Origin of the sequence: Bradyrhizobium sp. CCGB01 (assembly GCF_024199795.1) — a bacterium.
Lineage (GTDB): Bacteria > Pseudomonadota > Alphaproteobacteria > Rhizobiales > Xanthobacteraceae > Bradyrhizobium.
The window spans coordinates 6,905,859-6,963,529 of the sequence record NZ_JANADK010000001.1 but is presented as its reverse complement, the minus strand read 5'-3'; the positions used below and the strand labels follow the sequence as shown (position 1 = coordinate 6,963,529).

General features: G+C 64.5%; 24 protein-coding genes (2 of these 24 cut by a window edge). 20 read left to right on the top strand and 4 right to left on the bottom strand.

The window, feature by feature from the left end:
- From NLM25_RS32500 to NLM25_RS32475, 6 genes are all read left to right on the top strand, one after another.
- On the top strand, positions 1-84 hold the final stretch of the coding sequence (locus tag NLM25_RS32500) for an SMP-30/gluconolactonase/LRE family protein (RefSeq protein ID WP_254139752.1). The gene continues 2,034 nt to the left of window position 1, outside the view; only the last 84 of its 2,118 coding nucleotides appear in the window; its start codon lies beyond the left edge, outside the window; its stop codon occupies positions 82-84.
- Between the two features lie 14 nt (positions 85-98).
- Positions 99-1,163: a hypothetical protein gene (locus tag NLM25_RS32495; RefSeq protein WP_254139751.1), complete on the top strand. Its 1,065-nt coding sequence runs from the start codon at positions 99-101 to the stop codon at positions 1,161-1,163.
- Between the two features lie 4 nt (positions 1,164-1,167).
- Positions 1,168-2,661 carry a sugar ABC transporter ATP-binding protein gene (locus tag NLM25_RS32490; RefSeq protein ID WP_254139750.1) on the top strand — a complete coding sequence of 498 codons (1,494 nt, stop codon included), beginning with the start codon at positions 1,168-1,170 and terminating at the stop codon, positions 2,659-2,661.
- 74 nt (positions 2,662-2,735) lie between these two features.
- Positions 2,736-3,626: an NAD(P)-dependent oxidoreductase gene (locus NLM25_RS32485; protein WP_254121799.1), complete on the top strand. Its 891-nt coding sequence runs from the start codon at positions 2,736-2,738 to the stop codon at positions 3,624-3,626.
- A gap of 112 nt (positions 3,627-3,738) precedes the next feature.
- The gene (locus tag NLM25_RS32480; protein ID WP_254121798.1) at positions 3,739-5,220 is read left to right on the top strand and encodes an aldehyde dehydrogenase; all 1,482 of its coding nucleotides are present in this window, start codon (positions 3,739-3,741) and stop codon (positions 5,218-5,220) included.
- Between the two features lie 54 nt (positions 5,221-5,274).
- The gene (locus NLM25_RS32475) at positions 5,275-6,354 is read left to right on the top strand and encodes an isocitrate/isopropylmalate dehydrogenase family protein (protein ID WP_254139749.1); all 1,080 of its coding nucleotides are present in this window, start codon (positions 5,275-5,277) and stop codon (positions 6,352-6,354) included.
- A 10-nt stretch (positions 6,355-6,364) separates the two neighbouring features.
- Here the strand turns inward: NLM25_RS32475 and NLM25_RS32470 are convergent, their stop codons facing one another.
- Entirely contained in the window at positions 6,365-7,261 is an 897-nt protein-coding gene (locus NLM25_RS32470) for a LysR family transcriptional regulator (protein ID WP_254139748.1), read from the bottom strand.
- A 464-nt stretch (positions 7,262-7,725) separates the two neighbouring features.
- Here NLM25_RS32470 and NLM25_RS32465 point away from each other — a divergent pair, with 464 nt between their 5' ends.
- The 11 genes from NLM25_RS32465 (at position 7,726) to fhuB (ending at position 50,604) form a co-directional block, all read left to right on the top strand.
- On the top strand, positions 7,726-8,874 hold the full coding sequence (locus NLM25_RS32465; protein WP_254139747.1) for an amidohydrolase: 1,149 nt from the start codon (positions 7,726-7,728) through the stop codon (positions 8,872-8,874).
- Positions 8,875-9,121: 247 nt separating this feature from the next.
- Positions 9,122-11,497: a TonB-dependent siderophore receptor gene (locus tag NLM25_RS32460; RefSeq protein ID WP_254139746.1), complete on the top strand. Its 2,376-nt coding sequence runs from the start codon at positions 9,122-9,124 to the stop codon at positions 11,495-11,497.
- A 361-nt stretch (positions 11,498-11,858) separates the two neighbouring features.
- On the top strand, positions 11,859-12,086 hold the full coding sequence (locus NLM25_RS32455) for an MbtH family protein (protein ID WP_254139745.1): 228 nt from the start codon (positions 11,859-11,861) through the stop codon (positions 12,084-12,086).
- 21 nt (positions 12,087-12,107) lie between these two features.
- Positions 12,108-12,863: a thioesterase II family protein gene (locus NLM25_RS32450; protein WP_254139744.1), complete on the top strand. Its 756-nt coding sequence runs from the start codon at positions 12,108-12,110 to the stop codon at positions 12,861-12,863.
- The gene (locus NLM25_RS32445; protein WP_254139743.1) at positions 12,832-13,800 is read left to right on the top strand and encodes a TauD/TfdA family dioxygenase; all 969 of its coding nucleotides are present in this window, start codon (positions 12,832-12,834) and stop codon (positions 13,798-13,800) included. Before NLM25_RS32450 ends, NLM25_RS32445 begins: the two co-directional genes overlap by 32 nt.
- 65 nt (positions 13,801-13,865) lie before the next feature.
- Complete coding sequence (locus NLM25_RS32440; protein ID WP_254139742.1) at positions 13,866-23,603, top strand: non-ribosomal peptide synthetase; 9,738 nt, start codon at positions 13,866-13,868, stop codon at positions 23,601-23,603.
- Positions 23,600-30,175: an amino acid adenylation domain-containing protein gene (locus NLM25_RS32435; RefSeq protein WP_375167854.1), complete on the top strand. Its 6,576-nt coding sequence runs from the start codon at positions 23,600-23,602 to the stop codon at positions 30,173-30,175. Before NLM25_RS32440 ends, NLM25_RS32435 begins: the two co-directional genes overlap by 4 nt.
- On the top strand, positions 30,168-46,610 hold the full coding sequence (locus NLM25_RS32430; protein ID WP_254139740.1) for a non-ribosomal peptide synthase/polyketide synthase: 16,443 nt from the start codon (positions 30,168-30,170) through the stop codon (positions 46,608-46,610). The genes NLM25_RS32435 and NLM25_RS32430 overlap by 8 nt, the downstream gene beginning before the upstream one ends.
- A gap of 4 nt (positions 46,611-46,614) precedes the next feature.
- Complete coding sequence (locus tag NLM25_RS32425) at positions 46,615-47,595, top strand: alpha/beta hydrolase (protein ID WP_254139739.1); 981 nt, start codon at positions 46,615-46,617, stop codon at positions 47,593-47,595.
- Between the two features lie 179 nt (positions 47,596-47,774).
- Complete coding sequence (locus NLM25_RS32420; protein WP_254139738.1) at positions 47,775-48,611, top strand: ABC transporter substrate-binding protein; 837 nt, start codon at positions 47,775-47,777, stop codon at positions 48,609-48,611.
- Positions 48,598-50,604 (top strand): Fe(3+)-hydroxamate ABC transporter permease FhuB, encoded by a 2,007-nt coding sequence (gene fhuB / locus NLM25_RS32415; RefSeq protein WP_254139737.1) that lies wholly within the window; start codon positions 48,598-48,600, stop codon positions 50,602-50,604. The genes NLM25_RS32420 and fhuB overlap by 14 nt, the downstream gene beginning before the upstream one ends.
- Positions 50,605-50,610: 6 nt before the next feature.
- Here the strand turns inward: fhuB and NLM25_RS32410 are convergent, their stop codons facing one another.
- Positions 50,611-51,465 carry an ATP-binding cassette domain-containing protein gene (locus NLM25_RS32410; protein ID WP_254139736.1) on the bottom strand — a complete coding sequence of 285 codons (855 nt, stop codon included), beginning with the start codon at positions 51,463-51,465 and terminating at the stop codon, positions 50,611-50,613.
- Positions 51,462-52,460, bottom strand: coding sequence for a siderophore-interacting protein (locus NLM25_RS32405; RefSeq protein ID WP_254139735.1), 999 nt, complete (start codon positions 52,458-52,460; stop codon positions 51,462-51,464). The genes NLM25_RS32410 and NLM25_RS32405 overlap by 4 nt, the downstream gene beginning before the upstream one ends.
- A 363-nt stretch (positions 52,461-52,823) precedes the next feature.
- Between NLM25_RS32405 and NLM25_RS32400 the strand changes: the two genes are divergently transcribed.
- The 3 genes from NLM25_RS32400 to NLM25_RS32390 all read left to right on the top strand — a co-directional run bounded on the left by NLM25_RS32400 (position 52,824) and on the right by NLM25_RS32390 (position 57,087).
- Positions 52,824-54,524 (top strand): cyclic peptide export ABC transporter, encoded by a 1,701-nt coding sequence (locus NLM25_RS32400; protein WP_254141310.1) that lies wholly within the window; start codon positions 52,824-52,826, stop codon positions 54,522-54,524.
- Between the two features lie 179 nt (positions 54,525-54,703).
- Positions 54,704-55,765 (top strand): GNAT family N-acetyltransferase, encoded by a 1,062-nt coding sequence (locus NLM25_RS32395; protein ID WP_254139734.1) that lies wholly within the window; start codon positions 54,704-54,706, stop codon positions 55,763-55,765.
- Between the two features lie 23 nt (positions 55,766-55,788).
- Positions 55,789-57,087: a lysine N(6)-hydroxylase/L-ornithine N(5)-oxygenase family protein gene (locus tag NLM25_RS32390; RefSeq protein ID WP_254139733.1), complete on the top strand. Its 1,299-nt coding sequence runs from the start codon at positions 55,789-55,791 to the stop codon at positions 57,085-57,087.
- Here NLM25_RS32390 and NLM25_RS32385 read toward each other — a convergent pair.
- Positions 57,084-57,671: the 3' portion of a 4'-phosphopantetheinyl transferase superfamily protein gene (locus tag NLM25_RS32385; protein ID WP_254139732.1), read on the bottom strand. It continues 222 nt past the right edge of the window; 588 of the gene's 810 nt are visible here — the last part of the coding sequence; its start codon lies beyond the right edge, outside the window — the gene reads right to left on this strand; it ends in the stop codon at positions 57,084-57,086. The two genes, NLM25_RS32390 and NLM25_RS32385, sit on opposite strands and share 4 nt — an antisense overlap.

Sequence of the window (57,671 nt, the reverse complement as noted above, 5' to 3'; positions counted from 1 at the left end):
AACAACCGGATGGGGACCTACCGGCTGCAGGGAGCTGATCCTTCGTTCTGCGGGGTGGATAGCTATTGGGGCTCCCGCAGGTGAAGTGGATAGACAAAGTGCTGGGGCGTCGCGAGGGCGCCGTCACCGTTCCCGTGCTCGACGGGCCGTTCTTGCCGAACCAGAAACTCGAGATCGCTCCGGTTCTCTGCGAGATCGACCAGGTCGACAACCTCGTGGCGCTCGGCGCGAAGCTCCTTGCTTCGAGCGGCTCCGCGCTGCTCCGTCTGGAGCCGACCTCGTCCTTGAGCCCGGAGACGGTGGCAAGGTTCGACACTCCGATCACGGCGATGGCTGGGCTGGGTGAAGCGCTTGCGATCGGGCTGGACCGCAACGGCGTTGTCGTGCGGGGCGGCCGCTTCGACGGCATGGTGGTGCAGCCCCCAGGCGATGTCTTGCAGTGTCCAACCGCGATCGCGTGGCTGGATGAGTCGACGCTTGCTGTGTGCAACGGGTCGAAACATGTCGGCGCACTCGACTGGCGGCGCGCGTTGATGACGAGAGATAATTCGGGCTCAGTCGTCGTCGTGGATCTCGCCAAGGACAAGGTCACCATCGCAGCGGCCGGATTGGGGTGGCCATCCGGATTGGTGGCGTCAGCCGGACAGGTGTTCGTGTCCGAGTGCCTGCGGCACCGCATTCTTGCGGTGGCGCTCCCGAGTGGCGGGATTCGCGAACTCGTCACCGGCTTGCCTGGTTATCCCGCACGCCTGACGCGCTCGGCCGCCGGCGGCGTGTGGCTCTGCTTCTACTCGGTGCGCAACCAACTGGTGGAATTCATCCTGCGTGAGGACGCGTACAGGACGCGCATGGTGAACGAAGTGCCGGAGGACTACTGGATGGCGCCCTCACTCTGTTCAGGGCGCAGCTTCAAGGAGCCGATGCAGGGAAGCCAGCTGAAGCAGATGGGCATCCTGAAGCCCTATTCCGTCACGCGCTCCTACGGGCTGGTGGCGTATTGCGACGCGAACATGACGCCCATCGGGTCGTTCCATTCCCGCGCGGACGGCACGCGGCACGGGGCCGTCGCCGCTGCCGAATGCGGCGGCGCTCTCTACGTCGCCAGCCGTGGTTCGAATGCGGTTCTGGCAATCCGCGATCCTGCGGCCGTCCTCTCGGAGTAATTGCATGCAGCACATTCTGGAGATCAGCAACGGAACGAAGCTCTTTGGCAGGATCCCGGCTTTCGAGGACGTCGATTTCGCCGTTTCGCCCGGAGAGGTGCACGCGATCCTCGGCGAGAACGGTGCCGGCAAGTCGACCCTGACGAAGGTCCTCGCCGGCGTCTACAGACTCACCTCCGGAGAGATGCTTCTGAACGGAACGCCGGTGCATCTGTCGGCGCCGGCCGAAGGCCTGAAGCACGGCATCGTCATGGTCTACCAGGAGACCAATCTCGTGCCGTCGATGACGGTGGCCCAGAACATCTATCTGGGCGAGGAGAAGACCTTCAATCGGTTGAGGGGACTCTACATCCAGGCCAGGCAATTCTTGGCCGGCATGGGATTCCAGGTCGATCCCACGGCGCAGGTCTCGCAGTTGGGGGCAGCCCAGAAGCAGATGGTTGAGATCGCGCGCGCGGTCCATCACAAGGCAAAGGTGATCATCTTCGACGAGCCGACGGCGACTCTCACGCCTGAGGAGAAGCGGCACTTCTTCAACCTGATCCGGCGTCTGGTCGCCGACAGAGTGGCGATCATCTTCATCTCGCACGCGCTCGAGGAGGCGCTGCAACTGGCCGACCGCATCACCATCCTCCGCGACGGGCGGCTAGTCGCATCGGACGTCAAGGCGGCGTTCACGCGCGATACGATCATTCAGGCTATGGTCGGGCGCAGCCTGACCGAGACACTCCATGGCGACCGCGGGCGCCAGCCCAGAGCGTACGGCGAACGGGTGCTCAGCGTGGAGAACCTGTCCTCGGGCACGATGGTCCGCAACACATCGTTCTCGATCTTCGCCGGACAGGTAACCGGCGTCTTCGGCCTGGTCGGCGCCGGCCGCACCGAAATGATGAAGGTGGTCGCGGGCGTGCTGAAGCGGGACCTCTTTCATGGCGGCGAGATCAAGTATTGCGGAAAATCAGTCCGCTACCGGGTTCCGCGAAAGGCAGTTCGCGACGGCATCGTCTACGTCACGGAAGATCGCAAGTTCGACGGCTTCTTCGAGACGATGACGGTGGCTGAGAACCTGCATCTCGGCGAGCTCTCCCGCTCGTCGAATCCGCTATCGGTGATCTCGATGACACAAGCGAAGGAGCTGGCGCGTCAATGGGCAGGCCGGCTTCAGCTTCGGTCGATCAACGAAAAGGCCAGGGTGATTGAGCTCTCCGGCGGCAACCAGCAGAAGGTCGTCATCGCGAGGTCGCTCATTCAGAAGCCGAGGCTCATCATCTTCGACGAGCCGACCCGCGGCGTCGACGTCGGAGCCATCGTTGAGATCCACCAGTTCATCAACAGCCTGGCCGACGAAGGCCTGGCCGTGGTCGTGATCTCCTCGTACCTGCCTGAGGTATTGGCACTGTCGGACCGCATCCTGGTCGCCAAGCGGGGCAAGATCGTCGAGGAGATCAAGGCAACCGAAGCGACTGAGCAGCAGATCATGTACGCCGCCGTCCACTAGAGCGTTTTCGAGCGAAGTGGATGCCGGTTCTCCAACGCTGGGGCATGAGATCCGGCGACCGGACATGCGAGACGATGAACGAGGTCATTGTGACGAAAGTCGGAATTATCGGCGTAGGCCTGATGGGCCACGGAATCGCGAAGAACGTCCTGGCACGTGGCGGCTTTCCACTGGCCTTTCTCGATCATCCGGGCAATCAGCCTGTCGACGACCTCATCGGCCTCGGTGCTACAGCCTGCAGGACTCCTGCCGACGTGGCAGAAATATCGGACGTTGTCATCCTCTGCGTGACCGGCTCTCCCCAGGTCGAGGCGATCCTCACCGGTGATGCCGGCGTTTTGTCCCGTCTGCGCAAGGGGGCCATCGTCGTCGATTGCTCGACCGCGCTGCCGGACTCGACGTTGCGAATGGCTGCTGCGGTCCGGGCCGCCGGCGGTGGATTCCTCGATGCGCCCATGACACGCACGGCAAAGCATGCGGAAGAGGGGGCGTTGAACCTTCTCGTTGGCGGCGACGAAGCAGACTTTCAAAGCGTCCGCGCGGTCCTTGCAGCTTTCACCGAGGGCGTCGAACGAGTTGGGCCGGTGAGCTTTGGTCATCGGCTCAAGCTGCTTCACAACTATGTTTCGATCGGGTTCATGGCGCTGCTCAGCGAAGCCGCTGCACAGGCGGCCGATGCCGGCGTCGATCCGGCGGTTTTCGTCGAGGTCCTCGCCAAGGGAGGCGGGGCCGGCGCTGCATTACAGCGGATGACGCCCGCCATCGTGACGAATGACGTCGGCACGGTCCCGTTCTTCATCGGCAATGCGTTGAAGGACATCGACTACTACCGGACGATGGCCGGTACATCCGGCGCATCCAGGACGATCGCCGACGGTGTTGCCGGTGCGATCGCGGCAGTGGTCGAGAGTGGCCACGGCCAGGCCTACATTCCGGAATTGACGCGCTTCCTGCGGAAGCAGTAGACGGCTTTCCTGAAGGCCGGGCCCGAGGCGAAGATCTCCGCAAACGAAAGCGGCGAAATCAATCAACGGCGGGGCATCCGACCACCGCCACTGTTGAGACAGGAGTACTGCGATGACAAACGCCGAGATCCGATTTCCAATCGACGGCCGTATCAGGAAGATGTTCATCGATGGTGCGTGGGTTGAGGCCCGCTCGGGAAAAGTCTTCGAGACGCGCAACCCCGCGACCGGTGAAGTGATCGGTCGAGTGCCGCGCGGGGATGCGACCGACATCGGCCTTGCGGTCGCCGCGGCTCGTCGTGCCTTCGATGGACCGTGGAGCCGTTTCAAGCCGTTCGAGAGGCAAGCGCTGCTGTTGCGTATCGCCGACCTGTTCGAGAAGCACTGGGAGGAGGTCAGCCAGTCCGATACGGCCGACATGGGAATGCCGATCGCCCGAACGCGGGCGAACAAGCTTCGCGTGCTCGGCATGTTGCGATACTACGCCGGCATGGCGACGGCGCTCCACGGGCAGACGATCGACAATTCACTCCCGGGGGACATCGTCTCGTTCACGCGGAAGGAGCCTGTCGGCGTCGTTGGAGCCATCATCCCCTGGAACGCACCCACCGCAGCGTCGGTGTGGAAGATCGGGCCCGCGCTCGCGACCGGCTGCACGATTGTGCTCAAGCCCTCCGAAGAAGCGCCGCTGACGCCGTTGCTGATTGCGGATCTGATGAACGAGGCCGGCGTGCCTCCCGGTGTCGTCAACGTCGTGACCGGAACGGGTTCGGAGGCCGGTGCGCCCCTGGCCGAACATTCCGGTGTCGACAAGATCGTCTTCACGGGATCCACCGCAACCGGGCAGGCGATCATCCGAGCTTCGGCCGGCAACCTCAAGCGGGTCTCCCTCGAGCTCGGCGGAAAGTCACCGGTCATCGTCTGCGCCGACGCGGACCTCGACAAGGCGGTGCCGATTGCCGCGATGGCCGCGTTTGCCAATTCGGGTCAGATCTGCATCGCCGGCTCCCGCTTGTTCGTCGAGCGAGCGATCCACGACGAGTTGGTCGAACGGCTCGGTAAGTTTGCCTCGGCGCTGAAGATCGGCGATGGAGCTGATCCCTCAACCGAGATCGGTCCCCTTGTCTCCGAGCGACAGCTCGACAAGGTCGAAGGTTTCTTGCGCAGTGGACGCGACGAGGGCGCGAAGGTCGTGACCGGAGGCCGGAGGGTGAGGGAGGGCAGCCTCGCGAAGGGTAACTTCGTCGAGCCGACCGTGTTCGCCGGCGTTTCCGACGACATGCAGATCGCCCGCGACGAAATCTTCGGCCCGGTCATTTCGGCACTGCCATTCGATACGCTCGACGAGGCCGTGGAGCGAGCCAATGCGACGCCATACGGGCTCGCCGCAGGTGTTTTCACGCGCGACGTGAGCAAGGCCCACGTCATCTCGCGCAGCCTCCGCGCAGGATCGGTGTGGGTGAACACCTATCACGCGATCGACCCTGCAATGCCCTTCGGCGGCTACAAGATGAGCGGATATGGTCGTGAGGGCGGCGCGGAACAGCTCGACGAATACCTGAACACGAAGGGAGTCTGGATCAAGTTGGACTGATCCCCGGACGATCCATGTGAGGCGACCACAGTTGCAATCCGTCGAGCGAGTATCATGAAGGACACCTATAGAATTGCGGTCGTGCATGGCGACGGCATCGGACCAGAAGTGGGTCGAGCAGCGGTTGCGGTGCTGCAGGCGGGCGTCCAGGCTGGCACGCTCGAGTTCGTGGAATATCCCGCAGGCGCCGATCATTTCCTTGCAACCGGTGACTCGTTTCCGGCAAGCTCCTTCGAGGGCTGTCGGACGGCCGACGCCATTCTCCACGGAGCGGCCGGCATTCCCGGCGTGGTTCATCCCGATGGGACTGAGGCGGGGCTCGACTTCACGCTGACGCTCCGCTTCAAGCTGGACCTCTTTGCCAATGTGCGGCCCATCAAGCTGTACAATGGCGTTCCGTCCCCACTCGGGCGCCCGGGGCTGATCGATTACGTCATCGTCCGAGAGAACAGCGAGGGGCTCTATGCCGCGCGCGGCGCAGGCGCATTGCTGAGGGAAGAGGTTGCCGTCGACACGCTTGTCCAGACCCGCAAGGGCATCGAACGCGTCGTCCGGTTCGCGTTCGAACTTGCCAGAACGCGCAACGGTTCGCCCAAGGACGGACGCCGCCGCGTGACCTGCTGCGACAAGGCCAACGTGCTGCGCACCTATGCGTTCTTCCGCGCTATCTTCGATGAGGTGGCGAAGGACTATCCGGACATTGAATCCGAGCACGTCCTCGTTGATGCCATGACGGTTCATCTCGTCAACAGGCCATCCCATTTTGACGTCATCGTCACCGAGAACATGTTTGGTGACATCATATCCGATCTGGGCGCGGCGACCGTTGGCGGGATGGGTGTTGCGCCGTCGGAGGAGGTCGGGGACGGAATAGGCCTGTTCCAGGCCTCGCATGGCTCTGCTCCCGACATCGCGGGCAAGGGGCTTGCCAATCCCTACGGAACGATTCTGGCGTCGGTCTTGATGCTCCGGCGTCTGGATCAGCGCCATCGGGATGGACGGTTGCGGCTTGGCGCCGACAGGATCGAGACTGCTGTGCGCGGCGGTCTGGAGGACCCTGCGTTGAGGACCCGCGACATTGGCGGCCTCGCGACAACAGGTCAGGTCGTGGATGCTCTTTTGAAGCTGCTTTGATGCGCCACGCTCAGCGGAGCTGGGCGAGGCTCGTCCGTATCAATGCAATCAGCCGTTCGGTGTTCGGGCGCAGGATCGGGCCGCGGGCAGTGATCAGGCCGACCCGTCGAAGCCCGACGTCGTCGGAGATCGGGACCATGCGAAACTGCTGCACACCAGCCTGCACCAGCGCAACCCGCGGAACGATAGCAATCCCCAGACCCGACGCTGCGAGGGCCATGGCCGTCGTGGCCTGCTGAACCTCGAACTGAACGTCGAGGCGGATGGCGAGCGTCTCCAGCTTGTCGTCGATCAGCCCGCGGACGGCAGTCGACGTCGACAGCATGATCGTGGGCTTGTCGGCGAGGTCGGCAAAGCCGATGCTCGACTGCCCCTCGTCGAAGATCGGCGGCACACAGGCATAAAGCGGATCCTCCAGGATCGGCTCGAACTCGAAATCCTCCATGCCTGGGATCTGCGGACCGACACCGAACTCGACGTCGCGCCGCCTCAGCAATTCGAGCATGGGAGCGGTGGGCAGCTCCATGAGCTGCACCTGGCTGCGCGGATAGCGGACCTTGAACGTCGCCAGGATGTTGGGAAGCCAGCCGGTCGCGAGCGTCGGAACGCAGGCCATTTGAATGTGGCGGCTGCGGGACTGTGCCGCTTCGGTCAGGAGGTCGAGGCCGGACTGGACTTCCTGAAGGGCGCGCTTTGCCTGCTCGAACAGGATCTTGCCTTCGGGGGTGAGCAAGACCTTCTGCGGCGTCCTGCGAAAGAGCAGGACGCCGATCTGCTCTTCCAGGTCGCGGACCTGCATGCTCACCGCGGACGGAGACCGGTTAGATTCCTGTGCGGCTTTCCGGAAGCTTTCGTGCTCGGCCGCCAGCAGGAAGGTATGGAGAAGCTTGAGATTGATGTTCGACAAGCGTTGTTACCTTGTTCGGCCTCTAAGCCGTCCAACGCGGAGGGCGGGGACCCCTCTCTTTTCCCGGAACGCCGGTCCATCCGCAATATCCAGTGCCGACTGACACGCATGCCATGCCGCGCGTACGAACACTTCAAGTTGCAGTGCAGCAGGACCCGGGCGGGCGAGCTCGAGCAGGCGCGGTGCAAAAACAACTTCCTGATCGTGCGACGGATGCCCAATTTCGGTCGGATAAGCTCCGGTCTGCGACCGGGAAACCATTGATTGTTCGCAGCTTGCGGCTGACTCCTAATCAGCGGCAAGTGGGACGACGTCGCGTCGGACTGGCAATCATCGTTGCTGCAGATGAAGCGGTCCGCCGCATTGGTGATGCTGGTAAGCGCGATTTGTCGTTCCAGATGATACGTGCGAGCAGACGTTTGGCCGAATCTGTCACGCGACGACGACCAGCGAGAGCTAACCCGATGTTCCTGACCGAGAACGACTTGAATGAATTGATTGCATGGCGGCGCCGTCTTCACGCTGAGCCCGAACTTTCAGGGCAAGAGGCAAAGACCGCTCAGGCGGTACGGACCCGTCTTCACGCTACGGGCGCCGACAGGATCATTGTTGGGCTCGGTGGTCACGGAGTGCTCGGAATCTATGAAGGATGTGAGCCGGGCCCGACGATCATGCTTCGGGCTGAACTGGATGGACTGCCGATTCAGGAAACATCGGAATTCGAGCATCGGTCGCTGGCGCCTGGAAAGGCGCACCTCTGCGGCCACGATGGGCACATGGCAATTCTGGTAGCCGTGGCGCAGGGCCTGGGGAGACGACGTCCACGACGAGGCCGCGCGGCACTCCTGTTTCAGCCCGCCGAAGAAGACGGATCCGGCGCAGCCGCTGTCCTTGCCGATGCGAAGTTCGGGCAAGTGCAACCCGACTTTGTCTTCGCGCTGCATAACCTGCCAGGATTAGGTTTGGGACAGGTCTCCCTTGGCGAGGGATTGGTGAATTGCGCCTCGCAGGGAATGCAGATCAAATTATCAGGGCGAACTTCGCACGCCTCAAACCCCGAGCTCGGGATTTCCCCGGGAAATGCGCTCGCCAGGCTCTTGGTCGAGCTTCCCTCGCTCGGGCACGGCAAAGAACGGGATGAGGATTTCTCAATGTTGACGGTCACCCACGCGAGGCTTGGGGAGCCGGCGTTCGGGATCGCGCCGGGGCATGGCGAGCTGTGGGCGACACTGAGAACGCCGACCGACGAGATGATGGAACGAGCTCGCCTGGAAGCAGAAGGCCTGATTCGACGCGTGGCGGCCGACCAGGGACTGAGTTTGAAAATCGCCTATCGCGACGTGTTCAATCATTGCGCAAATGATGTCGACGCTGTTGCCCATCTTCGAAGTGCTCTCGATTTGGAAGGGGTGCGACATTCTGCACATGGCCTTCCGCTGCGTGGCTCTGAGGATTTCGGGCGTTTCGGTGCGCGATCCAAGGCGGCGATGTTCTTTCTGGGGGCGGGCGAGGAGCATCCCGGCCTGCATGAATCGAATTATGACTTTCCAGATGAGCTGATAGGAATTGGCGCAGGAATATTCATGCGGGCGATACGCAACCTGCTTGGCTAGATCGAAAATTCAGGACAAAGCCGCAAAGTGTCGCCGACGTGCCGTATGCGGATCGACGATTAGAACGATTAGAAAATAGAAGCGTTCAAAATCTGACGACGCAATTGGAGATGAAGAATCGATCCTCCAGTCGCGACGGTTTGTCCTGCAACCTTAGATAATTTCTAGTTCTCAATTCCTTCTCGGAGCACCCTCGCATGTTAGGAAGCGCGGGGACTTGCTTGCTAAGTGGAATTGGGGTGCAGGAATGACGCGTGAACTCTCGGCCAAGAAAATCGTACGTACGCTATCGCTGGGAGCGGTGAGTTATCTTGCGCTGTCGATCGAATCGTCGGGTGACCTTCAGCATGCATCTGCGCAATCGAATCTGCCGCCTGTAACCGTCGATGCTCCCAAGCCAAGAGTTCGGCAGTCGATCCAAAGATCCCAGTCGACGCGCGCGTCGCGGGGACAGAGGCAGGCCGCTACGACGGCTCCGCGTCAGGCTGCGCCTGTTCCCTATGTGGTGCCTTCGACCGGTACGGTCGGCACTGTACCGCCTGCCTATGCAGGCGGGCAGGTCGCGAGCGGTGGAAGTCTCGGACTTCTGGGCAATCGCGGCGTGATGAACACGCCGTTCAACCAGACCAGCTATACGGCCGAGCTCATCCAGAACCAGCAAGCGCGCACGATCCGTGAGGTTCTCGCCAACGATCCCTCGGTCAGGGTCGTTCAAGCGGCAGGTGGTGGTGCGGATAGTCTCTTCATTCGCGGCTTCTACTATGACAGTGGTGACTATGGACTGAACGGCCTCTACGGAATTGCACCTTATTATTCTACGGGTGCAAACTTCGTCGAGCGCGTCGAGGTGCTGAAGGGGCCGAGCGCGCTGCTCAACGGTATGACGGCCGGTGGCACTGGTGTTTCGAGCGGTGGCGCGGTCGGCGGAAGCGTCAATCTGATCACAAAGCATGCGCCCGATATCGACATTACGCAGCTCACGGCAACCTACGCTTCAAAATCGCAGTTTGGCGAAAATATTGACGTCAGCCGTCGCTACGGTGAGCACAAGGAGTGGGGGGTTCGGCTGAATAGCACCTACTCGAATGGCAACACGCCCTGGAACCGTCAGACCGATGAATTCGGCAACGCGGTTCTGGGCCTCGATTATCGCGGAGAGCGCGTGCGCGCGGCAGTCGATATCGGCTATCAGGCCGACAATCTGAACCCGCCGATGCGTTTCTTCAATGTCCCGACCACAACAACGGTCATTCCCGCGCCGCCAAAGGCCGGGCTAAACTTTCAGGTTCCGTGGGCCTATTATGCACCGACCGACTTCTTTACGACCGCCAGAGGCGAAGTGGATGTCACCGACTGGATGACTGCGTATGGAGCATTCGGTTATCACGATAGCAACATCAACTACGCCTATCCGTCGCCCAACATTTCCAACGTCGCTGCGGGAGCATTGACCTCTCCGCCTGGCGTCTCTCAGTTGGGAGGTTTGTGGTCGCGACCGTTTGCCGGCAAGGAAACGTTCGAGACGCTGGCGGGCGAGGCCGGTGTCCGGGCAACGGCAGATACGGGTCCGGTCAATCATGCGGTAAACGTCAACTACTCGATCACTGACCGGACCTACAATCAGAAGGTCTGGACCCGCTCGAGCAGCGCTCTTGCGGATCTGATCTTCTGGAACTTGTATACCGAGCCGACCAACATTGCGAAACCTAACTTCTCGACGCTATCTGCCAGCCAGGTCACTGGGGTGTCGCTGTCAAGCGTCGGCGTTTCCGACACGATGTCGATCCTGAACAAGCGCGTTCAGCTCACGCTTGGCGTTCGCCGCCAGACCGCTGGAACGGAAGTGACGAACATCCTGAGCCCGGCCTTGAGTCGCCCGGAGCAAGACACGTCGGTGTGGAGTCCGGCATACGCAATTCTCGTCAAGCCGGTCGAGAACGTCGCGCTCTATGCAAATTACATCGAAGGTCTCCAGACACCCGTTGTGGTCTCGGGCAATTTTACGAATGTCGGGACGGTGTTCCCGCCAGCCCAGACGAAGCAGGCCGAGGCGGGTATGAAGATCGACGCAGGTCGATTCACGACCACGCTGAGCGTGTTCGACATTAGCCAGCCGAGCATTATTTCGGTGGCCTCCGGTGTTTCCGCGAGCCAGCAACTCAACGGCAGACAGCGCAATCGGGGTGCGGAACTCAACGTGTTCGGCGAGATCACGCCCGATATCCGTGTTCTCGGCGGCGTCGCCCTGATTGACGGTGTGCAGGAGCAGACCCAAGGCGGGATCAACGACGGAAAGAAGGCGGTCGGCGTGCCCGTCGTCAACGTCAATATGGGCGCGGAATGGGATACGCCGTTCGTGCGTGGTCTCACGTTCACGGGCAGGGTCATCTATACCGGCTCGCAATACGTCAACGTCACGAATACGCTGACCTTGCCCGAATGGACGCGTGTCGACATCGGGGCGCGATATACCTTTATATCCCCCTGGAACGGAAAACCGATCGTCGTGCGCGCCAATATCGAGAACGTCGGAAACAAGGCCTACTGGGCCTCGGCATATAGCGGGGTCATCACACTCGGTGCGCCTCGAACCTATCTGGTGTCCACCACCTTCAATTTCTGAATCGCCGTCTTGGAGCCGGAATTCATGCCGCCGCGGTCGATCCGCGGCGGCATTGTTTCGTCACGAGCCATTCGACGGAATTGATGACAGTGCGATGAAGGATGGCCCGCGACAAACCGCGCGATCAAGTCGCATCGGGAAAGTTCCTCCTTGTGCAGTTAGATTTGCAGCAATCTGCGACGCGTCCTGAAATCTCGATATTTTACCACGTGTTGGCGTGCAAGCGCAGAGGTTGCATTGTGTGCGTCCGTCGCCAGTTTTGAGCTCTTAAAAAATGCGGCGTCGTTATTGCTTTGACCATCGTCTGCTTCTGACCTAGTCAAACGTCTCTGCTTTCGCTTTCCGAAAAGGGGACCGAGCCATGATGGTGTTCGACAGAGACGACGTCACCTTCACCGTCGTCGTCAATCACGAAGAGCAATACTCCATCTGGCCGACGTTCAAGGAAATTCCGGGCGGCTGGAAGGCGGCGGGCAAGACGGGCAGCAAGAAGGAATGTCTCGACCACATCGAACATGTGTGGACCGACATGCGCCCGCTCAGCTTGCGCAAATTCATGGATGACGCGACGCCCAAGCAGTCGGCGTAGTCAGCGGAGTCCAGTCGTCCGATGCGGCTTTTTTGTCTGCCTTACTCCGGCGGCAGCGCCATGTTCTATGCGCGGTGGCGCAGGCTTCTGCCGTCGTGGATCGACGTGCGGCCGGTGGAATGGCCCGGGCGCGGCGCGCGCATGGATGAACCGCTCGCGACCGATCCGCACGTATTGGCAGCGCAGCTCGCTGGCGAACTCGGTGCGCAACTCGACGGGCCTTACGCATTGTTCGGGCACAGCCTCGGTGCGGTGATCGCGTTCGAGCTCGCGCACGGCCTGATTGATCGCGGAGCGCCTGCGCCGACCATTCTCTTTGCCTCGGGTGCGGAGGCGCCGGCGGTTCGGGACGGCAGAAAGTGGCGCCAGCCGCTGAGCGACGAGGCTCTGATGCAGGAGTTGCGCGATCTTCAGGGCACGCCCGAGGAGGCGCTGTCGAATGCGGAGTTGATGCGATCCGCGCTGCCCGTGCTCCGCGCCGACTTCCTGATGTGCGGGGCCTATGTCTACCGGCCACGGCGTCCGTTGCCATGCCCCGTGCACGTCTTCGGCGGAGCGGACGACGGGACCGGCCGCGAAGCGCTCGAGGCCTGGCGGCAGGAGACCTCAGTGTCATTCGCGCTCGATATCCTGCCGGGGCATCACTTCTTCATTCACACGCAGCAAGCCGAGCTGATCGACCGCATCGGCGCCGAGCTGGCCCGGCGATCGGGGCGATCGATTGATGTGCATCGGAGCGAAAGTCATGAGCGCGTTTTCCGTTCAGCCACTCATTGAAGGCAAAACCCTTCCCCTGCTGCTCAAGGCAGGCGAGGCCGGGGAGCCGCTCGGCAAAGCGCTTCCGATGCTGCGCGAGACGGTCGACCGGCACCTGGTCGATAGTGGCGGCATCGTGTTTCGCGATTTCTCGCTCGATGGTCCCGATGCGTTTCGGGCCTTCGCGGCCGATTTCGGTCACCCGCTGCTCACCTACGAGTTTGGATCGACGCCGCGTTCGCAGGTAACCTCAGGGGTCTACACGTCTACGGAATATCCGCCGCACCAGCATATCCCGCTGCACAACGAGCAGGCCTACACCCGCGATTGGCCGATGAAGATCTGGTTCTATTGCATGCAGCCGGCGCTGGAAGGCGGGGAGACGCCGATCGCCGATAGCCGCGCCATCTATCGCGACATGCCGCCGGCCATCCGGCAACGGTTCGCGGACAAGGGCGTGATGTATGTGCGGAACTACGGCAACGGCCTCGATGTCGATTGGCAGCAGGTGTTCGGCACCGACTCCAGGTCGGAAGTGGAGACATACTGCGCTCGCCACGACATCGAATGCGAGTGGAAAGAGGATGGAGAACTCCGTACGCGCCAGGTCTGTCAGGGGACGGCGCGGCACCCGGTCACGGGCGACTGGGTCTGGTTCAACCAGGCACATCTGTTCCACGTCTCCAATCTCGAGCCGGAAGTACGCGAGAGTCTGCTCGACGTGGTCGATGACGAAGCCGATCTGCCGCGCAATGTCTTCTACGGTGATGGTTCGTCCATTGAGGACGAGACGTTGTCGATCGTCCGGACCGTTCTCGAGAAACACAAGGTCAGCTTTCCCTGGCAGGCCGGCGACGTCGTGATGCTCGACAATATGCTCACCGCGCATGCGCGTGCTCCATTCAAGGGACCGCGCAAGGTGATCGTCGCAATGGCCGAAGCTCATCGGCAGGGGTGACCGGCAGCACTCGTCATTCGGGCGGTGAGGATTTCCGGCTCGCGGCCGGACAGGGATTCGAGAACATGGACAGAGCCAACCTCGTCGAATGCTTGCGAGAGCATGCCGCCTTGCGACCGGAGAAGGTGGCGTTGCGGTTCCTGGAAGGCGACGATGTTGCTGATGAGCTGACGTTTGCTGCGCTCGACGCTCGGATCAGGGCGCTCGCTGCCTGGCTGCAGCAGATGGGCGGTGCAGGCGAGCGGGCGGTGATCCTGCTTCCGAGCGGGATCAATTATGCCGTGGCGTTCTACGCCTGCCTGTATTCGGGCGTGATTGCCGTTCCGGCGTATGCGCCGGAGGGCGGCCCCGAGCGCTATGCGGGACGTCTCAACGGCATCCTGCGGGATGCGGCGCCGCGCTTCATCCTGGTCGAGACGGCGCTGCGCGATCTCATCGAGGCAACGCTGCCCGCATTGGGCGACGTGCAAATCGTTGCGGTGGATACAATCACGCCCGAACTCGCAGCGGAGTGGCGCGAGACCAGGCTTGCGGCCGATGCAATCGCGTTCCTCCAGTACACATCCGGATCGACCTCGCAGCCGAAGGGCGTTTGCGTCTCTCATGGCAATCTGGCGGCCAACGAGCGCGCCATCGAAGCGGCTGCTGGAGGAACGCCGGACGACGTCTTTGTGAGCTGGCTGCCGCTCTATCACGACATGGGACTGATCGGCGGGCTCCTGAATCCGTTGTTCACGGGTTTTACCGGCGTCCTGATGTCGCCGCGGAACTTTCTCGAGCGGCCGCGACGCTGGCTCGAGGCCATCGATCGTCACGGCGGCACGATGAGCGGTGGCCCCGACTTTGCGTACTCGCTATGCGCCGACCGCATTTCGGACGACACCATCAGTCGATTGGACTTGAGCCGGTGGAAATTCGCATTCTCGGGGTCGGAGTTCGTTCGCCGAACCACCCTCGAGAAGTTCGGGGACCGATTTGCGCGGACCGGGTTCAATCGACGGGCGTTGACGGCTTGCTATGGTCTGGCCGAAGCGACGCTGCTGGTCACGGCCGGCGACAACACCGCCGACACCGTCAGCCATACGCTCGACACGGCAGAGCTCGCCGCAGGCCGCATTGCGAGCGCCGGCGAAGGCACCGACCTCGTGGCATGCGGTCGAACCGATGCAGATCACACCATACGCATCATGCGTGTCGATGGCTCGGCGGCGGCCGAGGCGAATGAGGTCGGCGAAATCTGGGTCGCGGGCTCCAGCATCGCGCTTGGATACTGGAATAATCCCGAGGCGACGCACCAGGCCTTTGTCGAGCGGGACGGCGTGCGTTGGCTGCGTACCGGCGACGTCGGTTTCATTCGCGACGGTGCGCTCGTCGTGGCTGGTCGCCTCAAGGATCTGCTGATCGTTCGCGGGCAGAACGTCTATCCGACGGATGTCGAGCAGGCGGTTGAAGCCGAGGTCGAATCCGTTCGCAGCGGACGGGTTGCCGCCTTCGCGGTCGAGATGGACGGGCGTGAAGCCATCGGAGTGGCGGCGGAGTTCAGTCGAGCCGTGCTCAAGCGCAGCGAGCCGGAAGCGCTCGCACATGCAATTGGCGAAGCCGTGCTCCGTCAGGCGCAGGAATATCCAGCCGTGATCGTTTTGCTGAACCCGCAAGCGATGCCGCTGACCACGAGCGGCAAGTTGCAGCGGTCGGCCTGCGCGGCACGCCTCGCCGATGACACGCTCGACAGTTTTATGGTGTTCGAGAAGGGGCGTCGCCGCGGCGGTGCATCCTTGACGGTGCCGGCGACCGATACCGAGCGTACGGTCGCCTCGATCTGGTGCGACGCGCTTGGCGTCGCCGCGGTGCACCGTGAGGACGATTTCTTTGTGCTCGGCGGAAACTCGATCACGGCAGGCCAGGTCGCCGCTGCGATTCGCGACCGCTTGAACGTGGAAGTGGAGCTGCGCGCCTTCTTCGACGCGCCGACGCTGACAGCCTTCGCTGGCCGGATCGATACCGTTGCGGGGACCGGTGCTGGTCGGGCGTTGCCGCCGATCCAGTGGGCCGCGCCGGCCGATCGCGCGATGCTGTCGCACGCGCAGGAGCGGCTGTGGTTCCTCTGGAACATGGACCCGGCCGGGACGGCCTATACCGTTGCAGGCACAATCCGCCTGAAGGGACGGCTCGACGGCGCCGTGCTGTCGCGCGCTCTCGGCGAGATCGTCCGTCGTCACGAGATGTTGCGCACCACGTTCATCGCAAGGGATGGTCGTGGAACGCAGCTCATCCACGATGTCATGCGCATTGGCATCCGGCACGAGGATCTCCGGTCTCATTCTGCGCGGGAACGGGCCGAGCGCGCGGAGACTCTCAAGCGATCGGAGCTCGGCAAGCCGTTCGATCTCGTGAACGGCCCGCTGTTGCGGGCGGTGCTGCTTCAGTTCGCGGACGACGCGCACGAATTGCTGCTGCTTGCCCATCACATCATCGTCGATGGCTGGTCGCTCAACGTGTTGCTTGAGGAACTGGCCGGTCTCTATCGCAGCGGCATCGGGCAGGGCGCGGGCGCGCCGCCGATCCCGGCGATTCAATATGCGGACTTCGCGGCCTGGCAGCGAAACTGGCTCTCGGCAGGCGAGGGCCATCGGCAGCTCGCGTACTGGCGCGCCAGACTTGGCGATGTTCATCCGGTCCTGGCGTTGCCGCTCGATCGGCCGCGTTCGGCAATCCAGAGTCATGCCGGAGATACGATCCGACTTGCCGTCGACGCCGCGCTCGCCGCCCGGCTGCGGGAGATCGCTGCGAAGCAGCGCGTCAGCATCTTCATGCTGCTGCTCGGCGCATATCAGGTGCTGCTGCATCGCTACACCGGGCAGAGCGATCTTCGCATCGGCGTCCCGATCGCAGGGCGACGGCACGCGCAGATCGAGCGGTTGATCGGATGTTTCGTCAATACGCTGGTCCTGCGGGCCGAGGTGGCCGGCGAAGCGAGCTTCCCGAGCCTGCTGCATCAGTCCAAGGAAGCGGTGACCGAAGCGCTGTCGCATCAGGATCTCCCTTTCGAAATGCTGGTGGACGGCCTCCGGCCCGAACGCAGCGGTGGCCACAATCCGCTGTTCCAGGCGAAGTTCAACTACATGACGGCGCCGGGCGGATTCGAGGGCGTCGAAGGGCTGGCTGCGGAGATCGACATCATCGATCTCGCAGGGTCGCATTTCGACCTCGCGCTCGACGTCATCGATGGCGCCGGCAGCATGAAGGTGGCGTTCAACTACGCCACTGATCTCTTCGATCGTCCGACCATTGCGCGGCTGGCGGCCCAATTCGGTTCGATACTGCGCCAGATTGCCGGCAATGCCGAGCGGCGGATATCGGACTTCGTCCTCGATGAGAGGTACCGCCAGATCGTGTCGAAGCAGGATGCGGCGTTCGGCTTCACCGATGTGCTCAGCCTCCACTATGCATCGACCACCGATAGTCAGAAGGCCGTAGCCGTCCGATGCGGCCATGAGCAATTGACCTTTGCGGATCTCGAGCGAACGTCCCACCGCATCGCGCATGTCCTTATCGCCAAAGGCGTGACGCGCGAGACACCGGTCGCGGTGTGGATCGAGCGTTCACCGGCCTTTGTTGTCGCCTTGCTCGGCGTGCTGAAGGCCGGCGGCGCTTATGTCCCCCTGGATCCGAAATGGCCGCTGGAGCGCGTCCGTCGCATCCTGAAGGACGGTGGCATCGATATCGTGCTGGCGGCGGGTGAGGCATTGGCCGAAGCGCGCGGGCTCGGTGGCCTGGTGCTCGATGTGGAAGCGGAAGCCGCGCGTGAAGAGCTATCGAGCCTGCCGGTCGGCACGGCGATTCACCCGGAGCAGACCGCTTACGTCATCTATACGTCGGGATCGACCGGCGCGCCGAAGGGCGTGAGCATCTCGCACGGCGCTCTGGCCAATTATGTGCAGGCGCTGCTGCAACGCCTGGAGCCGCGTCCGTCAGCGAACATGGCCATGGTATCGACGGTGGCGGCCGATCTCGGCCACACTGTCTTGTTCGGAGCACTCGCGACCGGCAGGACGTTGCATCTGCTGCCTCCGGACGCCGTATTCGATGCGGATGCGTTCGCGCAAGCCATGCGCGAGGGGGAGGTCGACGTTCTCAAGATCGTGCCGAGCCATCTGCGAGGGTTGCTGAAGGCCTCGCGTTCGACCGATCTTTTGCCCCGCGAAGCGCTCATCCTTGGGGGAGAGGCTTGCGACCAGGCGCTGCTGGACGAAGTCCGGCGCTTGCGGCCGGAATGCCGCATTCTGAATCACTACGGGCCTACGGAAACGACCGTCGGCGTATTGACGCATGAGTGCGCGGCTGAGCATGAGACCGATCCTGTACCGATCGGACTACCTCTTGCCAATCTGCGAGCCCATGTCCTGGATGACACACTGAACGAAGTGCCGATTGGCGTCACCGGCGAGCTCTATATCGGTGGTGCCGGGCTGGCGCGCGGCTATCGTGGCGCGGCAGGTCTGACTGCGGAACGCTTCGTGCCGGATCCGTTCGGGGCCGCAGGCGAGCGGCTCTACCGAACCGGAGACCGTGTCCGCTGCGACGGGGCGGGGCGCTTGATATTTCTGGGCCGCACCGATGATCAGATCAAATTGCGCGGCTATCGCATCGAACTCGGCGAGGTCGGGCGCGTCATCAAGGCGCTGCCGGGGATCGACGATGCGGTGGTGGTCTCGCGCGCGATCGGCGGGAACGCCGAACGCCAGGAACTGGTCGCTTATTGCGTGCCTGAGAGCGGCGTGGGTCCGCAGGCCGATGCGATCAAGCAACAGCTGGCTGCGATCGTACCGGACTATATGGTGCCGGCGCACATGGTCATGCTGGCGCGACTGCCGCTGACGCCCAATGGAAAAGTCGATCGTCGCGCGTTGCCTGAGCCGGCGCAAGACGAGGCGTCCGTCGGCTATGCCGCGCCTGCGGGAGATACCGAGGGGGCGATCGCGGCGGTCTGGTGCGAGGTGCTCGGCCGCGACCGTATCGGTCGCAATGATAATTTCTTCGAGCTTGGCGGCGATTCCATCCTCAGCCTCCAGATCATCGCGCGCTTGCGCAAGCGCGGCATCCGCCTGACTCCGAAGCAGATCTTCAGCCAGCAGACAATTGCTGGATTGGCGACGGTTGCCGTCCTGTCGACAGGGGCGACCGCGAAGAACGAGAAGCGGGACGCGAAGACGTCGACCGATGGCGATGCTGCACTCGGCATGCGTCGCTTGATGCCAATCCAGGCGCGCTTCTTCGCCGAGGATATCGGCAACCGCGATCACTGGAACCAAGCGGTTCTGCTGCGACCTCAGATGCGGCTCGACTGGGAGACGCTGCGGCGCGCGCTCGCAGCCATCGTGCACCATCACGGTGCATTGCGCCTGAGGTTCAAGCAGGTCGATGGCGCTTGGCAGGCCGAGCAAGGCCCCCCGCCGGCCCCCTCGGAATTGCTGTGGCTTCATGCGGACGTTGGTGGGGCGACGGAGGTCACCGGGTTCGCCCACGCCGCGCAGGAAAGCCTCTCGCTATCTTCGGGACCGCTGCTGCGCGCGGTCGGCATGGACCTGGCAGACGGCGGCCAGCGGCTGCTGCTCGCGATCCATCATCTCGTCGTCGACGGCGTGTCCTGGCGCATCCTGCTGGAAGACCTGGCGGCGGCTTATGACCAGCTGCAACGCGGCAATGCGGTCTCGCTGCCTCCGAAGAGTGATTCCTATGCCTCGTGGAGCGAGCGGCTGCATGCCTATGCGGCGACCGCGGAGATTGCAGCCGAATTGCCCCACTGGCGCGATTGTGGTGCCGGCGCGCCCCTGCCATGTGACGATGATCATGACGGCGTCGATCGCGTCGGCGATGGCGGCGAGGTGTCATTGGTGTTCGATACCGACCTGACGTCGCGGCTGCTCGAACAGGCGCCGGCCGCCTATCGGACGCAAGTCAACGACCTGTTGCTGGCCGCCCTCGTGCGGGCGGTGTCGCGCTGGAGCCAGCACGACGAGGTCACGGTGGAGCTCGAAGGCCACGGCCGCGAGGACATTTTCCCGGACGCGGATATCTCCCGGACCGTCGGCTGGTTAACGACAGCATTCCCGGTCCGACTGAACGATGGCGCCGCCGACGAGGCTTCACTGATCAAGGCGGTCAAGGAACGGCTTCGTGCAATTCCGAACCGCGGGCTCGGCTATGGCGTGCTGCGCCACCTCGGCTCCGAGCAACAGCGCCATGCCTTGGCGCAATTGGCGGAGCCGCAGATCGTCTTCAACTATCTGGGCCGGTTCGACGGCAGCATGGGCACGACCCAGCTCTTTACCTTCGCACCGGAGAGCGCAGGTCCTTCGCGCAGCGCCACGGCGCCCATGCGAGGAAGGCTGAACATCACCGGCCTGGTGCGTGAGAGCCGGCTGGAATTGACTTTCGGATATGGACGCAGGCGCTATCGGCCCGCCACGGTCGAGCGACTGGCGGCGCATTACGAGGACGCGCTGCGCGAACTTGTCGCGCATTGCTGTGACGGAGCGTTCGGCCTTACGCCATCGGACGTCGCATTGGCCGGGCTCGGCCAGGTCGATCTCGATCGGCTCGCGACGACCCTGGATCCTCGCGGCATCGAGGACATCTATCCGCTTTCGCCGATGCAGCAGGGCATGCTGTTCCATGCGCTGCGTGACGGCCCCAACGATGCCTATGTGAACCAGGTCGGGCTCGAGCTGTTCGGCGTCGATGCCGGCAAGCTGCAGGCCGCGTGGCAGGCGGTCAGCGACCGGCACGCCGCCTTGCGGACCGGGTTTGTCTGGCAGAACCTGTCGGGCGCAGCGCAGCAGGTGGTATATCGCCATGCGACGGTGCCGTTCGTTGAGGAGGACTGGCGCGACGACACGCCCATGGATATGGAAGCCGCGCTGGCCGAGAGATCCCGGCATGACCGCGAGAGTGGCTTCGACATTTCACAGCCGCCTCTCCAGCGCATTCGCCTGATACGTCTCGACGACAACAGGCATTGGCTGATCTGGACGCATCATCACATCTTCGTCGATGGTTGGAGCTCGGCCCGGCTGATCGCGGAGGTGTTGCAGCACGCGAGCGGTGACACACTGCCCGCCGTACAGGGCTGCTATCGTGACTACATTGCATGGCTGCAAGGTCGCGATCGCGAAAGCGCTGACAGGTTCTGGCGCGAAGCGCTGGCGGGGCTCGAAACGCCGACATTGCTTGCGAACGCGATCAGCAAGATCTCCGGGGCCGAGGGGCACGCCAGTGTCGGGCTTGCGGTGGACGCGAGGCTGACCGAGCGTCTGAAATCGTTCGCCAAGCGCGAGCGGGTGACGCTCAACACGCTCATACAAGGAGCGTGGGCACAGTTGTTGCGCAGACATTCAGGTCAGTCCGCGGTCTGCTTCGGCGTGACCATATCGGGCCGTCCGGCCGAATTGCCCGGCTCAGAGGAGATGGTGGGCCTCTTCATCAACACGCTCCCCATCGTCGATGCACCGAACCCGCAGGCCATCGTCGGCGATTGGCTGCGCCAGTTGCAGGAACAGAACCTGACTCTGCGCGAGCATGGCTGGACGCCGCTCTATGAGATTCAGCGCCTCGCAGGCCATGCCGGGCAGCCGCTATTCGACAGCATCCTGGTGTTTGAGAACTATCCGATCGACGAGGGATTGCTCCGGGGCGGGGAGGGCGGCCCTCGGCTCGGGCGTGTGGCGCATGTGACGCCGACGAACTATGCGCTGGCGGTTGCCGTGTTCGCCGCAAGCGACAGGCTGAATATCGAATTTAATTATGATCGGTGCCGGTTCGATGAGGCGGCCATCCTGCGTCTTCGCGATATTCTGCATGATCTGCTGGAACGGATCGTAGCGAATGCGGAGCGCGTGCTCGGTGATCTCCGATCGGTCACCGATCAAGATGCGCGACGAATCTTCGGATGGAGCGGCGCAGCGGGGGCGCCGCCGGCTTCCTCTGCCGACGTTGTGACGCATATCGAAGCGCAGGCCGCGCAGGCGCCGTCTGCCGTTGCCCTTGTCTGGGGCGACCAGCACATCTGCTATGGCGAGTTGAACGCGCGTGCTAACGCGCTCGCACGGCGGCTGCGCCTCTGGAATCTCGGTCCAGATCGACTGGTCGGCATTGCCCTGACGCGAAGCCCGGACATGATCATTGCGCTGCTCGCGGTCCTGAAGGCCGGCGGCGCCTATTTGCCGCTCGATCCGGACTATCCGGCCGAGCGCCTTGCCTACATGCTGCGTGACAGCGGCGCGGCGTTGGTCTTGACGCAAGGCTGGCTGCTGGAGCAGCTCTTGCCGGTGCTACGCGACGCCGGAGTCGAGGCGCTCTGCATCGATGAGCTATCGCCGCCCGCCGGCGAAGACAGCGGTAATCTGAACGTCGAAATCCATCCCGACAGCCTGGCCTATGTCATCTACACGTCGGGGTCGACCGGCATGCCGAAGGGCGTGGCTGTTGCGCGTGGGCCGCTGGCCATGCATTGCGAAGCGATCGGAAGGCTGTACCGCATGACGTCCCGCGACCGCGAGTTCCAGACGGCGTCGATCAGTTTCGATATTGCCCACGAGCGATGGCTGGTGCCGCTGATGACGGGCGGGTCGCTCGTCCTGCCGTCGAAACCCGGCCTTTTGATCGACGATCTCGTTAGCGAGATCGCGCGCAATTCGGTGACCTCGATCTTTCTTCCGCCGGCCTATGCGGATCAATTGAGCGCGGCGTTGCGGCTGAGCGGGCGCAGGCTGGCGATGAGGGCCTGTATCGTCGGCGGCGAGGCGTGGTCGGATACCGGGATCAAGGCATTGCGCGGGGCTGCCGATGTCGACCTTCTGGTCAACGCCTATGGTCCGACTGAGACGGTGATCGCGCCGACAGCATGGATCGTCGACGAAGCCACGTTGACGCCTGGCCAGTCCGCGCCGATCGGACGGCCCGTCGGCGTGAGATCCGCGCACATCCTCGATTCCGACCTCAACATCGTTCCCGTTGGTGTGACCGGCGAGCTGTTCATCGGTGGGGTTGGCCTGGCCCGCGGCTATCTGAACCGGGGGGCGCTGACCGCCGAACGGTTCGTCCCGGATCCGTTCGACGACAGCGGCATGCGCCTCTATCGCACCGGGGATCTCGCGCGCTGGCGCGACGATGGCGTGATCGAATATGTCGGCCGTGCCGACCAGCAGGTGAAGATCCGCGGCTTCCGCATCGAGCTCGGCGAGATCGAGGCGCGCCTGCTCGATCAGCGCGGTGTGCGTGCGGCGGCCGTGGTGGCCGGCGAGGGCAGGACCGGACGCCAGTTGTTCGCCTATGCCAGCGGTGACCCCTTACTCGACGGCCGCGCGTTGCGCGACGCATTGTCGGCCATTCTGCCCGATTACATGGTGCCATCGACGGTCACGGTGCTGGAGCAGCTGCCGCTCACCCCGAATGGGAAGATCGATCGGCGGGCACTGCCGGCGCCGGGCGAGGATGCGCTGATGCGCCGCTCCTATGAACCGCCCGAGGACGAGATCGAGCTTGCGCTGGCCCGGATCTGGGCGGAGCTGCTCGATGTCGACCAGGTCGGACGCAACGATCACTTCTTCGAGCTTGGCGGACATTCCTTGCTTGCCGTGCGGGTGCTCAGCCGGGTGTCACAGGAGATCGGCGTGCCGATCGCGGTGTCGGATCTGTTCGCTCATCCGGATCTCGTGTCGTTTGCGCGCGTCGTGTCGATCAGGCTGATCGAACAGGAGTTCGACGCCGAAGAGCTCCAGGAACTGGTTGGGGCGGAGCAGTGAGCATGGCCGACACGGCAAAACCGAGCTTGCGAGATCTGGATCCCGCGCAGATGAGAAAGCTCGTCTCGCTCGCCAGAGACCGCGGCCGGAACGCCGACAGGAGCGGTGCCACCGCGATTCCTGTGGTGGCGCGCGACGGATCACTCGAGATGTCCTTTGCGCAGCAGCGGCTTTGGCTGTTGGCGCAACTCGATGGTGCCAATTCGAGCTATCACATTCGCGGAGCATTGCGGCTCTCGGGTGTGCTCGATGTCGAGGCGCTGCGTCGGAGCATCGACCGTTTGTTCGCGCGCCACGAAGCGCTGCGCAGCGTCTTTCGCATGATCGACGAACAGCCGCACGTGATGCTGCTGCCCGCGCATGAACGCGTGCCGCTGCTCGAACACGATCTGCGCGGCCGGGACGATCGCGAGCAGGAGCTCGCGCGCCTCTGCCGCGAGGAGGCTGCGATGCCGTTCGATCTCGCCGCGGGACCGTTGATCCGCGGCCGGCTGATCCGGACGGAGGAGCGGGAACATCTCTTCCTGCTCACCCAGCATCACATCGTCTCCGACGGCTGGTCGATCGGTGTGATCATACGCGAGCTGGGTGGTCTCTACCGGGCCTTCGTCGCCGGCAAGGACGATTTCCTGCCGCCATTGGCAATCCAGTATCCCGACTATGCCGCCTGGCAGCGGCAATGGCTTCGCGGCGAGCGATTGCAGCGGCAGGTTGACTATTGGCGGGAGGCGCTCGCGGATGCCCCGGCCATGCTCGAATTGCCGACGGATCGGCCGCGTCCGCCGGTCAGGTCGCTCGCAGGCGCATCTCTGCCGATCGATATCGATGCGGAGTTGGTATCCGGCATCCGGCGGCTGGGCCAATCGCTCGGCGCCAGCTCATTCATGACGGTGCTGGCGGCCTGGGCGGCGGTGCTATCAAGGCTCTCCGGGCAGACGGACATCGTGATCGGTACGCCGACCGCAAATCGAAACAGACCCGAGATCGAGGGCCTGATCGGGTTCTTCGTCAACATGCTGGCCGTCCGCATCGATCTCTCGGCTGGGCCCAGCGTCGCCGAACTGCTCCGTCGCGTGCGCGCCGCGGCGCTGGCCGCGCAGGATCATCAGGATCTGCCGTTCGAGCAGGTCGTCGAGATCGCCCAGCCGCTGCGAGGGCTGGAGCAGACGCCGGTCTTTCAAGTCGTGTTCGCCTGGCAGAGCAACGAAACGGGGGCCCTCGAGCTGCCCGGCCTCAAGGCCGAGGTCGCCGATATCCCGCTCCAGCAGGTCAAGTTCGATCTCGAGCTTGGTCTGGGCGAGCTGGACGGACGTATCGTCGGGTCCTTGAACTATGCGACGGCGCTGTTTGACGAGACGACGATCAGGCGCCACCGGGACTACCTGTTGGTCCTGCTGCGGGCCATGGTTGCTGATGCGGACCAGGCGGTCGAGCGGATCGATATCGTTGGTGCGGAAGAGCGCAACCGCGTTCTCGATACATGGAACGAGACCGCAGCACCGGTTCCCTCCGAGCGCTGCATTCATGAATTGTTTGCGGAGCAGATGAGAAGAACGCCGGAGGCCGTCGCCCTGGTGCACGAGGGCGTTTGCCTGAACTATGGCGACCTCGATGCCAGGGCGAGCCGGCTTGCGCGGCGCATGATGGCCTTGGGTGTGGTGCCGGATCAGCCCGTCGCAATCTGTCTGCCGCGCGGTATTGCCATGGTGGTGAGCCTGCTGGCCGTGCTGAAGGCGGGCGGTGCCTATCTGCCGCTCGATCCCGCCTATCCAGCGGAGCGGCTGCGTCAGATTGTCGATGATGCCAAGCCGAAGGTGCTGATCGCTGACGAAGCGAGAAGAGCGATTTTCCTGGATGGGACCTGTGAGATCGTCGATCCGGAGGCGAATGCATCCGCCGTCACGGCGCAGGCGACACCGGATCCAAGCGACCTCGTCCAGGGACTGACCTCGCGAAACCTCGCTTACATTATCTATACGTCCGGCTCGACCGGCCGGCCGAAGGGGGTGATGGTCGAGCACCGTGGCCTGGTGAATCTGGCGCTGGCGCAACGGGCGCTATTTGACGTCAATTCGCACAGCCGCGTCGTGCAGTTTGCCTCGTTCAGCTTCGATGCCAGCATCTGGGAAATCGTCATGGCGCTGTGCTCGGGCGCCGCGCTGTTTCTGGCGGGCTCGCGAGAGCATCAGAACACTTCGGAATTGCTCGGCTTCCTTGCGGACAACGAGATTACGCATGCGACCTTGCCGCCGGCGATGCTGCACGGGCGGACCGATCTCGACCGACTTGCCTCTCTGCGGGTTCTTGTCCTTGCCGGTGAATTGCCCAGGGCCGAGCTGATCAAGGGATTGCCTGCTGGCGTCGCCGTCTTCAACGGTTACGGGCCGACGGAAGCAACGGTCTGCGCCACGAGCTGGCTGCGGCCTCCGGGCTTCGATGGCGACGCTGCTCCGATCGGTCGACCGCTGCCAAATGCGCGGATCTATCTTCTGGATCGGTTCGGCGTGCCCGTTCCTCTCGGCGCGGTGGGTGAAATCTGGATCGGTGGAGCCGGAGTTGCGCGCGGCTATCTCAACCGCGCCGACCTGACGGCGGAGCGCTTCGTGCGCGATCCCTTCCACCGCGATGCTGCCGCGCGCATGTATCGCACCGGCGATCTCGGGCGCTACTTGCCCGATGGCAATATCGCGTTTCTCGGCCGCAACGACCATCAGGTCAAGATCCGCGGCTTCCGCATCGAGCTCGGTGAGATCGAGTTTCGTCTCAACGAGCACGCCGACGTGGCCGACTCCATCGCGCTGGTGCACCGGCATCCCGGCGGCGACTCGCGACTGGTCGCTTATGTGGCCGCGCGTCGCGGGGACGGTGCGGGGCTCAACGCCGGTGAATTTGCCTGCGCGATGCGCGATCACCTGCGTGCGCGCCTGCCGGACTACATGGTGCCGTCAGCCTTTGTGCGCCTCGATGCACTGCCGCTCACGCCGAACGGCAAGATCGACCGCAAGGCGCTGCCGGCGCCGGAGGACGATGCGTACGGGCGGCGCCGCTTCGAGCCACCGCGAGGCGATGTTGAGCAGATCGTCGCGAACGTCTGGGCCGAGCTGTTGCGCGTCGATCGGATCGGACGCACCGACCACTTCTTTGAGCTCGGTGGCCACTCGTTGCTTGCGGTCCGGATGCTGGAGCGGTTGCAGCGGCATGCACTCAGTGCGGACGCGCGCACGCTGTTCGCAAAGCCGGTGCTGGCCGATTTTGCTGCTGGCCTCGATGGCGGCAGAGAAGCCGACGTTCCAGCTAACCAGATCACGCGGCAGGCGACGGCAATCACGCCCGAATTGTTGCCGCTGATCGCGCTAACGCAATACGACATCGACACCATCGTGGCCGGAGTTCCCGGCGGTGTCGCTAACATCCAGGACATTTACGGCCTGTCGCCGCTCCAGGATGGTATCCTCTTTCACCATCTGCTGTCGAAGGAGGGAGATCCATATCTGCTGGTCGGCAGGATGGCATTTGCCAGCCGCGATCTGCTCGATCGCTATCTCGACGCGGTTCAGCAGGTGGTGAGCCGCCACGACATTCTGCGAACGTCCATTGTGTGGAATGGACTGTCCACGCCGGCGCAGGTGGTCTGGCGGCAGGCTCCCTTGGTTGTCAGCGAGGTCGTGCTGGATGGCGAAGGCCCCGCCGATGAGCAACTCGCGCGACGATTCGATCCGCGTTTCCATCGGATCGATCTCGGCCAGCCGCCGCTGCTGCGATTTGCAGTCGCTGCCGATCCTGACCGAGGGCGCTGGCTGCTCCTGGTCCTGCTGCATCACCTGATCGGCGACCACTCCACACTGGAGGTGATGCACGACGAGGTCGGGAAGATCTTGTCCGGGCGGAGCCACGAGTTGCCGCCGCCATATCCGTTCCGGAATCTGGTGGCGCAGGCGCGCGGATCGGCGGCCACCGCCGAGCATGAGCGCTTCTTCCATGGCATGCTCGCCGGCATCGACGAGCCGACGACGCCGTTTGGGCTGGACCGGGTGCACGGCGACGGTGGCGGCGTGACCGAAGCCCGGCGGATACTACCTGAACAACTGAGCGCAAGGCTTCGTGCCCAGGCGCGGCGGTTGGGCGTCAGCCTCGCCAGCCTTTGCCATCTTGCCTGGGGACAGGTGGTGGCGCGAACCAGCGGGCGCGAGCACGTCGTGTTCGGGACCGTCCTGTTCGGTCGCATGCAGGCCGGTGCCGGCGGCGATCGCACCATGGGCTTGTTCATCAACACCTTGCCGCTGCGGCTCGATCTCGATGATACGGCGGTCGAAGACAGTGTTCGTGATGCGCATAATAGGCTGACCGAGCTGATGGCGCACGAGCACGCCTCTTTGGCGCTTGCGCAACGATGCAGCGGCGTCGCGGCGTCGGCGCCTCTGTTCAGCTCGATTCTGAACTATCGGCATAATGCAATGCCGGTTGATTTGACCGCCGACAGTGGTGGCTCCGGTATCGAATGGCTCGGAGGCGAAGAGCGCACCAATTACCCCCTGATGCTGGCCGTCGAGGATTATGGTCAGGCACTTGGTCTGACCGCTCAGGTCGTCCCTCCGCTCTCGGCTGATCGTATCTGCGCGTTGATGCAGCAGGCACTCGATCAATTGGCGGAGGTGCTGGAACATGCGCCGCGCACGCCGGTCCGACAACTCGACATTCTGCCTCCCGAGGAGCGCCAGCTTTTGCTGGAGACGTGGAATCGGACGCAGGCGCAATATCTGGAATTGGGGTCGTTCGTCGCGCAATTTGAGGCGCAGGTCCGGAAGTCACCCGAAGCGATAGCGCTGGTGGTCGGCGAGACGGAGCTGAGTTACGCCGCGCTGAACGCGCGTGCCAACCGGCTGGCGCGGCGATTGCGGGATCACGGCGTCGGGACCGACGTCGTGGTCGGGCTGGCGCTCGACCGGGGCGTCGAGATGCTGGTTGCTCTGGTGGCCGTGTTGAAGGCCGGCGGGGCCTATCTGCCGCTCGATCCGGATTACCCGCCGGAACGGCTGGCGCACATGCTGCGCGACAGCGGCGCAGCGCTGGTGCTGACGCAGAAGGAATTGCGCGATCAGTTCGCCGCGGTGCTGGAGGAGACCGGCGCCGAGGCCTGGCTGCTCGACGGGCAGGACGGCGAGGGTGGCGATGCCGGCAATCTCGATGTCGCCGTTCACGCCGAGAGCCTCGCCTATGTGATCTACACTTCCGGTTCGACCGGCCTGCCGAAGGGCGTGATGGTCCGCCACCACGCGGTGACCAATTTCATGGCGACCATGGCGGAGCAGCCCGGCATGACGGCCGCCGACCGCGTGCTCGGCTTGACCTCGCTGTCCTTCGACATCGCGGTCCTGGAGCTGTGGCTGCCGCTGACGATCGGCGCCTGCGTGGTGCTGGCGGATCGTGCGGCGGCGCAGGATCCGGTCAAGCTCAAGGCGATCGTGGAGCGGCACGGCGTATCCTTGATCCAGGCAACGCCATCGACCTGGCGGATGCTGCTCGATCAGGAAGGTCGCTCGCTGCCGGCAAGCTGCCGGGTGCTGTGCGGCGGCGAGGCGCTGCCGCCGGATCTGGCGCGGCGGCTGGTGGGGCAGGCCGGCGAGGTCTGGAACCTGTACGGTCCGACCGAGACCACGGTGTGGTCGGCCCGTCACCGGCTCGATAAGGCGAACGATCGTCCGCTGCTGGGCGGCCCGATCGGTAACACCACGCTGCACATTCTCGACGGCGATCTCAACCTGGCGCCGGTCGGCGTTGCCGGCGAGCTCTATATCGGCGGAGCGGGGCTGGCGCGCGGCTATTGGCGGCGCGGCGGGCTGACGGCGGAGCGCTTCATCCCCGATCCGTTCGGTCCAGCGGGCGCGCGGCTGTACCGCACCGGCGACGTGGCGCGGTGGCGACCCGACGGCGTGCTCGACTATGTCGGCCGCGCCGACCACCAGGTGAAGATCCGCGGCTTCCGCATCGAGCTCGGCGAGATCGAGGCGCAGCTTCTGGGGCAGCAAGGTGTGCGCGCGGCCGTGGTGGTGGCGCGCGAGGCCGGCACCGGCCGCCAGCTGGTCGGCTATGTCAGCGGCGAAGCGTTGGATGGGGCCGCGCTCAAGGCGGCCTTGTCCGCGGTGCTGCCGGACTACATGGTCCCGGCGCGGATCGCGGTGCTGGATCGCCTGCCGCTGACGCCGAATGGCAAGATCGACCGCAAGGCGCTGCCGGCGCCGGATCAGCTCGCGGCGTCCGTCGAGCATGTCGCGCCGCGCACGCCGGCCGAGGCGGCGCTGGCCGCGATCTGGGCCGATCTGCTGCGCCAGCCCAAAGTCGGCGTCACCGACAATTTCTTCGAGCTCGGCGGCGATTCCCTGATCGCCGTCCAGCTCGTCAGCCGCATCAAGCGCGATCTCGGCCACGATCTGCCGCTCAACCGTCTGTTCGAAATGACGACTGTTGAAACCATGGCGGCTGGGCTGGGCCTGGAGGGCGAAACCGATAAGCGGAGCGGCGACATTGCCGCGATGCTCGATATGTTGAAGGAAGTCGAACTGTCCGATGAGTGACACGGCAACCACGCAAAAGCAGCAGCTGCGCGACGTCTCACGGCGGCTCATGCGCCTCGATGCCGGCAAGCAGCACGCATTCCTGTCGCAGCTCGCAGCGAAGGGCGTCAATCTCGCCATGCTGCCGATCGTGCACCAGGAGCGGAAGCGGGCGCCGCTGTCCTTTGCACAATCTCGCCTCTGGTTTCTTTGGCGGATGGATCCGGGCAGCGCCGCCTACAACATCTCGGCGACGGTGCGCGTGCGCGGCACGCTGCAACCGCGCGCCTTGCAACAGGCGTTCGATGCACTGGTCGCCCGCCATAGTGCGCTTCGCACCGTGTTTCGGCAGGAAGGCGAGATAGCCGAACAATTCATAGGGGAGCCGCAACCGGTCGCGGTGCGCTATGTGACCTTCAACGGCGATGACCGCGAAGCGCAGGCGCGTTCGCTGGCGCGGCAGGAAGCCTCGCTGCCGTTCGATCTCGAAGCCGGCCCGCTCATGCGCGTGGCGTTGCTGACGCTGGACGAGGGCGACCACATCCTCGTCGTGAGCCTGCACCATATCGTCACCGACGGCTGGTCGATGGGCGTTCTGGTCGACGAATTCTGGAAGCTGTACGCGGCATTTGCATGCGGCGAAACACCGGTCCTGCCGGAGCCAGAGATCGACTATGCCGACTACGCCGAGTGGCAGCGGCTCTGGATGAGCGCGGTCGACGGCACGCGGCAGGCCGACTACTGGACCAAGCGCCTTGCCGATCCGGCCGTGCTCCAGCTGCCGATCGACCGGGCGCGGCCGGCGGTCCCGGATCTTGCCGGGTCGGCACGCCGCATCCCGCTCGATCCGGTGCTGGCCGATGGCTTGCGCGCTCTGGCGCGGCGACACCGCACGACGCTGTTCGTCGTCTTGCTGGCGAGCTTCAAACTGCTGCTCTATCGCTACACCGGTCAATCCGATATCAACATCGGCGTGCCCGTGGCCAATCGGCACCGCGATGAAACGCGCGGGTTGATCGGCTTGTTCGTCAACACCCAGGTGCTTCGCACGCAGATCGACGGCCGCATTGGGATCGCGGACCTCATCGCGGCGGTCCATGCGGCCACGATCGAGGCACAGGAAAACCAGGATCTTCCGTTCGAGCGACTGCTCGAGATCCACCAGCCCGCGCGCAGCCTGAGCCAGAATCCGCTCTTCCAGGTCCTCTACAATCACCAGCGCCGTCGGGCGTCAGGCCATCCGCCGGATCGCACCAGCCTCCAGATCGAGACGATCGACGCCGACGTCGATACGGTCAAGTTCGACCTCGCGCTCGACACCGACGAGGGGCCGTCGGGCGAAATTCGCGCGATCTTCACTTATGCGACGGCGCTGTTCGAGGCAGCGACGATCGAGCGCCTTGCCGCGCACTGGACTACGATCCTGAAGGCGATGGTCACTGACGACACGCAATCCATCGCCGATGTGGCGCTGCTCTCCGAACAGGAGCTGGAGAGGCTGCGCCAATGGAACGATGCGGATGGTGGAACGACAAGCACACCGTTCACGCCGGTGCACCGGACGGTCGCACGGCTGGCGGCCGAAACGCCCGCCGCGCCGGCGCTGGTCTTCGGCGATGATGAAATCACCTATGCCGAGCTCAACCGTCGCGCCAATCGGCTCGCGCACTATCTGTTGCGGCTGGGCGTCAGGCATTCCGATCTCGTCGGCGTCTCGGCACGACGCTCGCCGTATCTCGTTGTGGCCCTGCTCGCCATTTTGAAGACGGGTGCCGCCTATCTGCCGCTCGATCCCGAGCATCCCGTGAGGCGGCAGGTCGGCACCATGCGCGATGCCGGTGCGCGTGTCGTGCTGGTTGACGCGGATGGCTCGGCACTGGCGCCGCCGCCACCCGGCATCGAGGTCGTCCCGCTCGATGCGATCGACCTCGCCCGGGAGAGCGAAAGCGATTCGGAGATCGCGGTGGCCGCGACCAGCCTTGCCTATGTGATCTACACTTCCGGCTCCACCGGCATCCCCAAGGGTGTCGCGGTCGAGCACGGTCCGTTCGCGATGCATTGCGAGGTGACGGCCAGGCTCTACGACATGGACCGGCAGTCGCGCGAGCTGCACTTCCTGTCCTTCACCTTCGATGGTGCCCATGAGCGGCTCTGGACCGCGCTGACCTGCGGTGCAACGCTCGTGATGCGCGATGCCGATTTGTGGTCGGCGGAGCAGACCATCGATGTTCTGCGTCGGCAGCGCGTCACCAACGCCGGATTTCCGCCCGCCTACCTGCAACAGCTCGCCGACTTCGCGATGTGGCGTGGCGATCCGCCACCGGTGGAGCTCTACTCGTTCGGCGGCGAGGCGATGCCCAAGGCAGGCTTCGACAAGGTCAAGCGTGCGCTCAGGCCGCGGACATTGATCAACGGTTACGGCCCGACCGAAACCGTGGTGACGCCGCTGGTCTGGAAAGTCGATGCCAGCGAGGAGATCGATGGCAATTACGCGCCGATCGGTCGTCCGGTCGGCCGTCGTTCGGCCTACATTCTGGACAGTGATCTCAACATCGTTCCGGTCGGCGTGACCGGCGAGCTGTTCATCGGCGGCGAGGGACTGGCGCGCGGTTATTGGCGGCGCGCCGAGCTCACGGCCGCGCGCTTCGTTCCCGATCCCTTTGGTGTGCCGGGGGCTCGGCTCTATCGTACTGGCGATCTGGCGCGATGGCGCGCCGACGACGTGATCGAATATGTCGGCCGCTCCGATCACCAGGTGAAGATCCGCGGCTTCCGGATCGAGCTCGGCGAAATCGAGGCATGGCTGATGCGGCAGTCCGGCGTGCAGTCGGCCGTCGTCATCGCCCGCGAAGCCGGCGTCGGCCGGCAATTGGTCGGCTATGTTGCCGGCGATGGTCTGTTCGACGAAACGGCGATGCGTGCGGCACTCTCGGACGAACTGCCCGACTACATGGTGCCGGCCCGGATCGTCAGGCTCGAGCGGCTGCCGCTTACGGCGCACGGCAAGGTGGATCGCGACGCCCTGCCAGCGCCCGAGACACCCACCGCAACCGCCGCACATGTCGCGCCGCGCTCGGCGGCCGAGACGGTGCTCGCCGCGATCTGGGCCGAGCTGCTCGGCCAGCCCGTCATCGGTGTCGAGGACAATTTCTTCGAGCTCGGTGGCGATTCCATCATCTCATTGCAACTGGTTGGCCGCGCCCGCCAGGCGGGCCTGCTGATCGAGCCGCGAGACGTCTTTCGACATCAGACCTTGCAGGATCTGGCGCGCGTGGCGCGCAGCGAAGGCAGGGCGGAAGATGTCGCCCCAGAGCTCGATATCGAGGGCCGCGAGCATCCGCTGCTGCCGATCCAGTTGCGGTTCTTTGGCGAGGATGCGGGGGACCGCCATCATTGGAACCAGGCGGTTCTGTTGATGCCGAAGTCGCGGCTCGATTGGAGACTTGTCGAACGCACGGTCGATGCCCTTGTGGCTCATCACGCGGCTTTGCGCCTATGCTTCGAGGAGATGGATGGCGTCTGGCGTGCGACCCATGGCTCGCCGCTGGCGACATCGGAGCTGCTCTGGATTCGCAGCGACGTCTGCGACGCTGTCGCGGTCACGAAAGTTGCTTCTGAAGCTCAGGCCAGCCTCTCGCTGGCCGGACCGCTGCTGCGTGTGGTCGGTATGGACCTTGCGGACGGCAGCCAGCGGCTTCTGGTGGTGGTGCATCATCTCGTCATTGATGGCGTGTCATGGCGTGTGCTGCTCGAAGATTTTGCGACGGCGTACAATCAGCTCCGCCAAGGTGCGGCCGCGGTCGCACTGGCGAGGAGCGAGCCCTATGCATCTTGGGGCGCGCGGTTGCACGCCTATGGCGGTGCCGATGAGCTGGCGGCCGAGCTCGGCTATTGGCTGGAACGTCAATCACGTGCCGAGTTTCCCTGCGACGATGATCATGGCAGCGTTGACAGGGTTGCCGACGGTGAGGAAATTCTGCTGGCATTCGACGCGGGATTGACCGCGCGGCTGCTGAAGGAAGCGCCATCCGCTTATCGCACTCAGGTCAATGATCTCCTGCTGGCCGCGCTTGCGCGAGCGGTCTCGCGCTGGAGCGGAATTGAGGATGTCGTCGTCGAGCTCGAAGGGCATGGTCGCGAGGACATCTTCGCGGGCGTGGACGTGTCCCGCACCATTGGCTGGTTCACCACGGCTTTTCCGGTGCGCCTGCCGGGCGGCTCCGGTGACGCCGCCGCGCTGATCAAATCCGTCAAGGAGGAGCTTCGCGCCGTTCCCAACCGCGGGCTGGGTTACGGCGTCCTGCGCCATCTCGGCACCGAGGTGCAGCGTAGCGCGCTGGAGGCGCTTCCCGAGCCGCGCATCGTCTTCAACTATCTCGGCCAGTTCGATTCCAGCATGGGTGAGGGCGCGCCGTTCCGGCTCGCGCCAGAGAGCTCCGGACCGTCGCGCAGCGACAGCGCGCCGCTTGGTCGCTGGGTGAGCATCAACGGCCAAGTCGGCGAAGGGCAATTGCGCCTGTCGTTCAGCTATGGCCGCCGGCGTTACCGGCGGACAACGATCGAACGTCTCGCGGAGCATTACGCTGCGGCCTTGCGCGAGCTGGTCGACCACTGCACGGGTGGCGCGCGCGGCGTGACGCCTTCGGACTTCGCGTTGTCGGACCTGAACCAGGGTGATCTCGACGCGCTGGTCGCGACGATCGACTGCCGTGAGATCGAGGATATCTATCCGTTGTCGCCGATGCAGCAGGGCATGCTGTTCCACGCTCTGAGTGATGGCGAGAGCGGCAACTACGTCAATCAGATCGGCCTGGAGGTCCGCGGCCTCGATGCTGGCAGGCTGCGCGCAGCCTGGCACGAGGTCAGCGCGCGGCACGCCGTGTTGCGAACCGGATTTGCTTGGCGCGAACTGTCGGGGGCGGCGCAGCAGGTGGTCTATCGCTCTGCGAATCTGCCATTTGAGGAAGAAGACTGGCGCGCGCAGGCCGCCTCCATGGACGACGAAGAGCTCCGGGCCGCGCTGGCACGCGTCTCGCGAGCTGATCGCGACCAAGCATTCGACTTGGCGCGCGCGCCGCTGCAGCGGGTGCGGCTGATCCGGCTCGACGACGCACGCCACTGGCTGATCTGGACGCATCACCATATCCTGCTCGACGGTTGGAGCGCGGCACGTCTGATGGCCGAGATCTTGCAGCACGAGCGCGGCGAGCGCTTGCCGTCCGTAACGGGCCGCTATCGCGACTACATCGAGTGGCTGCAAAAGCAAGACCGCAATGTGTCGACGGCGTTCTGGCGCTCCGCATTGGCAGAATTGGAGGAGCCCAGTTTTCTCGCAGACACGCTGGGAGGACCGGCCAGGAGGGGAGCGTCTGGCCACGGCTCGCTGGACCTGCTCCTCGCGGCCGACCTGACGGCAAGCCTGCAAGCATTTGCCAGGCGGGAGCGCGTCACGCTGAACACGCTGGTGCAAGGCGCGTGGGCGCGGCTGCTGCGTCGTCACACCGGCCAACGCGCGGTCTGTTTCGGCGCGACGGTATCGGGCCGGCCGGCCGAGATCAGCGGAGCCGAGGACATGGTCGGCTTGTTTATCAACACGCTGCCCGTCGTCGAACAGACAAGCCCGCAAGCCGAAGTCGGAGCATGGCTGCGTGACCTCCAGGCGCGTAACACGGATTTGCGCGATCACGGCTGGATGCCGCTCTATGATATTCAGCGTCTTGCCGGCAGCTCCGGGCGCGCGCTGTTCGACAATATCCTCGTGTTCGAGAACTACCCGATCGATCAGGCGCTGCGAGGCGAGAACGAAAGCGGACGCCAGTTCGGCCGGGTCGAGCAGATCTCGATCACCAATTATGCGCTGACAGTCGCGGTGTTCGCCAAGTCGGAGGGCATCAATCTGGGTTTTCGCTACGACCGCGGTCGCTTCGATGACGACCAGATCAGGTATCTGCAAGCCTCGCTGTCGCGGCTGCTGGCCCGGATCGTGGCTGACGCGTCGCGGCCGCTTGGCGCACTCGACAGCCTCGATGCGGACGAGATGCGGAAGGTGCTCGGCTGGACTGGCAGCGTCGAGAGGACGCCGAAGCTTGGCGACAGCATCGTCGCGCAGATCGAGGCCCGTGCTGCGGCCTCGCCATCGTCGATCGCATTGGTTTTCGGTGACCAACAGATCAGCTATGGCGAACTGAATGCACGCGCCAATCGGCTGGCGTGGCGGCTGCGAGACCACGGGATCGGTCGTGACCGGCTGGTCGGAATAGCGATCGAGCGCAGCGTCGAGCTGATCGTCGGCGTCCTCGCCGTGTTGAAGGCCGGCGGCGTCTATTTGCCGCTCGATCCTGACTATCCGTCCGATCGCCTCCTTCACATGCTGGGCGACAGTGGAACAGCCCTGTTGCTCACCCAGGAACGGCTGCTCCCGCGTCTGGAGGCAGTGATCGCGGATGCGGGCACTGAGGCCTGGTCCATCGATGGAGAGAACGTATCTGGCATCGAGGGGCTCGCCGGCAATCTAGATGCGTCACTTCATCCGGACAGCCTGGCCTATGTCATGTACACGTCGGGGTCGACCGGTGTGCCCAAGGGCGTCGCCTGCTCGCATCGCGCGCTCGCGGCTCGGCTCGGCTGGATGCAAGCGGAATATCGCCTCGATGTCGATGAGACCTTGCTGCACAAGACACCGTTCAGCTTCGACGTCTCGGTCTGGGAGATTCTGTGGCCGCTGGTGATCGGCGCGCGGCTTGCGATCGCGGCTCCGGGGACGCATCGCGAGCCGCGGCTTCTGGTGGACGCCGTCATCGCGCACGACGTGACGACGCTGCATTTCGTGCCGCAGATGCTCGAGCATTTTGTGACCGAGCCCGGCGCGACACGCTGCACCTCGCTCAAGCGCCTGTTTGCCGGAGGCGAGGCGCTGTCGCTCGAACTGATGACGCGCGTGCTTGCGGCGTTCCCCAATGTACGGTTCGACAATCGCTACGGTCCGACCGAAGCGCTGATCAACGCCACCTACTGGAACTGTCGTGACGAGGGTGCCGCGCGCGTGCCGATCGGACGGCCCATTCCCGGCGTGACGATTCGTATTCTCGACACCGATCTGAACATGGTTCCGGCGGGCGTCACCGGCGAGTTGTTCATAGGTGGGGCTGGATTGGCGCGGGGCTATTGGCGGCGCGAAAAGCTGTCGGCGGAGCGCTTCATTCCCGATCCCTTCGGCGAGACCGGCGAGCGGCTCTATCGGTCGGGAGATCTGGCGCGCTGGCGCGCCGATGGCGCGATCGACTATGTCGGGCGCGGGGATCACCAGATCAAGATTCGCGGCTTCCGCATCGAGCTCGGCGAGATCGAGGCGCGGCTGCTCGAGCAGCCCGGCGTTCGCTCGGCAGTCGTGGTGGCGCGCGAGGTCGGCGCCGGCCGCCAGCTCGTTGGCTACGTCAGCGGCACGCGTGAATTGGAAGAGGCAACGCTGCGGACGGCGCTCTCGGCCGTCTTGCCCGATTACATGGTGCCGCCGAGAATCGCGGTGCTGGAGCGGCTGCCCCTGATGCCGAGCGGCAAGGTGGATCGCCATGCGCTGCCGGCTCCCGACGTGGCCCATGGGGATGCGGAGCATCAGGCGCCACGCACGCCGGCCGAGATGGCCTTTGCGGCGATCTGGGCCGTGCTGCTCGGCCGGTCGGCCGTTAGCCTCACCGACAATTTTTTCGAGCTCGGCGGCGATTCGATCATCTCGCTCCAGATGGTGAGCCGCGCCCGGCGCGCCGGATATCTGATCGAGCCCCGCGACGTCTTTCAGCATCAGACGCTGGAAGCGCTGGCGCTCACGGCTCGAACCGAGCAGCGCACCGGGACGCTCGCCGATCAGGGGCAGGTCAGCGGCCCGCATCCGCTGTTGCCGATTCAGTCCCGCTTCTTTGCCGAAGACACAGGACATCGCGATCACTGGAACCAGGCGGTGCTGTTGCAGCCGAAGGATCGCCTCGACTGGGACGTGATGCGGCGCGCGCTCGCCGCCGTGATCGATCATCATGACGCGCTGCGCCTTCGCTTCGAGGAGAGCCAGGGGGGCTGGCGTGCCGAGCACGGTGCTGCTCCGGCCGCGGACGCGCTGCTCTGGGTCCGGCGGGCGGTTGACCGCGAGGCCGTGACGGCACTGGCGTCGTCGGCGCAGGAAAGCCTGTCGATTTCCAGCGGATTGCTGTTGCGGGCGGTCGGCATCGATCTCTCCGACGGCAGCCAGCGATTCTTGATCGTGATCCACCATCTGGTGGTCGACGGTGTGTCATGGCGAATTCTGCTAGACGACGTCGCTTCTGCGTACACGCAGCTTGCCAGAGGCGACACCACAGTTGCACTTCCGCCGAAGAGCCACGCCTACGCGCTGTGGGGACAGCGCTTGCGAGCCTACGCAACGTTGCCCGAACTGGCGACGGAACTGTCCTATTGGATCGGCCGCGGTGCGAATGCGGATATTCCATGCGATGACGATCATGTGGGCATCGATCGCATTGCGGATGCCGATGAGGTCCTGCTGTCGTTCGAAAGCGAATGGACGCAGCGCCTGCTGAGGGATGCGCCGTCAGCCTATCGCACGCAGATCAATGATCTTCTTCTTGCTGGCCTTGCACGCGCCGTCTGGCGGTGGAGCGGGCAGGATGACGTTCTCATCGAGCTGGAAGGTCATGGCCGCGAGCACCTGTCCGGCGATCTTGACCTCTCGCGCACGGTTGGCTGGTTCACGACGGCCTTTCCCGTGCGGCTGGCTGGCGGCTCGCAAGAGTCCTCGCTCTTGATCAAGACCGTGAAGGAGGAGCTTCGCGGGATTCCCGACCGCGGGCTGGGTTATGGTGTCTTGCGGCATCTCGGCTCCGAAGAGCAACGCATGGCGCTGTCGAACCTCAGTGAGCCGAAGATTGCCTTCAACTATCTCGGCCAGATCGACGGCGGTGACGATGAGGCCGCGCTGTTTACGATGGCAGCGGAAAGCGCCGGTCCGTCGCGCGATGCATCGAGCGTGCTACGACGCTGGCTGAGCGTGAACGGCACGGTGCGCGATGGCCGGTTGCGGCTGTCGTTCGGCTTCGGTCGCAAGCGCTATCGGCGCGAGACGGTCGAGCGACTGGCCGCGTTGTACGAGGCTGCACTGCGCGAGCTGGTCGAACACTGCACCGGCGGCGCCTGCGGCCTGACGCCATCAGACGTGGCGTTGTCGGGACTCGATCAGGTCGAGCTCGACAGGCTTGCGCTCGACTGGCGCGAGATCGAGGACATCTATCCATTGTCGCCGATGCAGCAGGGCATGTTGTTCCACGCGATGCACGACGGCGAGAGCGGGGTCTACGTCAATCAGGTCGCCGCGGAGATCCACGGCCTTGATGCCGGAAAGCTACACCGCGCCTGGCAGGCGGCCAGCGATCGCCATGCGGTGCTGCGGACGGGATTCGTCTGGCGTGACCTGTCCGGCGCGTCGCAACAGATCGTCTATCGGCGGGCCGAGGTGCCCTTTACCGAGGACGATTGGCGGACGCGGATTGTGGGGTGGGACCAGGCCCAACTAGACGCGGCGCTGGCGGACGTCTCGCGGCAGGAGCAGGCCGCAGGATTCGACCTGTCACGGCCGCCCTTGCAGCGGGTCCGGCTGATCCGGCTCGGCGAAGACCGGCATTGGCTGATCTGGACGCACCATCACATCCTGCTCGACGGGTGGAGCTCGGCGCGGTTGATCGCCGAGGTGATGCAGCACAACGGCGAGGGACGTCTGCCGGCGTTGCAGCACCGCTATCGCGACTACATCGCGTGGCTGAAGGACCGTGATGGCGCCGCATCGGCGGCGTTCTGGCGCAACGCGACGGCTGGGCTGGACGAGCCGAGTTTCCTGGCGGGCGGCTTGGCTGAACCAACGGGCGCGGAATCATCCGGCCACGGCATGCTTGCGCTGGAGCTGGATCCTGCCGTGACCGGACGGTTGCAGGAATTTGCGGTGCGCGAGCGCATCACGATGAATACGCTGGTGCAGGCGGCATGGGCGCAGTTGCTGCGGCAGCATACCGGGCAGGGCAGGGTTTGCTTCGGTGTCACCGTGTCGGGCAGGCCGCCGGAGCTCGCCGGCGCTGAAGAGATGGTCGGCTTGTTCATCAACACGTTGCCGGTCGTCGACGACGTCAGCCCGCAGCAGACTGTCGGGGCATGGCTGCGCGAGTTGCAGGATTGCAATCTGGCCCTGCGCGAATTCGGCTCGACGCCGCTCTACGAAATCCAGCGCCTGGCAGGACGCCCCGGACGGCCGCTGTTCGACAGCATCCTGGTGTTCGAGAATTACCCGGTTGACCACGCACTGATCGGAAAGAACCGGCAGATCCAGGTGGGTGAGACCCGGATCGTCGAGACCAGCAATTATCCGCTGTTCGCAAGTGTCGGCGTCGATGAGCGTCTGCGTCTCGTCTTCAACTATCAGCGCGCGCATTTTGATGAGGCGCAGATCGCGCGGCTACAGCGCGCCTTTGTGCGGCTGATCGAAGCACTGAGCATCGATGCCAATCGACCGGTCGGCGCGATTGCGGCCTGCGATCCCACGGATGACGTCCTCCTCGCACGGGCGAACGACACGCGACGAGACCAGCTGCGCAAGGGAATCGTCGCGCAATTTGAGGCGCAGGTCCGGAAGTCACCCGAAGCGATAGCGCTGGTGGTCGGCGAGACGGAGCTGAGTTACGCCGCGCTGAACGCGCGTGCCAACCGGCTGGCGCGGCGATTGCGGGATCACGGCGTCGGGACCGACGTCGTGGTCGGGCTGGCGCTCGACCGGGGCGTCGAGATGCTGGTTGCTCTGGTGGCCGTGTTGAAGGCCGGCGGGGCCTATCTGCCGCTCGATCCGGATTACCCGCCGGAACGGCTGGCGCACATGCTGCGCGACAGCGGCGCAGCGCTGGTGCTGACGCAGAAGGAATTGCGCGATCAGTTCGCCGCGGTGCTGGAGGAGACCGGCGCCGAGGCCTGGCTGCTCGACGGGCAGGACGGCGAGGGTGGCGATGCCGGCAATCTCGATGTCGCCGTTCACGCCGAGAGCCTCGCCTATGTGATCTACACTTCCGGTTCGACCGGCCTGCCGAAGGGCGTGATGGTCCGCCACCACGCGGTGACCAATTTCATGGCGACCATGGCGGAGCAGCCCGGCATGACGGCCGCCGACCGCGTGCTCGGCTTGACCTCGCTGTCCTTCGACATCGCGGTCCTGGAGCTGTGGCTGCCGCTGACGATCGGCGCCTGCGTGGTGCTGGCGGATCGTGCGGCGGCGCAGGATCCGGTCAAGCTCAAGGCGATCGTGGAGCGGCACGGCGTATCCTTGATCCAGGCAACGCCATCGACCTGGCGGATGCTGCTCGATCAGGAAGGTCGCTCGCTGCCGGCAAGCTGCCGGGTGCTGTGCGGCGGCGAGGCGCTGCCGCCGGATCTGGCGCGGCGGCTGGTGGGGCAGGCCGGCGAGGTCTGGAACCTGTACGGTCCGACCGAGACCACGGTGTGGTCGGCCCGTCACCGGCTCGATAAGGCGAACGATCGTCCGCTGCTGGGCGGCCCGATCGGTAACACCACGCTGCACATTCTCGACGGCGATCTCAACCTGGCGCCGGTCGGCGTTGCCGGCGAGCTCTATATCGGCGGAGCGGGGCTGGCGCGCGGCTATTGGCGGCGCGGCGGGCTGACGGCGGAGCGCTTCATCCCCGATCCGTTCGGTCCAGCGGGCGCGCGGCTGTACCGCACCGGCGACGTGGCGCGGTGGCGACCCGACGGCGTGCTCGACTATGTCGGCCGCGCCGACCACCAGGTGAAGATCCGCGGCTTCCGCATCGAGCTCGGCGAGATCGAGGCGCAGCTTCTGGGGCAGCAAGGTGTGCGCGCGGCCGTGGTGGTGGCGCGCGAGGCCGGCACCGGCCGCCAGCTGGTCGGCTATGTCAGCGGCGAAGCGTTGGATGGGGCCGCGCTCAAGGCGGCCTTGTCCGCGGTGCTGCCGGACTACATGGTCCCGGCGCGGATCGCGGTGCTGGATCGCCTGCCGCTGACGCCGAATGGCAAGATCGACCGCAAGGCGCTGCCGGCGCCGGATCAGCTCGCGGCGTCCGTCGAGCATGTCGCGCCGCGCACGCCGGCCGAGGCGGCGCTGGCCGCGATCTGGGCCGATCTGCTGCGCCAGCCCAAAGTCGGCGTCACCGACAATTTCTTCGAGCTCGGCGGCGATTCGATCATCTCGCTGCAAATGGTGAGCCGCGCGCGGCGCGAAGGCGTGCTCATCGAGCCGCGCGATGTCTTCCGGCATCAGACCATCGAAACACTGGCGGCGGCGTCCCGCGATGTCGGCCCTGGCAAGGACGACGCGACCTCACAACGTGGCTCGCTCTCGGGGCTGTCCGGCGAGCAGCTCGAGCGGCTCGGTCTGGACTTGAGCCGCATCGAGGACGTCTATCCGTTGTCGCCGATGCAGCAGGGCATGCTGTTTCATAGCCTGCGCGATGCCGGCAGCGGCGTCTATGTCAACCAGGTCAGCGTCGAGATCCGGGGCCTCGATCCGGGACGCCTCGACACGGCATGGCGTGAGGTGAGCGCGCGTCATCAGATGCTACGAACCGGCTTCTTGTGGCGCGAGCTCTCCGGCTCTCCACTGCAAGCCGTCTATCGCGACATCGTCGTGCCGTTCGAGCAGGACGACTGGCGCGGGCAGGAGATCGGCGACGAACGGATTGCCGCTGCCCTTGCCGAGGAGCGCGCCGCCGAGTTCGATCTTCAGGCACCGCCACTACAGCGGGTGCGGCTGCTGCGGCTGCAGGACGACCTATATCGGCTGATCTGGACCTATCATCACATCCTGATGGACGGCTGGAGTTCAGCCAGGTTCGTCGGAGAAGTCCTGGAGTGCTATTACGGCGGCACGCCTACGGCGAACGCGACGCGCTACCGCGACTACATCGCCTGGCTGCTGGCGCAGGATGCCAAGGCAGCCGAAGCTTTCTGGCGTGAGCAGCTCAAGAGCTTCGACCAGCCGACGCAGCTGGCCGACGCCTTCGGCGCGCGCCGCCATCAGGTATCCGGCCACGAACGCTGCTACACGCGTCTCGGAGAGACGGCGACCGCGGAGCTGAAGGCGTTCGCGCGCCGCGAGCGGATCACGTTGAACACCATCGTCCAGGGCGTGTGGGCGCTGCTGCTACAGCGTTATACGGGCCAGAACACCGTGACCTTCGGTGTGACGGTGGCCGGTCGTCCGGCCAGTCTCGACGGATCGCAGCAGATGCTCGGGCTCTTCATCAATACGCTGCCCGTGATCGAAACGCTTCCGTCCGCCAGCTCTATCGGAGAATGGCTGCGCGCGCTGCAGGACCGCAATTCGGCGATCCGGGATTACGAGCATACACCGCTCTATGACATCCAGGGCTGGGCCGGCCGCGCCGGTCAGACGATGTTCGACAGCATCATCGTCTTCGAGAACTATCCGATCGAACGCAGCATGCATCGCGGCGCGGGCGCATTGCAGTTCAGCGACCTGCGGAATGTTGACGTGACGAACTACCCGATGGACCTGTCGGTGCTGGTCGAAGACACGCTTCAAGTCGAATACACCTATATGCCGAGCCATTTCACCGGGGCGCAGGCCACGCAGATCAAGGCGCAGTTCGAGCATTTGCTGGCGGCGCTGACGCGGGACGCCACGGCTCTGCTTGGCGGCATCGATCCCGTCACGAACGCCGACGCTGCGCTTGCCGAACGCTGCAATCGTAACGCCACGTCAAGTGCTCCGCTGCCGCTGGTGCACGAGGCGATCAGCGGCCACGCGCAGCGTCATCCGGGGCGGACGGCCCTGACCATCGGCGGCACAGTGCTCTCGTTCGGAGAGCTTGAGCGCCGGGCCAATCGTCTGGCCCATCACCTGATCGCCCGCGGGCTCAAACCCGAGCAGCGCGTCGGCGTCGTGGTCGAGCGATCTGAGATCACGATGATCGCGTTGCTGGCTGTGCTCAAGGCAGGCGGGGCTTACGTTCCGCTTGATCCTGAGCTGCCATCCGAGCGGCATGCATTCGTCATGCGCGATGCCGCAATCGCGTTCCTGTTGACGGGACGGCTCGAGATCGGGGGCAGCCCGGATGGTGTGGAAAGGATCGCGCTGTCCACGTTCGATTTCGACGCGGGACCCGGCCATCCGCCGCAACCCGAGTTGCATCCTGAAAACCTGGCCTATCTGATCTACACTTCGGGTTCGACGGGGACGCCGAAGGGCGTCGCCGTCGCCCATGGGCCGCTGGCGATGCACTGTCACGTCACCGGGAGCCTCTACGAGATCGACGAAAGCTCCTGCGAACTGCACTTCCTGTCGCTGGCCTTCGACGGCGCCCATGAGCGTTGGCTGACGGTCCTGTCGCATGGCGCGCGGCTGTTGATGCGTGACGCCGAATTGTGGACGCCAGAGCAGACCGTCGAAAACCTGCACGCCCATCGCGTCAGCCATATCGGATTGCCGCCGGCCTATCTCCAGCAGGTCGCGGAGCACGTCGAGCAGAGCGGCAACCCGCCGCCGGTCAAGCTCTACTCGTTCGGCGGCGAGGCGATGCCGAAGGCGGGCTTCGACAAGGTCAGGCGCGTTCTCAAGCCGCGCATCCTGATCAATGGTTATGGCCCGACCGAAACCGTCGTCACACCCCTGGTCTGGAAGGTTGACGGCGCGTCCGAATGCGACACGCCATATGCGCCGATCGGCGTTCCGGTCGGTGACCGCCGCGCCTACATTCTCGATGGCGCGCTCGACATCATTCCCGCCGGTGTCGCAGGCGAGCTCTATCTCGGAGGCTTCGGGCTGGCGCGCGGTTATCACGGCAAGGCCGGCATGACCGCGGAGCGCTTCGTGCCTGACCCGTTCTCGGCGGTGCCGGGCGCCCGGCTGTACCGCACCGGCGACCTGGCGCGATGGCGCGAAGACGGCATCGTCGAATATCTCGGCCGCAGCGACGACCAGGTCAAGGTCAACGGCTTCCGGATCGAGCTCGGAGAGATCCAGACGTCGCTGCTTCGTCACGAGGCGATCGCACAAGCCGCGGTTGTGGCAGTGCCGGGCGCAGCCGGAAATCAGCTCATTGCCTATGTCGCGCCGAAGGCGGCAGGCGGCGCCACGCCCGATGCAGCCGCGAGCCTGGTCGAGCGTTTGATCGCCTTCCTGAAGCAGATCCTGCCGGCCTATATGGTGCCGGCGCGGATCATGGTGCTGGAGCGACTGCCGACATTGTCGAGCGGCAAGATCGACCGCCGTGCGTTGCCGGCTCCCGACGCGTCGCTGCGAAGCTTCGTCGCGCCGCGAGGCCCGGCAGAGATCGCGATGGCCCGCCTGTGGTCCGAAATTCTGAAAGTGCCGGAGGTCGGGGTCACCGACAATTTCTTCGAGCTGGGCGGCAATTCGATTCTGTGCCTCAAGGTCGTGGCGCGGCTCCGTCAGGACAAGACGTTCGGAATCGAGATCAAGCTGCGCGATCTGCTTCAGAAGCCGACGATCCGTGCGCTGCTCGCCGGCAACGCCACCGCGGCGTCCGCCGTTGCGGCGGCGCCATCGGCGTTGCTGCCGCTGAATGCCGTGGTTCGCGGCCTCAATCCGGTGTTCTGCGTGCATGGCGGCTTCGGCACGGTCTTCGATTATGGGCCGCTGGCGCGCCGCCTCGAAGGACACCGCCAGGTGATCGGGCTGCAGTCGAGAATGCTGGTCGACAGTTCGTGGACCGACAGCTCGCTCGAAGCGATGGTGATGGACTATGCGACCGAGATCCGGCGGATGCAGCCGCGGGGCCCCTACAGCCTGGTCGGCTGGTCGCTGGGAGGGCTTCTGGCCAGCCTCGTCGCAGCCGATCTCGAACGCGGCGGCGAGCGCGTCGATCGTCTTGCGATGGTCGACAGCTTCGTGCCGCGGCAGCGGGATGGATCGAGCCGGCAAGAGACGATGTCCCACTGGGTCGATGATCTCGCCGGATTGCTGTCGGCGGTTCTTCCGAACGCGGCGGCCTTTCGCATCGATGCGCAGGTCGAGGCAGCGAAACGCGCTGACCTGCGGGAGACGCCGGAGAACATCCGCGATCTGGTGGCGACTGTTCTGGAGCAGGGCCGGAGGGTGCAGGCCGACGACGCGTTGCTCGGCGCAGACGACCTGTCCGCCGCCTTCGCGGTCGGACGGCATCTCAACAGGCTGGCGCAGAACGCCACGCTGCCGCGCGGCCTCGAAGCCACGCCGCTCTGCTGGTGGACGTCGGTCCGCGTGGCGCAGCGCGATCGGCTGGAACTGCAACTGCCGACGGCCATCGATCGCGGTGTCGCAGGCGACAACCATTTCACAATTCTGAAGGATATCGGCCTGCTCGATGAGATCTGCGGCCTGCTCGTGCCGGCGGCGGCGTCGACGATCGCGCAGGATACGGTTACTGAACCGGCGGAGTGAACTTTTGAGTCTTGATCCAGACATCGCCGCATTGCTTGAGATGGTGCAGGCGGGCACCGAGAGCGGCGCGCGCATCCCGTTTCCGCAGTTGACCGCCGCGCAGGCGCGGGCCGATTTCGATGCGTCCTCGCCGCTGCTCGATGTCGATCCGCCGGCGCTTGGCTACGAGCGCCGTCTCTCGCTGCCGACGCGGGACGGCGCGATGATCGAGGCGCGGCTCTATGCAAGTGAGGCGCCGAGCGAACGCAATCCGGTCCCGGTCTTTCTCTATATGCATGGCGGCGGCTTCGTCGTCGGCAGCCTCGATTCGCATCAACCATTGTGCCGCGGCCTTGTCGAGGACAGCGGCGCGGCCGTGCTGTCGGTCGGCTACAGGCTTGCGCCGGAGCACAAGTTTCCGACCGCCTTCGAGGATGCGGTCGATGCGCTGGCCTGGATCGGCCGCGAGGGCCGCGCGATCGGGCTCGACACGCACCGCGTTGCCGTCGGCGGCGACAGCGCCGGCGGGACGCTTGCCGCCGCGCTCGCGATTGAGGCGAGGGCAAATGGCAACCTTCCGCGGCCGGTGCTTCAGGTTCTCGCCTATCCCGGCCTCAGCTCCAGGCAGACCTCCGCGTCCTACGAACGGTATGGCTCCGGCCATCTCCTGGAGCGCAGCACCGTCGATTGGTTCTTCCAGCAATATCTCCGCGACGATTCCAATCGCGACGATTGGCGCTTCGCACCGCTTGCGGCAAACGATCTATCGGGCCTGGCTCCCGCGTTCATCGTGCTCGCCGAGTTCGATCCCCTGGTGGATGAGGGGCGCGACTATGCGGCACGCCTCAGCGCGGCCGGCGTTCCGGTCGACCTGCGCGTCTATCCGGGCATGATCCATGAATTCCTGCGCATGGGGAATGTCGTGGCCGATGCCTTGCAGGCGAGGGCAGCGATCGGGCAGGCGCTGGCGAGCGCCTTTCGTGCCGCCGGCGAAGGAGCGGCTTGATATGGTAATGCAGCATGAAGGGGGATATGTCATGACTGTCATCTCCCGCGGCCTCTCTGCAAGGGGCTCCTGAACCGAATCCCATGAGCTCATCTATCCCAGACCACAGGCTGTCCCGCCGCGCGCTCCTCGGCGCGGGTGCTGCGATCGGAGGCACGGCACTTGCGGGGGCATGGCCAATGGCATTTGCCCAAGCCGCCGGATCGCCATCCGGGCCCCGGATCGCCGCGCTCGGCTGGGCCTGTGCCCAGACGATCCTGGCGCTCGGCGTCGTGCCGCTGGTGATACCGGAGATCGAGCGCTATGGCCGGCTCGTCGTCGAGCCGGTTGTCCCGCCCGGTGTGCAAGAGATTGGCCTGCGCTCGGAGCCAAATCTCGAGCTTCTCCAGAGCTTCGCGCCCGACATCATCATCATCGATCCCAGCATCGCGGCCGCCGTCCCCCGGCTCAAGCTGATCGCGCCGGTCGAGATGTTCACGATCTTCAGACCCGGCGGTCATCCTCTCGACACGGCACGCCGTTCGACGATGGAGCTTGCGAAGCGTCTCGGGGTGCAGTCGGCGTGCGAAGCCTATTTCGCCCGCTTCGATGTCGCCATGGCCGGCTATCGTGAGCGGCTCCGCGACCGCGGCGGCAAGCCGCTCTATCTCGTCAGCGAGATCGCGCGCAACCGCGCGCTCGTGTTCGGTCCGAACAGCCTCTATCAGGAAGTGCTCGATCAGTTCGGATTGAAGAATGCCTGGACCGGACAGAGCGGCCCATGGGGCTATACCAGTGTGGGCCTCGAAGTGCTTGCCGCGGTTCCGGACGCGCGGCTCGTCCTGATGACCTCGCGGGTTGCCGACGTCGAGGCCCTGCTGAAGGCAAGCCCGGTGCTCCGGACCCTGCCGTCTCTTCGGTCGCATCGGCTGACGGTCCTGGACAATCAGTTCTTCTATGGCGGCGTGCCGGCGGCCGAACGTTTCGCTCGCCTTCTCGCCGAACGTCTGCCGCGGGAAAGCCATGAGCAAGGTTGATGCGCTGCCGGCGCGGTCCGGCTTCGACATGCATCCGGCGATTCTGATCGGGCTATTGGTGACGGCCGCGGCCGCGCTCACCTGGCGGAACCTGTCCGGATATCTGCCCGTCAGCGCCTGGTTGCAGGTGTTGTGGCAGCCCGAGATCACTGATCCCCAGCAGATGCTCGTGCACTACACCGTGTTTCCGCGCATCGCGGTGGCGCTGCTGGCCGGCGCAGCCCTCGGTCTCGCCGGCACTGTCTCTCAGCAGGTGCTGCGCAATCCGCTCGCTGAACCGAGCACCATCGGTGTGTTGAACGGCGCCTATCTTGCACTGGCCGTGACCACCTTGTGGGCGCCGTCGCTGCTGTCTCTGGGCCGGGAGTGGATTGCGCTGTTCGGCGGGTTCGCTGCGTTCCTGTGCGTGTTCGGGCTGACCTGGAAACGTGCGCTGTCGCCCGTCGTCCTCGTGCTCGCCGGATTGATCGTCAGTTACTACTGCGCCGTGACGACCCAGGCGCTGGTACTGCTCAACCACGAATATCTGATTGGTCTGTTCATCTGGGGCGCTGGCTTCCTCAATCAACAGGACTGGAGCAACGTCACGTTCCTGGCGCCGCGGCTGCTGATTTCGATCGTCCTGATTGCGGCGATGGTTCGTCCGCTGACATTGCTCGGCTTCGACGACGAGACCGCGCGCAATCTGGGCCTCGGATTGACGAGAGCCCGGGTCTTCGCGCTCGTCATCGCGATCGCGCTCAGCGCTTCTGTCGTCAGCGTGGTCGGCGTCATGGGATTTGTCGGCCTGTCCGCGCCGGCGATCGTCATGCTGTCTGGCGCGCGCCGCTTTCGCGATCGGCTGATCTGGGCGCCTCTTTGCGGCGCCCTGCTGCTGTGGCTGACGGATCAGCTCGTGCTGTTGATCCCGCCCGGCTATCGCGAAATGCCGGCCGGCGCGGTGACGGCCCTGATCGGCGCGCCGATGTTGCTCGTGTTGCTGCCACGGCTGCGGGCCGCCATGCCGATGGGAAACCTCACGCCATCCGCTCCGCCGCGTCTCGACCACCCCTGGCGCGTGATCCTGTTCGCGCTCGCCGTGCTGCTGCTCGCCGTCTGGATCGCACTCGCCCTCGGGGTCAGCGCCGACGGCTGGCGCTGGAGCGGTCTGTCCGGCTTGCAGGAATTCTGGCCGTGGCGCTGGCCGCGTGTGGTGTCGGCGCTGGCCGCAGGCGCGACGCTGGCGGTCGCCGGTACGCTGCTGCAACGGATGACCGGAAACCCGATGGCCGCGCCGGAGGTCATGGGCATCAGCTATGGCGCCGCGATGGGCGTGATCGTCCTGCTCTATCTCTTTCCCGCCCACACGCGGTTGGCGCAGATAGGGGCGGCCGGGATCGGCGCCTTCATCGTGCTGGCGCTGGTGCTGTTGTTCAGCCGGCGGTCCGAGTTCAGTCCAGAGCGCGTGCTGCTGGCCGGCGTCGCCATGAGTGCAGCGTTCGGCGCGATCATCGCCATGGCGCTGGCCACCGGTGATCCGCGCATCGGCACGCTGCTGGCGCTGCTCACCGGGTCGCTCTACCAGATCGGTCCGGCCGAGGCCGCAATCCTGGCCGCCGCGGCGCTCGTTCTGCTGATCATGGTGCCGATGCTGTCGCGCTGGCTCGACATCCTGCCGCTGGGAGCGGCGACCTCGCGTTCGATCGGCATCTCGCTGGCGAGAAGCCGCATCATCATCATGCTGCTGACGGCGTTGCTGACGGCGACGGCGACGCTGATGGTGGGGCTTCTGAGCCTGGTCGGATTTATCGCGCCGCACATGGCGCGGATGATGGGCGCGCAGCGCGCCCTGCATCAGGCGGCGCTGGCCGCATTGATCGGGGCGATCCTGATGGTCACGGCGGATTGGGCCGGCCGCATGGTGATATTTCCGTTCCAGATGCCCGCCGGCATTTTCGCCATGATGCTGGCCGGCCCCTATCTCATCTGGCTGCTGCGGCCGCAGCGGGGATGACTGCCCCTACCGCGCGAAGCTGATGAGATGGCCGTGATCCGGTGACGGCATCACGCCCATCGGGATGCCATAGATGGTCTCGAGTTCGGCCGGCGTCATGATCTGGTCCGGCGTGCCACGAGCGATCAGCTTTCCGGAATGGAGCGCGATGATCTCGTCGCAGAAGCGGGCGGCCATGTTGACGTCGTGGAGCACAACGACCACGCCGAGATTGCGTTCGCGGGCGAGCTGTTTGACGAGCGACAGCACCTCGATCTGATGGGCGATGTCCAGCGCCGAGGTCGGCTCGTCGAGCAGCAGGCATTCGGCATCCTGCGCGACCAGCATGGCGATCCAGACCCGCTGTCGCTCGCCGCCCGACAGCGTATCGACCAGCCGATCCGCGAACGGCTCGATATGGGTTAGCGCCATGGCGTTCGCGACCTTCTCGCGATCGATGTCGCCGAACCGGCCGAGCGCGCCGTGCCAGGGATATCGGCCGAGTGCAACCAGCTCCTTGACGAGCATGCCGGCGGCAGGTGGCGTCTGCTGCGGCAGATAGGCGACCTTGCGGGCATAGTCCCGATCGCTCCATGCGCGCAGCGCGCGGCCTTCGAAACGAATCGTTCCCGACGAGCTTGGCTGCTGGCGCGACAACAATTTCAGCAGGGTCGATTTGCCGGAGCCGTTATGTCCGATCAGCCCGACGACGCTGCGCGCGGGGAGGGACAAGGTGAGCGGTTCGAGCAGCGCGCGCCCGCCTACCGCGAAGCCGACCCGGTCGAGCTCGAACAGGGGCGCGGGTACATCGGGCGAGGCCTGCGTGATTCCGGTTGGCAAGGCGAGCGTCCTTTCGCCCGTCTGCGCATGTTGGAACGTCATGGTTGGCGCAGGCTCCAATAGGCGACGGCCAGATGCTGATCGCGGGAGAGCTTTCGCTCGTCGCGCAAATGGTTTCGCAGGGCCTTCAGCGCCTGCGCCTCACACGCGACCCAGGCGAAGACCTCCCGATGGTCGGGCCATTGCACTGCCTTGACGGCGTCGACCAGGAGCTGCGTCGTCCCGGCCGGACGGCCGGCGCGATGCAGCCAGCGGATCGCTACGCCGCGCGGGGCGATCAGCGGAACTTCTTCGCGCCGATCCGCAACCTCGATGAAGGCCTCACCCGTCGCCGTCGCCGGCAGCGTCTCGAGAATTCGCGCGATGGCGGGCAGGGCGGTTTCGTCGCCCGCCAGCAGCAACCAGCGCGCCGGACGAATGCCGCGGCCGAGCGGACCGGCCATGCCGCAGATGGCGCCGGCCTTCGCGTTGACGGCAAACGCCGAGCCCGGTCCGGCGTGATCATGGACCACGAAGTCGATATCGATCTCGCGGCTCGGCAGGTCGATGCGACGGATCGTGTAATAACGGGTGATGGGCCTGCGGTCGGGCTCCGGCCACAGGATACGCCCGTCGGGAGCGGGCCACGGCCATTCGGGCTTGGCGAGGCCTTCGGGCGGGAAGTACAGCCGCACGTGCAGCTCGTCGTCGTTCGCGAAACGGGCGATGTCGTCGCCTGTAAAGGTCAGCCGCCGCATGTGCGGCGTCAGGGTGATCGCGGCCTTCAGCCGCACCTCGCGGAAGTTGGCCAGCATGCCGCCGCTGGATTCATGACCGGACCAAACGATGGTCGGTGCGTCGTCGCCCGCGAACTCGATCACATGCGAGGCGACGACCGAGCGCAGCATCTCCAGATTGCCCTTGTCGTTGGCCTCGACGCGGATCTTGAGGGCTTCCGCCTCGACGGCGAGGGAACTGGTGCCGAACGGCAATTTCGCCACCATGAGACCGTCCCGCTTCTCGAAGGCGATGTCATGCTCGGCCAGATGATCGATCATCCGCGCGGCGAGGCCGGCGGCATCGGGAAGCGCGATGCAGGTTTCGGAGATAAGCAAGTCCAAAGTCATTTCTCCATCGGGCCTGCCCGATGCTGGCCTGCAAGCGCTTCGATGTCCGGATGTTGCAGCCCGGCACTGGATCAAAATCCCACTCGCTCGCCGGCTGCGACGCAAAAGCGGTACTACCCGCATCATATTAAAGGCATTGCCGATCCCAAATTAGAATCCATCGAAAGAGCGGGGAAAATAAGCGCTGGAAGTGCGGTGCTGCCATCATGTATTCGCATCACATCGGCACGGCTTGTTCTGATCGTGACGGGCCGTATAGGTTCGCTTCAGGTCCCCTCCAGCGCGGCTCTCATCATGAACTCACGAAGCGGCCTGACGGCGCAGATCCTGCACCTCCTGCGGCCCTATTGGCCGCTCGTGCTCGGCGGCATCGCTCTGGGTCTGGTGGGTGGCGCCAGCGTCGCGGCGTTGCTCGCGGTCGTCAATCGCGGGCTCTATGCGACGCAGGCCGACGTCGTCACACTGCTTTTCGCATTCGCCGGCTTGTGTCTCCTGATCCTGATCGGCTCCATCGGCGCCGATATCAGCGCCAATTATGTCGGACAGCGGATTATCGCCGAGCTTCGCAAGTCGCTGGCCGCCAGGATCCTGGCGGCGCCGATCGATCAGCTCGAAATCTACCGGACGCATCGCCTGATCCCGGTCCTCACCCAGGACGTCGATACGATCAGTGATTTCGCGTTCTTCTTTTCGTCCTTTTTCGTGTCGCTCGTGATTGCGCTCGGCTGCATGGTTTACCTTGCAGTGCTGTCGTGGCCACTTTTCCTGATCACGGGAGCCGTCATCATCCTGGGGTCGCTTGCGCATGGCTATGCAAGAACGCGAGGCGTTCACGGCTTCAGTGCGGCGCGCGATTCGGAAGATCAGCTGCACAAGCAGTATCGCGCGATCGCTGAAGGCGCCAAGGAGCTGCGTCTCAATCGCGTACGCCGTCGGCGCGTCTATGTCGAGCAACTTCAGCGCACGGTCGACCGGATCAGCTCGGTGCAGATCAGGTCGATCAATCTGTTCGTGACGGCGCGGGCGTTCGGCACGATGCTGTTTTTCGTGGTGATCGGCGTGGCGCTGACCCTGCGTCCGTTCCTGTGGCCGGACAGCCCCGCCGCGGTGTCCAGTGGCTTCGTGCTGGTCCTGCTCTATATGCGCGGACCGATTGATCAGGTCATCGGTATCCTGCCGGCGCTTGGCCGCGCCCAGGTCGCGATGCGCCGCATTGTGGAGCTTTCCGAGCAGTTCTCGACTCCCGAGCATGATCTGCTGGCCACTGCTCCTGCCGCGCCGGGCAAGACCGCGATCGAATCCATCGAGCTTCGCGGCGTGACCTATGCCTTCCGCGCCGTGCCGGGAAGTGACCCTTTTGTCCTTGGGCCCGTCGATCTTTTTGTCCGGCAGGGAGACATCGTCTTCATCGTGGGGCAGAATGGAAGCGGAAAGACGACCCTGATCAAGCTGTTGCTGGGCCTGTATGCTCCGCACGGCGGCACGATGCTTCGCGACGGTTCGCCCGTCCTGGCGGAGACGCGGGACGATTACCGCCAGCTCTTCACGACCATTTTTTCCGACTACTATCTGTTCGAAGATCTCATACGTGGAGAAGGCGGCGTAGTTCCGGATGTCGCGGAACGCTACCTTCAGCGATTGGAAGTCGCGCACAAGGTCTCCGTCGAGAAAGGCGTATTCACGACGACGGACCTGTCGACCGGGCAGCGCAAGCGATTGGCCCTGATGAATGCATGGGTCGAGGAAAGACCCGTCCTCGTGTTCGACGAGTGGGCCGCGGATCAGGATCCGGCCTTCCGGCACATCTTCTACACGGAGCTTCTGCCCGATCTGAAGCGTCTCGGAAAAACTATCATCGTGATTTCGCACGATGATCGCTATTTCGGGATCGCGGATCATCTGGTGCGGCTGCGCGACGGCAAGATCGTCGCAAGCGAGGTGAAGGCCGATAACGTCGCCGGGGCTTCCGCAGTTCCGACCGACGCGCCGCTTTAGACTTATTGTGGTGAAGTGCGGGTACCTTTTTGTCGCATGCAAACGACAACACGCGATCCGTTTTGCGACAGGCTGTCAGATTTGTAGAGAATCTAATCTACGTGTGCGCGCATTTCTTGTCAGCCTGTAGGCGAGTGATCTACACCACGCGTCAGCGATGATCGAGATGCGAGGGCCGGATGAACAAGGCTTCGGATTCCGGGACCGGACCTCGTGCGTTTCCGGTCGGCCCATATTCTGATCTGACCGTTTTTCAGGAGGGCGATCGCCTTCGCGTCGTTGCCGACGGCGTCACGGCACTGGAACTTCGGCTTCGGGATCGGGGCGATCACCTCGAGATCCTGAATGCGTCGGAGGACCTTCAGCTTGCGGCACGGGCTGTGTCGGCGTCCGCCGAAGCGCTGCTCGCTTGGCGGCCGGGTGCTGATCGGCTCGTTCTGGATTTCGCCGATGGAGCATCGCTTGCACGAGCGCTGATGGACGGCGGTCTGGCCATCATGTCCGAGGGACAATTGGTGCTGCTTTCCGAACTGGTCATGCAGCGACGGGACAATTGGCTGGTGAACCCCGGGCGACCGCCATTCTCGCAGCTCCACGTCATGACGGACGGACGGAGGCATCCGCGTCGCGCCGCAAAACCGACGGGAAAAGTGTATGGCCGGTTCATTCCCTGGCTGTCCGAGGTCATCTCGTTCCGCGTGGCCGATCTCGAGAATGACCTCCACTTGCTGCATCGCTGGATGAATGACCCTCGCGTCGATGCATTCTGGAACGAGGCGGGCGATCTCGACAAGCATCGTCGATATCTGGCCGGCATCCTGGCCGACCCGCATATGCTGCCGCTGATCGGCTGCTTCGGTGATGAGCCATTTGGTTATTTCGAGCTCTATTGGGCCAAGGAAAACCGCATCGCGCCGTTTTATAACGCTGGCGACTATGACCGGGGATGGCATGTGGTCGTAGGCGAGGATGCTTTTCGTGGCCGTCGTTACATCAGCGCGTGGCTGCCCTCGCTGATGCACTATATGTTCCTCGACGATTGCCGGACGCAGCGGATCGTCGGGGAGCCGGCGGCGGCGCATTCCCAGCAGCTTCGCAATCTCGAGCTCTCGGGATTTGCGAAGATCAAGAATTTCGACTTTCCCCACAAGCGCGCGACCCTGGTGATGCTGATGCGCGAGCGCTTCTTCGGCGATCGGCTCTGGCTTCCGGCAGCCGCCGGCCAGGCGGTCCTGTCCTAAAGCGCGAGCGGAGCGCAGCTTTCATGTCTCATCAACTTGCGATCGAGCACGACGTTATCGGCGTCGGATTCGGGCCATCCAACCTCGCGCTCGCCATCGCGTTGGACGAATGCATGAAGCGATCGCGGCTAAAATGCGCGCCGCTGTTCGTGGAGAAGCAGCCGCACTTCACCTGGCATGGCGGCATGTTGCTTCCAGGCAGCGACATGCAGATATCGTTTCTCAAGGATCTGGTCTCCTTGCGCGACCCGACCAGTCCCTTCACCTTCGTGAATTATCTGCACAAGCGCGGACGCTTGCTGGAGTTCATCAACTGCCGGACGTTCCATCCGAGCCGCGTCGAATTCAATGATTACCTCCAGTGGGTGGCGGGCCATTTCAAGTCGCAGGCCGCTTACGGCGAATCCATCGTCGCCGTCGAGCCGGTGACAGCCGGGCAGACGGTGACGTCGTTGCGGGTGCATTCACGCTCGCTCACCGGCGGAGAGACCGTGCGGCTCGCACGAAACCTCGTGGTCGCGGTGGGAGGCCAGCCGTATGTCCCGCAGGTGTTTGCCAGGCTCGCTGACGACCGCAGGCTGCTGCATTCCAGCCGCTATCTCGACCTGATCGAGCAAATCGTCCCGCGCGGCCAGGCCGTCCGCGTGGCGGTCGTCGGCGGCGGACAGAGCGCGACCGAGGTGACGGTCGATCTCCATAGCAGACGCCCCCAGGCGCATATCGATCTGATCTTTCGCGGTCATGCCCTCAAGCCGTCGGACAGCAGCCCCTTCGTCAACGAGATTTTCAACCCCGACTATACGGACTTCGTCTATGCCCAGCCTGCCGAGCGGCGAGACGTAATCGTTCGCAATTTCCGGAATACGAACTATGCCGTGGTCGATTCCGACCTGCTGGATCAGCTCTATCGGCTGCTCTATCAGCAGCGCGTCGGTGGCGACGAAACGATCCTATTGCGCCCTCGCAGCGAGATTACGAACGTGGATGTGGGACCGGACGGTATCGAAATCGGCCTGGTCGACAAATTCCGTAGCGAAAATCGTCGTTCGACCTATGACGCCGTCGTCCTGGCAACGGGATACGACAGGGAAACCCCGCACGGGTTTCTCGAGCCGGTCCGTCGCTACATTCGCGGTGCGACGCTCGATCGCAATTACAGGCTCGTCACCGGCCCGGCGTTCCGCCCGCAGATCCATCTCCAGGGCTATTCGGAGTCCTCCCACGGCTTGAGCGACACGCTGCTCTCGGTTCTCGCCGTGCGGTCCCAGGAGATTGCGGAGTCACTGCTCTCGACCATATCGCGCCGGGAGCTCATCGCTTAACCCGCGGTGGTGACCCGCCATTGCTCTGCCGGACCAAGCGCATCCGGCACGGCAAGCACTGCCGGCGGTACCCGCGCATCGAGGATCAATGTGTGCGGTGAGACTGCAAAACCGACGCCTGCGGCCTTGAGGATTGCTTCCTTCAACGTCCAGTAGCGAAGAAAGAGACGGGATCGCAGCGAGTCGGGCGTTCTTGCGAGGGTCCTGCGTTCCTCTGGCGACAACGCGATTTCGACCATCTGATCCAGATCTGATATTTGTCTGATCGGCTCGATATCCACCCCGATCGGCATGTATGCCGCGGCAACGGCGACCGCGCCTCTGGCATGGCTTAAGCTGAAGTCGAGGCCTGTGGGGGCATCAACGAGCCGGGGTTTGCCCAGCGGGGATGTCTCAAATCGCACCCGGTCGGCCGGTTGCCCGGCCAGGGCTCCCAGCAGGAGACGCGCGCCGGCGTGTGCGGCAAGAAAGCTCAGTCGATCTTCCGCGTCGCGAAATCGTGCCAGACGCCTAGATTCTTCGGTATCGAGCAGCAGCTTGGCTTCGTCGACGCCGAGTACCGCGTAGGTGTCGCGCGTCGCGCC

Coding starts and splice junctions, on each gene's coding strand:
- NLM25_RS32490 (WP_254139750.1), top strand. CDS start 1,168: ATGCAGCACATTCTGGAGATCAGCAACGGAACGAAGCTCTTTGGCAGG.
- NLM25_RS32460 (WP_254139746.1), top strand. CDS start 9,122: ATGACGCGTGAACTCTCGGCCAAGAAAATCGTACGTACGCTATCGCTG.
- fhuB (WP_254139737.1), top strand. CDS start 48,598: ATGAGCAAGGTTGATGCGCTGCCGGCGCGGTCCGGCTTCGACATGCAT.
- NLM25_RS32455 (WP_254139745.1), top strand. CDS start 11,859: ATGATGGTGTTCGACAGAGACGACGTCACCTTCACCGTCGTCGTCAAT.
- NLM25_RS32465 (WP_254139747.1), top strand. CDS start 7,726: ATGTTCCTGACCGAGAACGACTTGAATGAATTGATTGCATGGCGGCGC.
- NLM25_RS32445 (WP_254139743.1), top strand. CDS start 12,832: ATGAGCGCGTTTTCCGTTCAGCCACTCATTGAAGGCAAAACCCTTCCC.
- NLM25_RS32440 (WP_254139742.1), top strand. CDS start 13,866: ATGGACAGAGCCAACCTCGTCGAATGCTTGCGAGAGCATGCCGCCTTG.
- NLM25_RS32430 (WP_254139740.1), top strand. CDS start 30,168: ATGAGTGACACGGCAACCACGCAAAAGCAGCAGCTGCGCGACGTCTCA.
- NLM25_RS32400 (WP_254141310.1), top strand. CDS start 52,824: ATGAACTCACGAAGCGGCCTGACGGCGCAGATCCTGCACCTCCTGCGG.
- NLM25_RS32480 (WP_254121798.1), top strand. CDS start 3,739: ATGACAAACGCCGAGATCCGATTTCCAATCGACGGCCGTATCAGGAAG.
- NLM25_RS32475 (WP_254139749.1), top strand. CDS start 5,275: ATGAAGGACACCTATAGAATTGCGGTCGTGCATGGCGACGGCATCGGA.
- NLM25_RS32395 (WP_254139734.1), top strand. CDS start 54,704: ATGAACAAGGCTTCGGATTCCGGGACCGGACCTCGTGCGTTTCCGGTC.
- NLM25_RS32420 (WP_254139738.1), top strand. CDS start 47,775: ATGGCATTTGCCCAAGCCGCCGGATCGCCATCCGGGCCCCGGATCGCC.
- NLM25_RS32390 (WP_254139733.1), top strand. CDS start 55,789: ATGTCTCATCAACTTGCGATCGAGCACGACGTTATCGGCGTCGGATTC.
- NLM25_RS32410 (WP_254139736.1), bottom strand. CDS start 51,465: ATGACGTTCCAACATGCGCAGACGGGCGAAAGGACGCTCGCCTTGCCA.
- NLM25_RS32485 (WP_254121799.1), top strand. CDS start 2,736: ATGAACGAGGTCATTGTGACGAAAGTCGGAATTATCGGCGTAGGCCTG.
- NLM25_RS32450 (WP_254139744.1), top strand. CDS start 12,108: ATGCGGCTTTTTTGTCTGCCTTACTCCGGCGGCAGCGCCATGTTCTAT.
- NLM25_RS32405 (WP_254139735.1), bottom strand. CDS start 52,460: ATGATCGATCATCTGGCCGAGCATGACATCGCCTTCGAGAAGCGGGAC.